Source organism: Kitasatospora sp. NPDC053308 (genome assembly GCF_055585785.1).
On record NZ_JBVJJY010000016.1, the window covers coordinates 109,769 to 164,270 of the forward strand.

Genomic DNA, 54,502 nt, shown 5'->3' on the forward strand with positions numbered 1-54,502 from the left:
ACATCGAGGGCGACGGCCACCACGAGCCCCCCGCCGCCGCCGACCCCGCCGTCCCGGACCCTGCCGCCCCGGACGGTGCCGCCCCGCCGGCCGCGGCCCGCGCCCGCTGAACCCCGCCGCGCCCGGCCCGCACCCCGAACCCGAACCGAACCCGATCCACGCACCCGCGATCCCCGCACCCGATCCACGCCTCAGGAGCAGTTCCCGATGCACCCGCACCCGCGCCCGCGCCGTCTGCCGGCCCTCACGGCCCTCGCCCTCACCGCCGGGGCCACGTTCGCCGCGGCGCCCGCCGCCCACGCCGCCCCCGACTGCGGCCGGGCACCGGTCCAGTACTCCGTCGACGGCGGCGCCCACTGGACGAACAGCGCGACCATGCCCGCCGAGTCCGCCACCGTCGAGGTCCGCCTGGCCGGCGTGCCGACCGCCGGCTGCGACTACCACGTCTCCCTGGGCTCCTACGAGGCCCAGGGGCCGACCTGGGCCACCTCGGGCCGACAGGCCTTCCTCGGCTGGGCGACCACCACGCTCACCCGCGAGCACTACCGCGACACCCTCGACGTCACCGGCCACCTGCCGCACTGCTACGGCGAGTTGGCCCTCTACTCGGTCGGTGAGAAGTACGACGGCGGCGACAGCGACCACCCGCTGCCGCACTACCCGGACGAGCCGTTCTCCGGCCTCATGATCGCCTCCTGGAACGGCGGCACCGCCTGCGCACCCACGCCGACCGCCACACCCACCACCGCCACGCCCACCACCGCCGCACCCACGCCGACCGCCGCACCCGCCTCCCCGACGTCCCCGGTGTCCCCGACGTCCGCGCCGAGCGGCGACGCCTCGCCGGCCGCCCCGGCACCGTCCCCGGCCCGCCCCACCGGCTCGCCCCGGGCCACGGCGACGGCCACGCCCGCCCCGACGCTGGCCGCCACCGGCTCCGACGACGGCCTGCTGACCGCCGCCGCGGCGGCCGCCGCGCTGCTGCTCGCCGCCGGCGGCGCCGCCGCCGCCTACGCCGGACGCCGCCGCCGCTGACGGAGCGCCGCCGCTGACGACGCGCCGACGCGCGGGCGGGTGCCGCATGTGAGGGGACGGCACCCGCCCGCGGGCGCGCCGGTCAGCCGGTGCCGAGCGCGGCGTCGACGGGCCGGCCGGCGGCGGCCTGCTCGACGCGCCGGGCGAGCATCGTCGCCATCTTCTGCAGCTGCGGCACGTCCGAGGAGTCCTCCAGCATGACGCCCGCGAAGGTGGTGCCCACCCGCATCAGCACGACGTTGCGCGGACTGTCGTGGTACGTGCCGCTGTAGGCGACCGTCTCGTTGCCGGTGGCCGGCACCGACAGCTTGGAGGACGTCGTGGCGGCCTTGTCCTCGAACTCCTTCGCGGTCCTCGCGAGGTACGCGCTCGCCTCGGCCGAGGAGCCGAAAGTGGTGATCTTGAACGAGGCCGTGACGGCTCCGTTCTCGAAGTCGGCGGCGCCGTCGAGCTTGCAGCCCTTGCAGTCCTCGTCGGTGCCGTCCTCGACGGAGACGTGGTTGTTGTGCACCTCCCAGCCGGGCATGGCCGCCCGGCCCGGCAGGGTCTGCTTCAGCGCCACCTTGTCGGACAGCACGGTCCCGAAGTCCGGCCACTTCTGCGTGCCGGCGGCCAGGTCGCCCGAGATCGGGCTGGACCCGCAGGCGCTCAGCGCGCTCCCCAGGACGATCGACGCGATGCCGATGCCCAACCCCCGTACGGTGGCGCCGATGCGCGTGGCCATGCCGAACTCCCCGTTCCTCGTGTCCAAGATCAACAGATGATATGTCAGCCCAGGGGCCGCGCAGGCAACTCCCGCTCCGCCCGCATCCGTCGTACCCTCCCAGCCCGGGGAGACGAGAACCAGGGGGAGAACCGGATGCTGACCGACACCTCGACCGACGCGGGCAAGGCCGTCCTGCTCCACGACCGCTGCCCCACCCTCGCCGAACTCACCGGCACCGCCCGGGCCCTGGCCGCCGCCCGCCCGGACCTGTGCCGCCTGCGCACCCTCGGCACCTCCCGCGCCGGGCGCCCGCTCACCCTGCTGTCCATCGGCCGCGCCGAACGCAACGTGCTGGTCGTCGCCGGCGCCCACGCCGACGAGTTCGCCGGCCGCGCCAGCACCGTCGAACTCGCCCACCGCGTCCTCGCCCGCCCCGCCCTGCGCACCACCACAACCTGGCACTTCCTGCTCTGCCTCGACCCCGACGGCGCCCACCTCGCCCGCGGCGCCCTCACCGCCCGCACCCTGCCCGACTACTTCGCCGGCTACTTCCGCCCCGCCGCCGAGGAACAGCCCGAATGGGCCCCCGCCGTCGGCGCCCGGCTCCCGGAGAGCCGCCTCCTGCTCGACCTGATCGACGAACTGCGCCCCGCCCTCCAGTTCACCCTGCACAGCATGGACGTGGGCGGCACCTTCCTCCAGGCCACCTGCGACCCGGCCGCCCTCGCCGCCCCCTTCGCCAGCTCCGCCGCCGCCCTCGGCATCCCGGTCGAGACCGGCACCTACGACACCTTCTGGCTGCGCGAGTCCGGCCCCGGCGTCTTCCTGATGGAGCCCCACCACATCGACCGCCAGGAGACCAGCACCGGCATGCTCGCCCCGCACCGCGACACCCGCTCCGGCGGCCCCCACGCCCCGGACGGCCCCGGCGGCACGGACGGCACCGCCCGCGTCCGGGCCTCCACCTGGTTCGCCCCGCAGCGCCACGGCGGCGAGACGGTCATCGTCGAGGTGCCCGCCTGGACCAGCGACCGCCTCGGCGACACCCGCCCCGTCGACGACGCCGCCGCCTGCCTGAGCGCGGGCGCCGACCGACTGCGCACCCGCACCGCCCTGCTCGCCGCCCTGCTGGACGCCGCCCTGCCCCACCTGCCCGCCGACGACACCGCCCTGCTGCGCGCGGCCCGCAGCCCGCTGACCGCCGCCCGGCAGCTGGCCGACGAATGGGACCCCGGCGCCCTCGGCCGCCGCCTGCTGCGCCCGGGCCTGATGACCCGTTCGAAACTCGCCGGCATCGACCTGTGGGCGCACCGCATCCCGGTGCGCACCGCCGCCCTGCTGCGCCGCGCCGTCGAACCGGCCGGCGCCCGCGCCGCCGGGCAGGCCGCCCGCCTCGACGCCCTGCTGCAGGACTGGTGCGCCCGCTACCAGCGGCGTTTTTGCCCCACCTGGCTCCCGGTGGCCCGCCAGGCCGAGCACCAGGCCAACATCGTCCAGGCCGCCGTGGAACTGCGCCTGACGGCCTGACGGCCTGACGGCCTGACGGGGCCCGCCGCCTCTCTAGGCCTTCTCGCCCTCGCCCTCGGCGTCGATGTGCGGCAGGATCCGGTCCAGGAAGCGCGGCGTCCACCAGGCCGCCGAGCCCAGCAGGGTCATCACCGCCGGGACCAGCAGCAGCCGCACGATCGTCGCGTCCACCAGCACGCTCACCGCCAGGCCCAGCCCCATCATCTTGATCACGATGTTGTCGCTGACGATGAACGCCGCGAACACGCTGACCATGATCAGCGCGGCGCACGTGATCACCCGCGCGGTGATCTCCAGCGCGTGCGCCACCGCGTCCTGGCTGCGCCCGGTGCGCAGCCAGGCCTCGTGCACCCGCGAGAGCAGGAAGATCTCGTAGTCCATGCTCAGCCCGAAGACGATCGCGAACATCATCATCGGCACGTAGCTCTCGATCGGGACCTTCCCGGAGACGCCGAGCGCCGGCCCGCCCCAGCCCCACTGGAACACCGCCACCACCACCCCGTACGAGGCCGCGATGGACAGCAGGTTGAGCACCGCGGCCTTGACCGCGACGAGCAGGCCGCGGAAGACCGCCAGGATGATCAGGAAAGCCAGCCCGACCACCACCGCGATGATCGGCACCAGCCGGCTGGAGACGATGTCCAGGAAGTCGACCTGGGCCGCGGTGTTGCCGGTGACGTAGGTCTTCGCGCCGCTGCCGCCCACCGCGCCGGGCAGCACGTGGTCGGCCAGCCGGTTGACCAGGTCGGTGGTGGCGCGGTCCTGCGGGGCGCTCGCCGGGATGACGGTGCCGAACAGCACCGCCCCGTCCGGGCTGGTCTGCAGCGGGGTGCTGCTGGCCGCGCCCGGCAGGTTCGCGAGGGCCTGCTGCACCGAGGTCTGCAGGCCGGCCCGGGCGTCGGCGGGCACCGCGCTCTGGTCGACGACCACGGTCAGCGGGGCGTTGGAGCCCGGACCGAAGGCCTGGGACATCAGGTCGTAGGCGCGCCGGTCGGTGAAGTCGGTGGAGTCGGCGCCGTCGCCGATGTGGCCGAGCTGGATGGAGAACAGCGGGATCGCCAGCACCGCCAGCACGACCAGCCCCGCCACCAGGAAACGCCAGGGGTGCGCCTCCACCCGGCGGGCGTAGCGGTGCCAGGCCCCGCCGGCCTCCCCGCCGCCCCCACCCCCGACCTCGGTGCCCCCGCCCGCGGCTCCCTCACTCTCGCCGCCGGCCTCGGCGATCGGACGGCGCACGCAGAACCGGTCCATCCGGCGCCCGATCACCCCCATCAGCGCCGGCAGCAGGGTGAGCGCGCCGAGCACCCCTGACACCACGGTCACGGCCGCCGCCGCGCCCAGCTTGGCCATGAAGGAGATGCCCGACACCGACAGCCCGGACAGCGCGATGATCACCGTGCAGCCGGAGACCAGCACCGCCCGCCCGCTGGTGGCCACCGCCTGCCCGGCGGAGGCCACCGGGTCCACACCGTCCATCAGGTTCTGCCGGTGGCGGGTCAGCAGGAACAGGGCGTAGTCGATGCCCACCCCGATGCCGATCATCGTCGCCAGCGTCGGGGCGACGGTCGCGAAGGTGGACAGCGCCGCGATCAGCCCCAGCACCCCCAGACCCACCACCGCCGCGAACAGCGCCGTCAGCAGCGGCAGCCCGGCCGCGATCACGCTCCCGAACCCCACCAGCAGCACCACGACCGCCACCGCGAAGCCGATCGCCTCGCTGGAGCGATCGTCCGGCGCCGGCCGGGCCAGCTCGCCCAGCGGACCGCCGTACTCCACCTGCACCCCGGCCTGGCGCAACGGCGCGACCGCCTCGTCCACCCCGGTCAGGTAGTCGGTGCCCAGCAGGGTCGGCGAGGTGTCGAAGCGGACGGTGATGTACCCGGTCAGCCCGTCGGCGGACAGCGGACCGCCCGGCGCCGGGGGCTGGCCCGGCGCCGGCAGCGGGCTCTGCACCGCGATCACGTGCGGCAGCTGCTGCAGCGACGCGACCGCCTGGGTGATCTGCGCCTGGAAGCCGGGCAGCTGCGCGGCGTCGTGCAGCACCACCTGGGAGCTGGTGCCCGCGGCGGCCGGCTCGTGCGCCTGCAGCACGTCGCGGCCCTGCTGCGCCTGGGTGCCGGGCAGGGAGAAGTCGTCCGAGTAGGTGCCGCCGACCGTCTTGTTCGCGGCCTGGATGCCGGCCAGGGCGACGATCCACAGCACGATGACGATCAGGGAGTGGCGTGCGCACCACTCGCCCAGGCGGCGCAGCGCGGCGCGTTTGGCCGGGCGTGCGGTGGCCGAGGGGGCGGGGCGGGCGGACGGCGGCATGGACGGCTCCCGGGTGTGTCGCGCTCTGCTGCGCCGGATCGGCGCAGTGTTCCCGGGGGGGCGGGGGCGGGCCACGGGTACCGGTGGGTAGTCGCCCTGTCGGCCCCGGCACGGCGGGCCGGGGCCGACAGGGCGGCGGGGACGGGGGCGGGGCCGGTCAGGGCCGGGCGGGGCCGCCGAGGGCGGGGGTGCGGACGGGGGCGGCGGCGCCGATCAGGACGACCAGTTCGTGGCCGCCGGGGTTGGTCTGGACGGGGACGGTGCGCCAGTTGTTGGCCAGCCAGACGTTGCCGGAGGGGTCGATCTGCAGGCCGGTGTTGCGTTCCAGCGCGTCGCTGGAGTAGCCGGTGCCGGGCGGGGAGAGGGGCTGGCCGGTGCGGTGGCCGGGCGGGCAGGCGGTGAGGTCGGTGCCGCACAGCCGGGCGACGCGGTGGCCGCCGAAGTTGGCGACCCAGACGGTGTCGTCGCCGTCGACGGCGATGCCCCAGGGCAGGAACAGGCCGCCGTCGGTGAAGGGGGCGGGGGCTGGGGTGCCGTCGGGGGCGATCAGGGTGACGGAGGCGCCCGGGCGCGGGCCGGTGTCGCCGGCCAGGGCGGCGGTGGTGAGGTCGTCCGCGGTGGTGTCGGCGCACGGGACGGGCAGGATGCCGCTGTTGCTGACCCAGGCGTAGCCCTTGCTGTCGGTGGCGAGGGCGAGCGGGCGGCGCAGGCCGCCGCCGGTGACGGTCCGTTCGGCGGTGCCGTCGGGGCCCAGGACCTGGACGCTGTCGTTGCCGTTGCCGCTGACCCACAGGCGCCCCCGGGGGTCGACGGCGGCGCCGAAGGGCTTGCTCAGCGCGGGGGTGGGGACCTCCTGGGCGCGGGTGGCGTCGCCGTCCGGGATCCGGGTCACCCCGCCGCCGCCGCAGTCGGCGGCCCAGACGGTGCCGGAGCGGTCGGCGGCCATGCCCTGGGGCTGGGCGATGCCGTGGCCGCGCCAGCCTTCGGGCGGGGAGAGCGGGGTGCCGTCGGGGGCGAACCGGGAGAGGCTGCGTTCGAGGTCGGTCGGGTCGATCGGGCAGCCGCGGCCCTGGAAGCCGAAGTTCGCGACCCAGGCGGTGCCGCGGGCGTCGACGGTGATGCCGAAGCCGGCCCCGTACAGGCCGCCGCCGGTGTAGGGGGCGCCGGGGGCGTCGTGGCCGGTGGGGGTGAACTTCAGGACGGTGCGCCCGCCGCAGACCGGGCGGGCGGGGTCGGCGTCGTAGCCGTAGTTGTTGCTGACCCAGGCGTTGCCGTCGGCGTCGAAGGCGATGTTGCCGGGGCCGTCGAGTTCCCGGCCGTTGCCGTCGTAGCGCAGGGCGACGGTCCAGGCGTCGGGGGCGGCGGGCAGCACGGGCCGGTAGCGGGGGGTGGTGTCGGCGAGGGCGAACAGGGCGGCGGCGTTGCGGCCCGGGTCGTGGGCGATGTCCACGGCGGCCCGCAGGGTGTCGCGGGGCCGCTCGTGGCCGGGGCGGCGGGCCAGGTCGAACAGCTGGTCGCAGGCGTCGCCGGTGACGCAGGAGGCCAGCAGGTTGGCCAGGGTGTTGAACTCGGCCATGGTCGAGGTGAGGGCGCCGTTGGGCGGGGTGGCGAGCGGGGCGGCGATGTCGCCGGTGCCGGTGTCTGCCAGGTTGTGGGCGATGGCGGCGGCGTTCTGCAGTCCGGGGCGGGTGCCGGAGACGCCGGCGGGGCCGGTGAAGCGGGCCAGGGCGTAGGCGACGGCGACGGTGGTGCGCTCGTTGACGACCAGTTCGGGCGGGGCGTCGGCGCCGCTGAGCACGGCGGCGAGGGTGACCGGGCCGTCCGGGTCGTGCCGCGGGGGCCCGTCCTGCGCGGCGCGCTCCGGTGCGGCCGGGTCCTGCGGGGCCCGGGTGCCGGCGGGCCCGAGGTCGGCGAGGACGTAGAGGACGGCGTTCGGGTCGCGCGGGCGGCGGTAGTCGAGGGTGAAGCGCCCGTCCTCGGCGCTGCGGGTGCGGGCCAGCACCCGCGGGGTGGCGCCGGGGCCGTCGCCGGCCTGGTAGAGCGTCACCTCGGCGCCGCCGAGCGGGGTGTCGCCGCTGCGGACCACCCCGCACTGGCCGGCCGGGTCCCACCCGGCGGGTGCGGGGGCGGCGGCGTGGGTGGGTCCGGCGGCGAGCTGGGCCAGCAGGGCGGCGGTCAGCAGGACGCCGCGGCGTCGGCGCATGGGGGCTCCGTTCGGTCGCAGGGGACGGCGGCCCGTCGCGTGCTCCCGGTGCGGGGCGCGGCCGCCGTCCTCCTGCCTGCCACATCCGCCGCCCGCCCGCGCGCGACCGGCCGCGGGGCGCGGCGGAAATGCCCGGGACGGGCGAGGCGGCGGAGCCGGCGGCGGATGCGGTGGTGCGGCGAGTGCGACGGTGCGGCGGCGGTGTCAGCCGAGGTGCGCCAGGGCGGCGGTGGCGAAGGCGTGGTCCTGCTCGGGGGCGCCGCCGCCGATGCCGAGCGCGCCGATCAGGCGGCCGTCGCGGCGTACGGGCAGGCCGCCGGCGATGAACAGCAGGGGGCGGTCCAGTGCGGTGGGCAGGGAGTGGAACGGGCCGTCCGGCTTGACCAGGTCGACCAGGTCGGCGGTCGGGGCGTCCAGCTGGAGGGCGGTGTAGGCCTTGCGGGTGCTGGTCTCGCCGGAGATCAGCACGGCGCGGTCGTCGCGGCGGAAGGCGAGCGGGTGGCCGCCCGCGTCCAGGACGGTGACGCTGACCGCGACCCCGGCCGCCTCGGCGGCGGCGCGGGCGGCGGAGACCAGGGTCTCGGCGTCGGCGGTGGTCAGCGGGGCGACGGCGGTGGTGCTCATGGGGGGCTTCTCCTGGGGGAAGGGGGTGGCGTCGGTCGGTGTGTCGGTGGTCGCTGTGTCGGTGGTGGGCGGTCAGTGGTGGACGGGGACGCGGTCCGGGGTGGCCGCCGGGGTGGGGGAGCGGCGCTCCAGGGCGGCGGACCACAGGGCGAGCAGGAGGGCGGCGGCGGCGAGGGCGGCGCCGACCCAGTTCGGGGCGGTGTAGCCGAGGCCGGCGGAGATGACGAGCCCGCCGAGCCAGGCGGCCAGCGCGTTGCCGAGGTTGAACGCCCCGATGTTGACGGCCGAGGCCAGGGTGGGCGCGCTGTGGGCCTGGTCCAGCACCCGCTTCTGCAGCGGGGGGACGGTGGCGAAGCCGAGGGCGCCGACCAGCAGGACGGTGACGGCGGCGAGGGCCTTGCTGTGCGCGGTGAGGGTGAACACCGCCAGCACGGCGGCCAGGCCGCCGAGGGTGGCGAAGAGCAGCGGCATCAGCGCGCGGTCGGCGAACTTCCCGCCGAGCAGGTTGCCGAGGAACATGCCGACGCCGAACAGCACCAGCAGCCAGGTGACGGCGCCGTCGGAGTAGCCGGCGACGTCGGTCATCATCGGCGCGATGTAGGTGATCGCGGCGAACACACCGCCGAAGCCGAGCACCGTCATCGCCATCGCGAGCAGCACCTGCGGGTTGCGGAAGGCGGACAGCTCGCCGGCCAGGCGGGCGCCCTCGGGGCGGGGCAGGTCGGGCACCAGCCGGGCGATGCCGAGCAGGCCGACCACGCCGAGCGCGGCGACGACGGCGAAGGTGGTGCGCCAGCCGACGGCCTGGCCGATGAAGGTGCCCAGCGGCACGCCGACGATGTTGGCGACGGTCAGCCCGGTGAACATGGTGGCGATGGCGCCGGCCTTCTTCTCGGGGGCGACCAGGTCGGCGGCGACGACGGAGCCGATGCCGAAGAAGGCGCCGTGGGCCAGCGAGCTGACCAGGCGCCCGGCCAGCATCAGCGGGAAGGTCGGCGCGAACGCGGAGAGCAGGTTGCCGACCACGAACAGGCCCATCAGCAGCATCAGCATCGTCTTGCGGCCGAGCCTGGTGCCGAGCACGGTCATCAGCGGCGCGCCGACCACGACGCCGAGGGCGTAGCCGGTCACCAGCAGGCCCGCGTCGGGGATGGACACGCCGTAGTCGTCGGCGATGCCGGGCAGCAGGCCCATGATCACGAACTCGGTGGTCCCGATCCCGAAGGCGCCGATGGCCAGGGCGAGCAGAGCGAGGGGCATGGGCCCGAACCCTTCTGTGGATTGCTTGATGGAGCGCCTAGCGCGCATTCACAATAGTTGCAGACGCGCGATAAGTGCAAACGCCGATAGAAGGCACGCGGGAGGGGGGTCGGGCGCGGGCGTGGGGGCTGGGTGCGGGAAGGGATGCGGGCGCGGGCGTGGGGGTCGGGGTGCGGGAGGTGGTCCGGGCGTGGGGTTCGGGTGCGGGCGGGGAAACGCGACGGGCCCGACGCGCCCGCGCCGCGGGGCGGCGGGGACGGGTCGGGCCCGGTGGGGATCGGGGGGCGAAGGGTGTCAGTGGCGGGGCGAGGCCGCGTCCACCGCCTCCACCGCCTTGACCAGCGAGACCAGCTCGGGATTGCGGGCGGCCTCGTCGAGCGCCTCCCGCAGGGCGGCGTCGTTGGTCGGCCGGGCCTGCGCCAGGAGCTCCAGGCCGGCCTCGCTCACATTGGTGTAGATGCCGCGCCGGTCGGTCGGGCACAGGTAGCGCGCCAGCAGGCCGCGGTCCTCCAGGCGGGTGACCAGGCGGGTCGTGGCGCTCTGGCTGAGCACCACCGCGTCGGCGACCTGCTTCATCTGCAGGTGTCCGCCCTCGCCGTCGTGCTGGCGGCTGAGCACGTCGAGCAGCGAGTACTCCCGCACGCTCAGGCCGTGCCCGGACTGCAGGGCGCGCTCGATGTGCGCCTCGATCCTGCCGTGCAGCAGGGACAGCGCGCCCCAGCCACTGGCGAGGGCGGTGAGCGCGGGGTCGGTGGCGGTCATCGGCCCGACCTCCTTCCGGGTACGGCTGTGCTGCGGTCAGGATACGCCATGGACGGAAATACCGGCGGACGCCGGTATCGGGCTCGCACAACCAAAGACCCTGCCGCGGCCTGTCCCGTACGGCGCGCTCGTGCGGCGTCTCCCGTGGTCCGCCGGCTCCCGCGGGCCGTTCACACGGCGGCGGCGGATGCGGCGGATGCGGCGTGCGCGGCGGCCGTGCCGTGCGCGGCGGGCCGGGGGGAGGGAGTGTGCGGGGTGTCGGCGGCGGCCGGTTCCAGGGACACCTCGAGCACGTCGACCATCCGGCGCAGCTTCTGCTGGACGCGGACGGCCTCGGGGCGGGGGACCCGTACGACCGCCCGGGCCGAGGCGGGCGCCGAGGCCGGGGCCGCGGTGCTGAAGGCCAGGTCCAGGACCCGGTGGTTGTTGAGGGTGGAGGCCAGTCGCGCGAGCGTCCCCGTGGTGGGGCGCAGGGTGACGGTGAGTCGGGTGTGTTCCATGGCGGCGGTCCTGTCGGTGGGTGGGACTGGCGGGCCGGGAAAGCAGAAAGACCCCTCGCGGAGTGCGAGAGGTCTGCGTGCGGGCGGGGGCCGGGGAGGGTCACTCCTCCCGGCGCGGTGCCGGCACGCTGCCGCTGGTAATCAGCTGCTGCTGCATGCGCCGCATGCTGGCAGAAACCCGCGCGGGTGGGACGGGGCGTCTCACACTGCGGGACGTCCTGCGGGGGCCGGGGGGTTCGCCGGCGGCGCCGGCCCACCGCACCGCCCGGATGGACACCCCGGCCGCGCAAGCAGGCCGTGCCCGCGCCGACGGCACGCTGAGCGGCCGTCAGACCGCGCCGCCGGACACCCCGGACGGATAAAGCGGTTGGGCGGGCGGTCGCGGAGCTGCTACGGTCTGCGCAGCCGTGAGACGACGCGAGGAGGTGACACCCGTGAAGGCTGTATCCGTGTGGGTGCTCCTCCTTTCCGCCGCGGCGGGCGATTGACGCAGGTGTCGCCCGGGAGCGCCTCGAACCAAGCACTCCCGAAGGGCACCACCATGAACACGTCGCATCCCCTCCCGGGCACCGACGGCCACGCGCTCGTGGTCACCCGTGTCTCGGACACCCAATGGCACGCCGTGGCGGACGACCTCGTGGTCGGCTCCGGCGACGCCTCCCGCCGCCCCGACGGGCGGCTGTTCGTCAGCGTCGACGCGTGGGACGGCGCGGTCTTCGACCGCCTCGCCCACGCCCTGCTGACCGACCTGCCGGAACCCCTGCACACCGTCACCGACGAGGCCGACCAGGAGACGGCGGCCGCCTGGCAGCGGGCCGGCTTCACGACCGTGCGCCGCGAACGGTGCTACACCGTGCCCACCGACCCGCGGGTCACCGGCCTCGGCACGGTCCGGCCCCCGTCGGGGGTGACGGTCGTGCCCGCCGGGCAGGCGCAGGAGGGCCCGCTGCGCGACCTGGACCGGGTCGTCCACGCGGAGGTCGCGGCCGGCCCCGGCTGGCCGGCGATGCCCGCCCAGGTGCTGCCCCGCCCGGCCTGCACCACCGTGCTCGACCCCGCCCGGTACACCGTGGCGCAGCAGGACGGCCGCTACCTGGGGCTGCTGCGGATCGCGCCGCCGCGCCGGCCGCGGATCGGGCTGCTCGCCGTGCGCCAGGACCACCGGCGCCGCGGCATCGCCCGGGCGCTGCTGGCCCACGCGCTGGAATCGCTGCACCGCGAGGGCGTCACCTCGGTCGGGGCCGAGGTGGCGGAGTCCAACGCGCCCGCCACCGCGCTGTTCGAGGGCATCGGCGCCCGCCGCACCGGAGGCGTCCTCGAACTCGCGCACCATTGACGGTCCATGACAGTCCATCACCGAACGGAGAGGTGAGAGCCATGAGCAAGACAGCAGACGGCATCGAAGTGGAGGGCACCGTCACCGAGTGCCTGCGCAACGCCACCTTCAGGGTCGAACTCCCCAACGGGCACGTCGTGCTCGCCCACATCAGCGGCAAGGTCCGCAAGAACCACATCAAGATCCTCCCGCACGACCGGGTCCTCGTGGAGCTCAGCCCCTACGACCTCACCCGCGGCCGGATCCGCTACCGCTACCGGTCATAGCCGGCCCGACCCCGCCGCCCCCTCGGGGCGGCGGGGACCGTCGTTCGTCCGTACCGCCGTCCGGGGGCGCAGAGTCAACTGACTGATGTGCCGCAACGCTCCACCGGGCACCGTGGGGGTGCCGGCCGCCGGTTCGCGGCGGTGACGGCTGATCCGAGCGCGTGACGGAGGAGCGGGCATGATCGACAGGCGTACCTTCACCAAGGCCGTCGGGCTGGGGGCGGGCGCGGGCGCGCTGTCCCTGGCGGGCCTGCCGCAGGCGCAGGCCGCGGACGCGGCGGGGGCGGGGGCCACGGTGGCCGCGGGGGCGGTGCAGCCGGCCGCCGGGCCGGACGGCGGCGGTGCCCCGGCCGGACGGACCGGGTTCGCCCGGCTCGCGCAGGTGCGCGCCGGAGCGCTGGACGTCGGCTACGCCGAGGACGGGCCGGCCGACGGGCCGGTGGTGATCTGCCTGCACGGCTGGCCGTACGACATCCACAGCTACGTCGACGTCGCCCCGCTGCTCGCCGCGCAGGGCTACCGGGTGATCGTCCCCTACCTGCGCGGCCACGGCACCACCCGCTTCCTGTCCGCCCGCACGCCGCGCAACGCGCAGCAGGCGGCGGTCGCGTGCGACGTCGTGGCGCTGATGGACGCGCTGGGGATCGGGCGGGCGGTACTGGCCGGCTTCGACTGGGGCTCGCGCACCGCCGCCATCATCGCCGCGCTGTGGCCCGAGCGGGTCACGGCGCTGGTGGCGGTCAGCGGGTACCTGGTCACCAACGTGGAGCAGCAGCACGAGCCGCTGGGCGCCGCCGCCGAGCACACCTGGTGGTACCAGTTCTACTTCGCCACCGAGCGCGGGCGCCGCGCGATGGAGGAACGGGACAAGCGGCGCGGCCTGTGCCGGCTGGTGTGGGAGAACGTCTCGCCGACCTGGGCCTTCGACGACGCCGTCTTCGAGCGCACCGCGGCCGCCTTCGACAACCCCGACTACCCGGCGATCGTCATCCACAACTACCGCTGGCGCCTGGGCCTGGCCGACGGCGAGCGCCGCTACGACCGCCTGGAGCAGCGGCTCGCCGCCCGGCCGGCCGTCACGGTGCCCACCGTCACCCTCGACCCCGGGCGCGACCCCTTCACCGCCCCCGGCGACGGCACCTCCTACCGCCGCTACTTCACCGGCCCCTACCTGCACCGCACCCTCCCGGACGTCGGCCACAACCTGCCCCAGGAGGCGCCGGCCGACTTCGTCCGCGCGGTCCTCGACGCCGACCGCCTCTGACCCCGGGCCCGTCTCTGACCCCGCCCGCTCCCCGACCCCGGCACCCGACGGCCCCGGGCTCCCCGCGACACCCGCGGGGAGCCCGGGGCCGTCCGCCCGCGGCCGGGGCGTGCGCGGTGGGGGCCGTCCGCCCGCGGCCGGGGACCGTCCGCCGTCGGGGGCGCGCGCGGAGCGTGGCAGACCCGTTACCCACGCAGTGACCCGGCTCACGGCAGTTCGGGTGCGCAGCGTGATCGACTCCTCCGATGCGCCCGTTCGAGAAGCACCCCCGCCCGCTGACGGCCCGTCGACCCGCCGCGGCGGCCGTCACGCTCGCCGCCCTCGCGGCCGCCGCCCTGCTCACCGGCTGCGGATCCCGGGCCACCGGGGCGGCCGGCACCCCGGCGCCCTCCGGCAGCGCCGGGCCGTGCGGGGCGGCGCTGCCCGCGCCCACCGGCGCCGGGGACCCGTCCGTCCTCGCCCGGGACGGGGTGCGGATCACCGCCGTCAACACGGCCTGCGCGGAGTACGAGGTGACCAACCCGGGCACCGAACCGTCCGACGTCACGGTGCGGTTCAGCCGCCCGGCCGGCCTGGGCACCGGGGCGGAGACGGTGTCGCGCACCGTCGAGGCGCTCGCCCCGGGGGCCACCGCGAAGGGTCGGCTCGACCTGACCGCGCCCGGCCGCGCCGAGCCGGGCCCCACCCCCGGGGTGAAGATCCTGCGGGTCCGCAGCGTGCCCACCGCCGAGGCCCCGCGGCCCGACGGCCCCTGCCCGGCCTCCGGCCTGCGGCTGTACGCCGACGAGGGCGACGCCGCGATGGGCCTGCGCGTGCTCGGCCTGCACCTGCGCAACTGCGGCACCGCCACCGTGAACCTCGACGGCTACCCCACCCTGCAACTCCTCGACCCGCAACACCGCCCCGTCGACGGCGTACGGCTGCTGCCCGGCGGCGCCGCGATCGCCACCGGCACCGGCGCCGACAACCCGCCGCAGAGGATCGCGCTGCGCCCGGGCGAAGGCGCCCGCGCCACCCTGGTGTGGCGCAACACCACCGGCGACGGCACCCCGGTGGACGTCCCCTACGTCCGGGTCCGCGCCACCCCGGACGCGCCGCCCGTGACGGTCACCCCGGAACTCGACCTGGGCACCACCGGGCGCCTGGGCATCGGCGCCTGGACCCGCGACGCCGACACCCCCCGACCCCCCGCCACCCCGCCGGGCCCGGCCGACTGACCCGGCGCCCCGCCGCGCGGGGGAGGGGCCCCGGACGGAACCGTCCCGTCCGGGGCCCGGCGCGTCCCGGCCTCCGGCGCGTCCCGGCCTCCGGCCGTTTCCGGCCGTTCCGGCGCCGGGGCGCCCGCCCCGCCCGCCCCGGGGGTGCCGCGCCGCCCCAGGACTGCCGGGGTGCGGGGGAAAGAGCGCTGCGTCCGGGGGGTGCGGTGCATTTCCCGCCGTCACATGCCACCGGGGCGGGCGGACCCCTAGAGTCGCCGCAGCGCCGGTGAAGCAGCCGGCGCGACGGCGCCCGACCACGGCCGTTCCCCCGCGTCGACTTCTTCGAGGACGGACCACCCGTGAACACCCGGACCAGGAACAGGACCGCCGGCTTCCTCATGACGGCCGCTGCTGCCGCCGCCCTGGGCATCGGCGCCCCGGCCGCCCAGGCGCAGAGCGCCGCCCCGGCCGCCGTGCTGAGCATCAACTGCAGCACCGGCAGCTTCGGCAGCGACGGCACCCAGCAGTACTTCACCATTTCCTGCTCGGCCACCGGCACCACCAAGTGGTGGGTCAACGTGGGCTGTTCCGACGGCAGCACGCGGACGGCCGGGCCGTACACGACCTTCCAGAACGTGCGGGTGTACTGCCCGCCGAACACCACCGCCCTGCGCGGCTGGGTCAGTTACATCTGACCCCGTGGGACCGGCCCCGGTCCGAACCCGGTACGGCCGCCGGCCCGGCACGCTCCCCCGTGGCGTGCCGGGCCGCCGGACTCCACCGTGGAGGATGCCAGCGCGCGGCCCGGACGGCTGCGCACCGCGTCGACGCTTCCTTGGCAATGCGTCTACTCTCCGGCGACTCCGGCGACTCCGGCGGCTCCGGCCGCTGCGGAGGCTGCCGGGTCTCCCGCGCGTCCGGCGCGTCCGGCGCCGTGGTGCCCGGACAGCGCCAGGCGCCGGTGCTCGCCGGGCGGCAGCCCGTACGCGGCGCGGAAGGCGCGGCTGAAGTCGGAGGGCCGCGGGATGCCGCAGCGGGCGGCGACGGCGTGCAGCGGCAGGGTGCGCAGCGCGGGGTCCGCGAGGTCGCGGTGCGCCTTCTCCAGCCGCCGGGCGCGGATCCAGGCGGCGACCGTCTCGCCGTGGGAGTGCCGGGTGAACAGCCGGTGCAGGTAGCTGACGGAGACGTGGTGGGCCTCGGCGATCGAGGTCGGGGTCAGCGCGGGGTCGTGGAGGTTGCGCCGGATGAAGGTGCGGACGTTCTCCACGAGGGCGCGCCCGCGGGTGTCGTCGGGCAGGGTGCCCTCGGCGTCGAGCTCCCGGGCGAGCAGGGCGGCCACCAGGTCGATGACGGCGGTGCCCAGGCGGGGCGCCTCGGCGGGGCCGAGCAGGGCGGCCTGGCGGTCCAGGCCGAGCAGGAAGTCCGCCAGCAGGCCGCTGGTCCCCTCGCGGCCGGAGAACGGACGCCCCATCAGGGCGCGCAGGCGGTCGGTCGGCAGCGGCAGCGCGGACACGGCGAAGTCGACGCCCATGGCCGTCACCCGCCGGGGCCCGGGGCCGTCGGCGGGCGCGCCGAGGCCCCGCACGTCGTACGGCTGCGAGCTGTCGAGCACGTACAGCTGACCCGGGCCGAACACGGTGGTCGGGTCGCGGTCGTCGCGGGTGAGCGACAGGCCGCCGTCGAGCACCAGGGTCAGGTGGCACACCTCCGGGTCCGACCGCCGCACCCGGGCGGCGGTCCGGCGGAAGCGCGCGGGCGGGAAGGAGGACCTGAGGAGGGTCACCGGCCCCAGTTCCAGGCGCCGCATCTCGGCCCGGAAGTGGTCGGCGTGCGCGCTGGTCATCTCGCTGTCGCGGGTACGCCCGATCAACTCCCGCCAGTAGTCGAACCGTTCCCTCGCGGGCACGTCCTCGCCCCGGAGCACGATCCCGGTATCCGCGGTCACGTCCACCGCTTCCCTTCACCTTCCGTTCCTCGGCCGGCCGACGGCCCGGCCCACCCGATTTTCCTCTTCCGATCATGAACTGGTAGGTTCTCACCCGTCGGCGGGACGGGATCGCGGAAGCGGTCGGAGGATCGCCGGACACGCGTCGGTGGTGCAGCGGTAGCACGCCCGCTTTCAGCGGGAGGGGTTCGTTCGATTCGGGCCCGGCGCTCCCATGGATCAGGGGTGGACGTCGGATTCCGACGTCCACCCCTGTCGGTTTTCCCGGCGGTCCGGCGGCGTCCGGTCCGTCCGGTGGCGCGGCCCGCCGACGGGCCCTGGGCGGGGCCCGCGAGGACGTCCGCGGGGCGCCCGGCGGATGCCCGGTCGCCCCGCGGCCCCCACCCCCATGGCTGCCGCCCGTCCGGCCGCGCCGGCGGGCGGTCGAGGTCCTGGCCTCCCCGGCTCGCGCCTGCCCGATCGGTCGGAGCCCACACGGGCGCCCGGCGGAGTCCGGGGGCCGGCGCCGCCACGCGAAGCCGGGCCGCCCCGGCCGGGCTGCTCCGTACGGGCTGCTCCGTACGGGCCGATCCGGCGGATGCGGGCGAGGGCGGGGCCGCCGTACGGCCGCCTCCGGCGGCCGGCCGACCCCGCCCGGGCCTCAGCGCTCCAGCAGCGCGCAGACGAAGTCCTCCTCGACCGCGCGCAGGCGCGCCAGCAGGTCCGGGTTGCCGCGCTGGTTGACCTGCGTGGTGACGGAGACGGTGAGGCTGCGGCGGCCGTCCGGGGTGCCCGCGCCCAGCTGGGTGTAGCCCGCGGTGTTGCCGGTGTGCCCGTACACCACGCCGCAGCGGGTGGTGTACTCGAAGATCGCCAGTCCGGCGCGGTTGGCCCCCGGGCCGGCCGGCTCGGAGGCGCCCTCGACGAAGGCCCGCTGCTGACGGCGCGTCCCGTCGCTGATCAGCGGGCCGCCCGCGTAGCCGGCCGCGAAGACGCTGAAGTCCCGCGGGGTGGACACCAGGCCGCCCGACGCCCAGGAGCCCGAGGCGCCGAACAGGGTGCTCACGTCCTCGGGCGCGGCGGGCGGCTCGGGGGCGTAGCCGTGCAGGTACGGCTCGGGCAGCTGGTAGCCGGAGGGGAGGCTGGTCCGCGTCAGGCCCAGGGGCCGGTAGACCTCGGAGGCCAGCAGGTCCTCGTAGCGCTGCCCGGTCACTGCCTCGGCCATCAGGGCGACGGCGATGTTGTCGGAGTTGGAGTACTGGTAGCGGGAGCCGGGGGCGAACTCCAGGTCCTGGTCGGCGACGTAGTCCAGCAGGTGCCGGGAGTCGAACACGTGGTGCGGGTCGGCGCGGATCTCCGCGAGGAACGCCGGTGCGTCGCTGTAGTCCGGCAGCCCGCTGGTGTGCTGGAGCAGCTGGCGCAGCGTCACCGCGCCCCAGGCGGCGGGCAGCGCGGGCAGCCGCCCGGCGATCGTGTCGTCCAGCCCGAGCAGCCCGCAGTCCACCAGGCGCAGCGCGACCGCGCCGCTGAACGCCTTCGCGGCGCTGGCCAGCCGCATGTGGTCGTCGAGCCGGGGCGGACGGCGGGTGCCGACCTCGGCCGTCCCGGCCCGGAACACCCGTACCCGCTCGCCGTCGCGCAGCACCGCGATGGCCCCGGGCGGCCCGTCCGGACGGTCGACCAGCTCCTGCAGTTCGGCGCGCAGCGCGAGGTCGTCGTCGTCATGGGGCGCGGCCGCGGCCGCGGCGGGTCCGGCGGGCGCGAGCGCCAGCGCGGCGGTCAGCAGCGCGGCGACCGCCCGCCCGGGGCGGGTCTTCGGTGAACGGCGGGTCTTCGGTGAACGGGGGGAGTGCAGGGACACGGCGGGGCCTCCGGAGGACGGCTCGGGGGACGGCTCGGGTGAGGACGGACGGCGCCGGTCCGCCGCCGCCCGGCGGCGGGGCGCACCGCCGCCCTGGCCGCAAGGGATCACCCGCCGACACCCCGGGGAAACGGCCCGGCGCCCCCCGTGACCCGCCCAGCCGAGCCGTCGGCCCCCCACGCCCGCGGCCCCCACGTCGCCGGCCGGAAGCCGTCGGCCGGGCTGACGGCGGCGGGCTTGGCGGGCGTGCGCGGTTGGGTCGACGGCGAAGGGTCGAAGGCGGCGGCGGACCGCTCCTCCGCGCACAGCCGTGTGACAGAACCGCGACGAGCCCGTGCTTCCGGCCGTGCCGACGCCGTCCATACGCTGATGAACCGTCAGATGAGCGGTGTCCCAAGGGATGCGTGGTGTCCCACGGGGATGCGTGCCGAGGGGAAGTGGGGGCCGATGGCCGGCAGTCAGAGCGTCGAGGACTCGGAGCGGCGGATCGTGGCGTGGGACGACAGGGTGGTCAGCGCGCTCTGCATCGTCGCCTGCGCGGCTTCGACGGTGGCGGGCGTGTTCGGGGTGCCGCTGGTCTGGCAGATGCCGTTCCTGTTCCTCGCGCTCTACGTGATCATGCGGGCCCTGGTCCCGCTGCGGAAGTCGAAGGACGAACTCGCCCGGATGCGCCACGAGCTCAGGTCGCTGCGTGAGAGCGTCGACCGGTCGGCGCCGAGCCGGATCGAGCACTACCCCGACGCCGAATCCTTCTACGGAGCGGCGACCGCTTACCTGCTCCAGCGCGGGGTGCGCAATCTGGACACCTGGTACGTGCGGACCGGCACCCCGGACGACTTCAGCCGCTCGACCCAGGAGTTCGCCGACTACTTCCGCCAGGTGCTGGACTGGGCCCGCGCCGGCGGTTCGGTGCGGCGGCTGTTCTGCTCGGGCTCGTCCACCGAGTTCGCGGACTGGACCGCCCGGCACCGGGAGGAGACCCGGGACCTCACCCGCTACGAGATCAGGGACGTGCGCTGGTCCATCAGGGCGGACCTGCTGAGCATGGCCATCATGGACGACCGCGCGGTCTTCCTGGCCTTCACCGTCGGCGCCCGGGTGTCCGGCATGCGGCTGGAGGGCCCGGAGGCGGCGAAGTACTTCAAGGAGTACTTCGACCGGCACTGGGAGAACGCCGACGTCGTGCGCTGACGCCGGCGCCCCGCTGCCCCCGCGGGCGAGCCGCCCCGCGCCGCCGGCGCCCCGGCCGCCCCCGCGGCCGAGCCGCCCCGCCCGCCCGTCAGCCCTGGGCGGGCAGGTGGTCGGCGACGAGGTCGGCGAACGCGTCGGGGGTGAGGATGCGGATGCCCAGCTCCTCGGCCTTGGCACGCTTGGAGCCGGCCTTCTCGCCGGCCACGAGCAGGGTGGTGCGCTTGGAGACGGAGGAGGAGGCCTTGCCGCCGGCCCGTTCGACGAGTTCGTTCATCTCGTTGCGGGAGAGGGCGGCGAGCGCGCCGGTCATGCTGCCGGTGACGACCACGGCCTCGCCCGCGAGCGGGCCGGCTCCGGCGCCGTCCTCGGCGGCCGGCTCCTCGGAGCCGGGTGCGGCGGGCGCCTGCGGCGCGGTGACGGCCGTGCCCACCCCGTGCTCCGCGAGACGGTCCAACAGCGGCGCGAGGTCGGCGAGTTCGGCGACGATGACGCGGGCCTTCTCCGGGCCGATGCCGTCCACCGCCGCCAGCGTCTCGGCGTCGGCGGCGCGGATCGCCGCCATCGACCCGAAGTGGGCGGCTATCCGGCGGGACATGGTGCGCCCGGTGCCGCGCACGCCCAGCGCGCAGAAGACCCGGTTGAGCGGGCGGCTGCGGGCGGTCTCGATCGCGGCGAGCAGGTTGTCGGTGCTGGTGTCGCCCATCCGCTCCAGGGAGAGCAGCTGCTCACGGGTGAGGGTCCACAGGTCGGCGAGGTCGGCGACCAGGCCGGCTTCGACGAGCTGGACGGCGCGGGTGCCGCCCAGGCCCTCGATGTCGAGCTGGTCGCGGCCGGCCGCGTAGATCACCGACGCCACCGCCTGGCAGTCGCGCCCGCGGGCGCAGCGCCAGCGCTGCTCGGTGGTGTCGATGGCGTCGCCGCAGCGCGGGCAGGACTCGGGGAAGACGATCGCCCGCTCCCCGCCGGTGCGCTCCTCCACCAGCGGGGCCTCCACGCGCGGGATGACGTCCCCGGCCCGGTAGACGAACACCTGGTCGCCGATCATCAGACCGCGCCGGGTGATGTCGGCCGGGTTGTGCAGCGTCGCGTAGGTGACGGTGACGCCGTCGATGACGACCGGCTCCAGCACCGCCCGCGGCGCGATGATGCCGGTGCGCCCGACGTTCCACTCCACGTCCAGCAGCCGGGTGACCTTGTGCTCGGCGGCCAGCTTGCGGGCGACGGCCCAGCGCGGCGCGCGCGAGCCGGAACCGGCCTCCCGCCGGTCCGCCGCCGAGTCGGCCTTGACCACCACGCCGTCGATGCCGAACGGCAGCCCGGAGCGCAGCGCGGCGATCTCCCCGACCCGCTGCTGGGCCTCCTCCAGCGTGGCGCAGCGCAGCGGACGGGCGGCGGTGCTCGCGGCCGTGTGGGCTCCCAGCGCGGCCAGCCGCTCCAGCAGCGCGCTGTGAGGGAGCTCCTCGTCCAGGCCCACGGCGCCGTAGCCGAAGAACGTCAGCTCCACGCGGTACGGGCGGTCCTTGGCGCGCAGGGTGCCGGCCGCGCCGTTGCGCGGGTTGGCGAAGGGGACGGCGCCGTGGGCGGTGCGCACCTCGTTGGCGTGCTCGAACTGCTCGCGGGTGAGCAGGACCTCGCCGCGCAGCTCGACGTCGACGGGCTCGGCGAGCGCGGCGGGCAGGCCCAGCACCGCGTCGGCCGCGTGGCTGATGTCCTCGCCGGCCAGGCCGTCCCCGCGGGTGATCAGCTGCTGCAGCCGCCCGGCGCGGTAGCGGGCCGCGACCGCCAGGCCGTCCAGCTTGGGCTCCACGCACCACGCGGCCACCGGGCGGCCCAGCCGGCGCTCCAGCCCGGCCGCCCAGTCCGCGAGCTCCTCGGCGGAGAAGACGTTGTCCAGCGACAGCATCGGCACGCTGTGCGGCACGTCGCCCTGGACCGCGCCGCCGGCGACCTTCCCGGTGGGGGAGTCCGGCAGCACCTCCTGCGGGTGCGCCTCCTCGTAGGCCGCGATCGCGCGCAGCAGGGCGTCGTACTCGTCGTCGCCGAGCGGGGTCGCGCCGTCGGTGTAGTAGGCGGCGGCGGCCCGGACGGCGGCGGCGACGGCATCGGCGTAGTCGCCGGAGGTGAGCAGAGCGGCGTCGTTCATGGGCGACATCATCACCGCCGGCACTGACAACGCCGCCGCTGCCGGGCACCGCGAGGGCGGGCGCAGGGGGGCCGCACGACACCGGCCGCACCGCGCCCGGTGGCCGGACCCGCGGCTGCCCGGTGCCGGCCGGCCGGACGGTCACCGGCACGGGCACCGACGCGGTCCGCCCGTGGCAGGACCTGCACGTCACCCGAGGCGCGGCCCGCGGCGGCCCGCAGGCCGGTCGGCCGACGGCCGCCGCGGGCCCGTGCTCAGGGGAGGTAGCGCTCCAGGGCGGCGGCGCCCTTGCGCTCGATCTCCTGGCGCGCCCATTCGACGCGCTCGGGGGTGACGTCGCGGCCCGTCGCCATCACGAGGTCCTCGGGGTCGAAGGGGCGCTCGCCCCCGGAGTAGATCTGCCGCTGCACCCCGGAGGACGACTCCGGCGCGCCTTCGTTCATCGCTTCCCGCATGTCCATCACCTCATCGCCTGGTGGCCCGTACGCACGGTCCTTCGATGGTCGTTCCGGCGGGCGGGCCATGACGGGTGGAGCACGACCAAGTTACTCCGTCCAGGTGAATGCGCACCCCGTCCGGCTCCCTCCGGCAGGCGGATCGCCGACCGGCGGGGTCCGTCCGCCCGTCACCGGGGCCGGTGGGCGACGGCGGCGAACATCGTCACCGAGAGGTGGAAGGCGCCCCGCGCGGCGGCCTCCTCGGCCCCGGTGCGGAGGCGGTCGCGCTGCTCCTCGTCGATCAGGCCCCGCTGGAGCGCCTGGGCGCCCAGCCGCTCGACGATCGGCCCGCTGACCGTGCGGGGGTCGTGCAGCAGGACGTCGGCGCCGAGCCCGTCCACGCTCAGGCCCGCCGCGGTGAGCCAGTCCGCCAGGCGGCGGCCGGCGTCCGGGGTGGCGGCGTTGGCCCGGGCGACGGTGGCCAGCGCCGGGCGGACCGCCGGGTCGGCGGGGTGCAGGACGAAGGTCGACCAGTCGGTGTCCAGCAGGGCGATGCGCCCGCCCGGGCGCAGCACCCGGGCGAACTCGGCGACGGCCCGCCCCGGGTCGTCCAGGTGCTGCAGGACGCGCTCGCACCACAGCACGTCCACCCCGGCGTCGGGCAGCGGCAGCGCGAGCGCGTCGCCGTCCAGGAACCGGGCCGCGCTGCCGGCCTCGGCGGCGCGCCGCTCGGCGACGGCCCGCAGGCCCGGGTGCGGTTCGAGGCCGGTCGCGACGCCGCCCGGGGCGACCGCGTCCGCGAGCACCCGGGTCTCCGACCCGGTCCCGCTGCCGACGTCCAGCGCCCGCTCCCCGGGCCGCGCCCCGAGGCGGTCGTGCGCCCACCCGCGCAGCCGCCGCACGCCCGCGTTGCCGGCCTGCACGTCCAGGGCGGCCACCAGCCGGTCGGTGACCGCGGGGTCGGCGTTGGCGGTGTGGAAGGCCGAGGTGGGGCGGGGGTCCGTCATGCGCCCACTCTAGGGTCCGTCTTCGGGCCCGTCCGTGCCCCGGGCGCCGGTGGGCGGCCGGACGAGGGCGGGTGGATGCGGGCGGGCGGATGGGGGCGGGACGGTCGTCGACACCCGGGAGCGCCGGCGCCCGGGGGACGCCGCGGGACGCACACCGGGGCCTCCCCGCCGCACGCGGTGCCCCGTACTCCCGGGCTTCCCCCCGTGCGGGGGGAGGTCCCTCGCGTACGGTGGTGGACGCCGGGCACGGCCGCTCCACCGGTCCACACCCTTGACGACACGCACCGTTAACCCAACGGCCTTGTATGATCCCTACATTCGGGCCACTGCCGGTGATCGGCCGTCGGCGGTGCGTACCCGCCCGGCCCGTCCGGTCCGTCTGCTCCTGAGCGCATCGAAAGGCCGCCCGATGGCCCCCCGACTGTCCGTCGTCGTCCCGATCTACAACGTCGAGCGCTACCTGCGGGAATGCCTCGACTCGATCGCGGCCCAGACCTTCGAAGACTTCGAATGCGTCCTGGTCGACGACGGCTCGACCGACGGCGGCCCCGCCATCGCCCAGGCCTACACCGAGCAGGACCCGCGCTTCCGCCTGGTCCGGCAGGAGAACCAGGGCCTCGGCGCCGCCCGCAACACCGGCTGGCGCCACCTCACCCCCGGCACCGAGTACCTGACCTTCGTCGACAGCGACGACACCCTGCCTCCGCACGCGTACCAGCTGATGATCAGCACGCTGGAGGAGACCGGCTCCGACTTCGTCACCGGCAACGCGCTGCGCCTGCGCACCGCCGGCCTCACCCCCTCGCACGGCCACCGCCGCGCGTTCCGCGAGACCCGGCTGCGCACCCACGTCAGCGAACTGCCGGCCCTGGTCACCGACCGCACCGCCTGGAACAAGGTCTACCGGCGCTCCTTCTTCGACGCCGCGGGCATCCTCTACCCCGAGGGCATCCTGTACGAGGACGCCCCGGTCAGCGTGCCCCACCACTTCCTCGCGAAGCGGGTCGACGTGCTCTCCGAGCCGATCTACCACTGGCGGGTGCGCGAGGACGGCGACCTGTCCATCACCCAGAAGAAGACCGACCCGCGCGGCGTGATCGACCGCGTCCGCTCGATGGAACTGGTCCGGGAATGGCTGCTGGCCCGCCCCGAGCCGGAGTTCGCCGAGCACCTGCGCGCCTACGACCACAACTGCCTGGTCGAGGAGATCCCGATGTTCTTCTGGTCCGTCCCGGACGGCGACCGCGCCTACCGCGAGGCCTACCAGCAGCACGTCAGCCGCCTGCTGCAGGCCATCGGCCCCGAGCGCCTGACCGCGCTGAGCAGCCAGCTGCGGCTCAAGTACCGCCTCACGCTGGCCGACCGGATGCACCGCTTCGTCGCCGTCCAGCGCCTGCACCGCCTCGCCCGCCGCACCCGCCAGGCCGCCGCCCGCAGCTGAGGCCGGAGGCGGGGCCAGGGGGATCCGGAGCCGCGGGCGCCGGTTCTCCCTGGACCCAGGGGCCCGGGCCGGTGGAGGGGCCGGATCAGGAGCGGTCGAGGCCGTCGACCAGCAGGCCGGGGGTGAAGTCGAAGCGGCCGTGGCCGCGCCCGCGGTGGGTTCGGCGGCGCGGCGGGCGGTGCGGGGAACGCCCCGGCGGGCAGCGCGGTGAAGCGGCGCGGCAGTTCGTCGCGGTCGACGACCCGTCCGCCGTCACCGTCCGCCGTCACCGTCCGCCGCGCGCCGGCTCCGGGGTGCCGGGTGAGGGCTCCGGGGCGACGGCCGGGTGCCGGTCGGTCGGGGTGCCGGTCCGTCCGGACGGGGTGGTCGCCTGGGCCGGTGACGACGCGACCGCGCCCTTCGACGCCCCCGGTCTCGAAGCCGCGCTGCGCCGCTGGGCCGGCACGCCGTCGCGGTGACGCCGGCGGCGTCCGGTCTCAGCCGGGGCCCGGACGCCCGGCCCGCGGCCCGGCCGCGTCGAGTACGGCGAGCAGCCGGGCGCGGACGTCGGCGGCGGCCTCGCGGGTGACCGGGTCCGCGCTCTCCAGCTGCGGGGCGATCAGCTCCACGGCCGCCGCCAGCAGCGGCAGCGGCACCTCCGCGGTCCGCAGGTGGAGGAGCTGCGACGCCGCCCGCGCGCCGGGCGAGGCCGGGGCGGGGGCACCGGGGATCAGAGCGGTGATGCCGCGGGGGAGTTGGCTTCCGGTCACCCGCCCATTCTCCCGTGCCCGACCGGTGGCGATCACCACCGGTGCGCGGCCCGGCCGGCCTCGTCAAGCGGGCGATCCCGGACGGCCCGGGCTGGGAGGACGGCCGGCATGAGTGCGGTCATCAGCCTGGATCTGGCCGGTTTCGTCCCCCGAGCGGACCAGAGCAGTGGCAGTGGCAGTGGCCGGGGCCGTGGCCGGGGCCAGTGGCAGTGGCAGTGGCCGGGGCCAGTGGCGCCGGGGGCCGGAGACCGCGTGCGGGACGACGAGCGCGGGGTGGTCCTGTCCGTCCACGACTTCGCCCTGGTGCCGGACCTGCCCGCCCCGCTCGACGCCGGTGAGCGGCTGCTGCGCGACGTGGCCCGCCAGACCGCGCAGGGCGGCGCCGCCCTGATCGAGGCGGAGGTCCGCGAGCTGGGCGGACTGCCGGGCCTGTGGCAGCTCGTCCAGGCCCCCCGGCCAGCGGCCCCGGGCAGGTGTTCGTCGGCGCGTGGACGCTGCCGCGCGACCGCTGCAGCGTGGTGCTGAACGTCCAGGCCGCCGAAGGCCCGGTCATCGGCATGCGGGAGGCCGTGGTCGCACCGGGTCGGCTTCGGCGCCTACGTCCGTCCCCACCCCTACGACCCCGAACTGCGCGGCCCGCTGCCCTCCCACGTGGCCGAGCTCCCGGAGTGGGACGCCACTTCCCGTCCCACCCGCTGACGCTGGTGCGCGAGACCCTCGTCCGGGTCGGCGCGAGCGCCGTCCCGGACGACGGCTTCCGCGCCCTCCCGCCCTTCACCGGCCCGGCGCCCGAGCCCGCGCGCCGCCGCTGGTGGTCCCGCCGCTGACCGCCCCCGGCCCGGGTGGCCCCCGGCCCGCCTCGGTGTCCTGTCATCGTGCCCTTGCCCTGTCGATCGGCAGGGTGGGGCGGCTGCGGGAGGGGGTGTTTCCTGCCGATCGGCACATGTGCGGGAGGGGGTGCGGGGGTCAGGCTCGGGGACATCGAGACGGCGGCCGCCGGGGCCGTCGGGGGAGGGAGGCCACGGTGTTCCCCATCCGTTCGCGTCGTCGTGTGCGCAGCGGCGCCCGGGCCGGGGCTGCGGCCCGGGCGCGGCGCGGGCCGCCGTGCGACGGTGAATACGGGACGGCCGCTGCGGAGGCGGGTGTCGCCGCCTGCGGGGCGGGTCCCGACCGGCCACGAATCCCCGCGGTCGACGGAGGATGCACCATGGGCGCGAGGGACAGGACACCCGGAACGCCGGGACCGCAGGACGGGCCCGGCGACGAGCGCGGCGACCGGCCCGGCGACGAGCGCGGGGCCGGGGGCGGGAAGGCGCAGGGGAACGCGGGTGTGCGGCGGGCCCGGCGGGCGGCCGAGTGGGGGCAGGCGAAGTACTCCGGCTCCTGGGCCGAGAGCCTGTGGACCAGGCTGGACGCGGTGGACTTCCTCAGCCAGGCCATCGTGCTGGCCGCCACGCTGCTGCTCTGCGCCGTCCCGTTCCTGATCGTGGTGTCCGCCCTGTCCGGGCGGTCGGCGGTGTCCGGGATGACCCATCGGCTGGGCCTGAGCGCGGAGGCCTCCGCCGACGTCAGCCATCTGATCGCCCCCACCTCGACGACCTCCGGGGCGGTCACCGGACTGTCGTGGGTCTTCTTCGTGCTGGGCGGCCTGGCCACCGCCCTGTCGATCCAGCAGCTGTACCAGCGGGTGTTCCAGCTGCCCCGGAAGACCTGGGACCGGCTGCGCGCGCTGGTCTGGCTGGCCCTGGTGGTGGGCTGGCTGGCGCTGGGCACCCTGGCGGGGCGCACCCTGCACGCGAGTCGGCCGGTGCTGTGGTGGGTCATCGGCGCCGCCGGGTGCGTCGGCGCCTGGTGGTTCACGATGTGGTTCCTGCTGGCCGGGCGCATACCCTGGCGCCGGCTGGTGCCGTGCGCGGTCGCGACCGGCGGGTTCTGGATCGGCATGCTGGTCGTCTTCCACTTCACCCTCTCCGGCATGATCGTCGGCAACGAGGACGAGTACGGGCCGATCGGGGTGGTGTTCGCCCTGATGTCGTTCTTCATCGCGATCGGCGTGGTGATCATCCTGGGCGCGTCCGCGGGCATGATGTGGCACGACCGCGGCATGTCCTTCCGCGCGGCGCTCCGGCGCATACGGCGCCCGCCGCGGTAGCCCCCGGCCCGGGTTGCCGCCTGGCCCGCCCGCCCCGCCTGGCCCGCCGGCCCCGCCGTCCCGCGCGGGTCAGGTCGGCCACCGGCCGTCGCGCATCAGCTCGCGGCCGGCCACGGCCGTTCCTCCTCGGCCCGGCCGCCGCGGCGACCGCCCGCCGCGGCGACCGTCCCCGCGAGTGCTCAGCCGGCCGCGCGCTCGACCAGGTCGGCGATGCGCTCCTCGACCTCCGCCGTGATCTCGGCCAGCGCGAAGTAGGCCGGCCACATCGGGCCCTCGTCCAGCTGCGCCTGGTCGCTGAAACCGAGCATGGCGTAGCGGGACTTGAACTTCTCGGCACTCTGGAAGAAGCAGACGACCTTGCCGTCCCGGGCGTAGGCGGGCATCCCGTACCAGAGCTTGGGCGCCAGCTGCGGGGCGGTGGCGGTGACGACGGCGTGCACCCGCTCGGCCATCGCCCGGTCGCCGTCTCCCATCTCGGCGATCTTCGCGAGCACGTCCCGCTCCGCCTCGGCCGCCTTCTCCGCCTTGGACCCCTTGCGCGCGGCCTTCTTCAGCTCCTGCGCGTGGTCCTTCATCGCCGTCCGCTCCTCGGCGGAGAACCCGGCGTGCTTGTCGTTCTCGGTACTGGTCATCGTCCGTCCACCCCTGGTGTCGCGTCGTCATGAGTCCCGATCGGCCTGCCGTTTCGCCTTCCTGCGCGGCCGGCCCGGTCGGCGTGGTCACACTCTCCCCCATCCGCCCCATGGAGCGCATCCGTGCTCACCACGGATCCGCACCACGGACACCGCCCCGAACACCGATCGGAGGCCGAGCGGACACCGCCCCGAACACCGGGCGGGCATCCGGACCCACGGACGCGCCCCGGGGGCCCGGCCCGGCCGAGGCCGGTCAATCGGGAGGGCCGCGATGACACGTTGGAGTTGGAATCATCCGGATAATCCTCGTTCCGCGCCGGGCAGCGACGATCATCGGGACCCGTGCCTACTTTGTGCCGACCGGCGGTCGACGTGCCCGAGCACGTGATCACGCTGCAGGAGACCCTCGACCTCGCCCGCTCCGTCCATGCCGACCACCCCCAACTGCCCCTCGCGCTCCGCCTGATTCAGAACACCGGCGTCCGCAAGCGCCATCTCGTCCAACCGATCGACGAGACGCTGCGACACGGCGGGTTCGAGGCCCGCAACCGGCGGTACGAGGCGGAGGCGAAGGCGCGGGTGCCCTCGGTGGTCCACCGGGCCCTGGCCCACGCCGGGCTGACGGCCCGTGACATCGACCTGATCGTCTACGTGTCGTGCACCGGCTTCATGATGCCGTCGCTGACCGCCTGGATGATCAACAGCATGGGGTTCCGCTCCGACACCCGCCAGCTGCCGATCGCCCAACTCGGCTGCGCCGCCGGGGGTGCGGCGATCAACCGGGCGCACGACTTCTGCACCGCCTACCCCGAGGCCAACGCGCTGATCGTCGCCTGCGAGTTCTGCTCGCTCTGCTACCAGCCGACCGATCTGTCCGTGGGCACCCTGCTGTCCAACGGACTGTTCGGCGACGCGGTGGCGGCGGCGGTGGTCCGAGGCCAGGGCGGCACCGGCATCCGGCTGGAGCGCAACGGCTCGCACCTGGTGCCCGACACCGAGGACTGGATCGCCTACAGCGTCCGCTCCACCGGCTTCCACTTCCTGCTGGACCGGCGCGTCCCGGGCACCATGGAGCCGCTCGCGCCGGTGCTGACCGAGCTGGCGGGCCGACACGGCTGGGACGCCTCGGGGCTGGACTTCTACATCGTCCACGCCGGAGGCCCGCGCATCCTGGACGACCTCTCCCGCTACCTCGGCGTCCCGCCGGAGGCCTTCCGCTTCAGCCGGGCCACCCTCACCGAGTACGGGAACATCGCCAGCGCCGTCGTGCTGGACGCGCTCGGCCGACTGTTCGACGAGGGCGGGGCCCCGGAACGCGCCAAGGGCCTGATCGCCGGCTTCGGGCCCGGCATCACCGCCGAGATCGCCCTCGGCCGGTGGACCACCCAGCTCGTCCGCGACCGGCCGGTGGCCGCCGCCGCGCTCGACCTCGCGCGCTGAGCCGCCGGCGATGTTCCACCGGCGCCAGGGGCGCTTCCCGGAGCTGCTCGCGGCGGCGGGAGTGCGCCCGGAGGAGGTCGACGCGGTGCTGAACACCCACCTGCACGCCGACTACGTGGGGTGGAACACCACCGAGCGGGACGGGAGTTGGGTGCCGACCTTCCCGAACGCGGTGTACTACCTGCCGGCCGCGGACCGGGCGTTCTTCGACCCGGCCGCCGGGCGCGGGGCCCGCGACGGCGGCGCGCTGGACCCGGCGCACCGGGCCGAGTGGGACCTCGTGTTCGAGGACAGCGTCGCCCCGGTGCTGGTGGCCGGGCAGGCGAAGGAGTGGTCGGGCTCGCTGCGCATCGACGCGGCCCTGGTGCTGGAGGAGGCGCCGGGGCACACCCCGGGCTCGTCCGTCCTGCGGGTCGACTCCGCCGGTGAACGGGCCGTGTTCGTCGGGGACCTGCTGCACTCCCCGGTCCAGCTGGCGCACCCCTCGTGCAGCAGCTGCTTCTGCCTGGACCCGGTGCGGGCGGCGGCCAGCCGCCTGCGGGTCCTGGAACGGGCCGCGGACGAGCGGGAGTTGGTGATTCCGGCGCACTTCGCGGGGGCGGGTGCGGCGCGGATCAGGCGCGCGGGCGCGGGGTTCGCGCCCGACTGGGCGCGCTGACCGACGCCGCTTCCGCGGGCCCGGCGGCCCGCGCCGGCGGCAGGCCGGGGCGGGCCGTTCGGTCTCGCCCAGCCGGCCGGCTGGGGCCGGGCGGGCCGGGTCGGGGCGGCTCAGCTGAGGGTGGCCCAACCCTGGCTGTTGGCGGTGCCGGCCTGGTTGACGGTCACGGCCGACCCGGCGCTGACGGCAGCGCTGTCCAGGACGTACCCGGTGGCCGGGTTGGTGATCGTGTAGGTGCCGCTGCCGTTCTGGGCCACCCGCCACTTCTGGTGCGCGTCGGCGGAGTCGAAGGCCTTCAGCGTCACCTGGGTCCCGGCGGTGGTGGGCGCGGTGAGGGTGAGCGGGGTCGGGCAGCTGTCGTAGATCCTGACCGTGCCGTCCGCGTTGGTGTCGAACTTCCACCGCTGCGAGGCGCGGGTGGAGTCGTAGGCGTTCAGGTCGGCGACCACGTTGGTGGTGGCGGCGCACTGCCCGGCGTGCTCCAGCGCCAGCCCGCCGCCGTCGGTCAGGGCGTGGTACTGGTTGTCGGCCACGATCGTGGGCCCGTAGTCGATGGTGTGCGCCGCCAGGGAGGTCAGCGCGCTGCCGGTCGTGGTGAGCGGCGGGATCGCCGCGGGCCGGCCGGTCTTGAAGTAGTCCGCGAAGGTGGACTGGGTGTGCGCGGTCATCACCGCGAGGGTGGCGTTCCACCCCCCGTCGACGTGGTTCCACAGGTCGAGCAGCGCGCCGTCCACGTTGCCCTGGACCTGGTCGCCGGTGTTCCAGCCGGTGGTGTACGTGAAGGGGTAGCTGCTGCCGTCCGACCAGACGTAGCGGTAGTCGCCGAGGAGGTAGGCGGCGGTGGAGTCGGCGAAGCCCTCGGTCCAGGCGCAGGTGCCGGAGCTGACCTGGTCGATGTAGTGCGGGCTGCAGTTGGTGACGGCCGGGAACGTGTCGTTGTAGAGGCGGTGCATGAGGAAGTGGCCGGACTCGTGGAGGACGGTGTGCTCGGAGTCCGGGTCGGCGGCGGTGAGGTGGACGGTGTTGGCCAGGTCGTAGTACGGGCCGTCCGTGGAGCCGCTGGTCCAGCGGATGTTCAGCTCGGTGCAGGCGTTGTCCGCCTCGTGGCTGGACCAGCAGGTGCTGCTGGGGTTGTTGCGGTGCGACCACAGGAGGTAGACGGTGTCGAAGGCGTGCCAGGCCCGCGCGGAGTCGGCGAGCGGCTTGAGGACGCCGACCGACGCGCCGGTGGAGACGTTGGACAGGGCGGGGGAGTCCAGCGTGTAGGGGGTTCCGGTGGTGTCGCCGACCTTCCAGAGCTTGCCGCTCTCGGTGCGGAAGCGCACCCGGATGCTGCTCATGGAGGTGGTGGAGACGGGGGTGTAGCAGAGGTTGAACGCCCCGTCGGCGGTGCCGGTGTACTGGTAGTCGGCGGTGAGTTGGTGCGGGGCGTCGGTGGACTTCTCGTTGCCCCACAGCGCGACGTCGGCGTTGCGGACCGGTTTGGTCCTGGTGGGCTTCGCGGTGCCGTCCTCGGCCGACTGGTAGTCGTACTGGAGGTTGCCGCTCAGGCAGATGGGGGTGGCCGCGGCGGCGGGGGAGGCCGTCAGCGGGACGGCGGCGGTGGCGGCGAGGAGGGCGGTGCCCAGGGCGGCGAAGCCGCGCGGCAGGCGCAGTCCGATGGTCAAGGACGGGTTCCTCTCGGGGGAGCGGGCGCACGGTGGTGCCCGAGGCGGTGTCCTGATCGGTCGGGGGCACGGGACCGTTCGTCGACGACCCGGCCCGGAGCCAGGATCGGGGCCCGGGCCTGCCGCGGTAAGGGCGCTCGGAAGCGCGAACGCGGGACGGTAGTCCGGCGGGGGCAGTTCGGTTGCGAAGCCGCCGCCGCACGCCGCACCCTCGCACGCCGCCCCCGTCCACGAGCCCTTCGCCGGATTTTGCTCGCCCGCGCAATTTCTTGCTCAGGCGAGCAAAGTGCTCTACAGTCTTGCTCAGGCAAGCAAGAATCAGCTTGGGCGGGCAAGGAGGGTTGGGATGGGGCGGACGTTCACCGAGTCGGGGCGCCGGGCGCAGATCGTGCAGGCCGCCATCGAGGTGGTCGCCGAGGTGGGCTACGCGAAGACCTCGTTCAGCCGGATCGCGAAGCAGGCGGGGCTGAGCAGCACCGGGATGATCTCGTACCACTTCGCCGGCAAGGACGACCTGATGCACGAGGTCGTCGCCGAGGTGACCAGGGTGACCGGGGGGTTCATGATGCCGAGGATCGCCGCGGCCGAGGGCGCGAGCGCCCGGCTGCGGGCGTTCATTGAGTCCAACGTCGAACTGCTCGCGGTCTGGCCCGGGCACCTGAAGGCGCTGATCGAGGTGCTGCCGAACCTCGGCGGGGACGATCCGGCCACGGTGGGCTACCAGGCCTCCATGCGGCAGGTGATGGAGGGCCAGGAGCAGGCGGTCCGCGCGGCCCAGGAGGCGGGTGAGTTCCGGGAGTTCGACCCGCGGCTGATGCTCGTGGCGATGCGCGGGGCGATCGACGCCGTGGTGATGCGCTGGGTCGGGGATCCGACCTTCGACGTCATCGAGGCCGGCCGGGAGCTGGCGGACATCTTCGAACGGGCCACCCGCGCCGACCCGTAGCGGAGCGGCGGGACGGGCAGGGCCGGCAAGGGCGGCAGGGTCGCGCACAGGACAGGGGAGAGGGCAGTCATGGGACGGGCGAGTGTGATGGGGGAGACCGTGGACGAGCAGGCCGTGGGCCGGCAGGCCGAAGACGCGAAGGCCGGGCAGGAGGGTCGCCGGGAGGGCACCGCGCCCTCCGAGGCGCAGAAGGCGCGTGCCGCCAAGCGGGCGCTGGCCACGTCGCTGGTGTTCGAACTGGCGCTGCCGCTCGGCGGTTTCTACGCGCTGCAGGGCGCGGGCCTCAGCCAGTGGGCGGCGCTGCTGGTCAGCAGCCTGCTGCTGGTGCCGTGGCTGGTGCTGGGGATGGTGCGCAGCCGCCGGGTCGAGGTGCTGCCGGCGTTCACCCTGCTGATGGTCGCCGTCGGCGCGCTGATGTCGATGGTCAGCGGCAGCCCCCGGGTGCTGCTGGTGCGCGACAGCTGGGTGTTCGGCGCGCTCGGGCTCTGGGTGCTGGGCACGCTGGCGACGCGGCGTCCGTTCATGCTGACCGCGGCGCGTTCGCTCGTCGCCGCCAAGATCGGCGAGGCGGGGGCCGAGGAGTGGGTGGCGCGCTTCGACCACGACGCGGTCTTCCGCCGCCACCTGCGCCTGCTGACCGCCGTGTGGGGCCTCGGGTTCGCCGCGGACGCCGGGATCCGGGTGACGCTGGCCTGCACCCTGCCGGTGGACCTGGTGCCGCTGGTGAACACGCTGCAGTGGCTGGCGGTGCTGGGCGGGCTGTTCGGCTTCCACTTCTGGTACGTCAACCGCCACGGCCTGAAGGTCTGACACCGGGTCACCTGGTCACCGGGCCGCCACGGGGGAGGCCGGGGAAGCCGGGGCCCGGAGAGAAGCGGGGGGACACGGGGGAAGCGGGGGAGCCGGGGGAGCGGGGGGGGGGGGGGGGGGGGGGGGGGGGGGGGGAGGAAGAGGGGGGGGGGGGGGGGGGGGGGGGGGGGGGGGGGGGGGGGGGGGGGGGGAGGGGGTGTCGTTGACCCGCGCCGTGCCTGTCGCCCGCGTCACGGACGCGCGGCGCGTCCGTGACGCGGACTGCGCGCACCGCCGCTCGGTCAGCCGTTGCTCCAGGACGCGCCCGAGCCCGTGAACGAACCCGAGACACCGTTGTCGTCGGCCAGGATCCAGAAACCGGCGTGGGTGATCCCGTCGGGGGAGACCGAGGACTCGACGGCCGCGACGCCGGCGCCGCTCTGGTTGGCCATGAACCCGCCCTTGCCGAAGTCCGCGCTCAGGCCCTCCTGGGCCGAGGCCAGGCCGGCGCAGCCGATCACGAGCGGGGCGGTCAGGGCACCGACGGCAAGAACACGCTGGAAAGCACGCATGGGAAATCTCCTCCACGGAGTTCAGGGATTGAAAGGGACGGCGCCGAGCGGCCCGCCGCGACTTCAGACAGCCATGCGCCGCGACCCCCCGCAAGTGCTGCCGCCGCCCGAGCGGACCTCACGGCTCGTCAAAAACTCCGAGCTGACCTGCGGAAACGCGGACCGGACGGCGATCGCCCGGGATCAGTCGGGCGGAGCAGGCACCCTGGGCCTTCCGCGTACCGCGCGCGGACCGCCCGCACCAGCCGCCGCCCGCCCCCGCGGGAGCCCCTGCGGGCGCCGGCCCCCGGCGGAAGGGGCGGCGCGGACCCCGGCCCCGACCTGCTGGGATACCCCGGTGACCGACCCGGCCGAGACCCCCGCCCGCCCCTGCCTGCTCTGCGAACCGCCGCCCGCGCGACCTTGCGCGCCCGCCACTGGCGCGAGCGGCACCGGGCCGTCGAGATGGCGCACGTCCGCGCGTACGTCTGACGGCGACCCGACGTGTCCGGCGCGCCGACGGTGGTCCCGTGGGCGCGGACTGGCGTGACGGTTCGCCCTGGGTGCCGCCGTCGCCGCGGCCGCCGCGTCGGCTCCGGCCCCGGGCGCTACTCCACGACCCGGACCTTGTCCGCCTGCATCCCCTTCTGCCCCTGGACGGCCTCGAAGGTGACCTTCTGCCCTTCCACCAGGGACTTGAAGCCGCTTCCCTCGATCGCACGGAAGTGAACGAACAGGTCGGGCCCGGACTCCGGGGTGATGAAGCCGTACCCCTTCTCGTCGTTGAACCACTTCACCGTGCCGTTCTGACGCTCCGCCATGTGCCTGTCCCTGGGTCGATACGAATGCTCGGCACGGATGTCGAGACGAACCGTTGCCGACGGAGATCCTTTCACGAGGAGTGAGGAATCGGGTGCCAAGCGTGACGCGCGTCCGCGCCGGAACGGACGCTTGCCCCGGGCGGACCGGGCGGTTGCCCGGGGCGGTCAGGAGCGGTTGCCCCCGGCGGCAGGACCGGGGCCGGCGAGGGGCGGATCCCCTCAACCTGCCGGAACGGGGCGTGTGTTGTCCGTCCGGTGGCCGCATACTGATCGGTACTTCGGTACTGGCACCGCGGGCCGCGGGCCGCTCGACGAGGGAGTGAGCACGCGTGCGTGAGGAGAAGAAGGCCGGTCGCGGCGGTGCCGTCGCCGAGCGGCAGCAGGCCCGCAGGCCGTCCCCGGCCCCGTCGGCGGGCTCGGTCGGACTGCTCGGCCTCCAGGCCTCGGCGGGCAACGCGGCGGTCGTCCAGATGCTCCGCCGGCAGGGTGCGCAGCGCCGGCCCGCACCCCGCCCGCACGCCGGAGCCCACCCGCACGCCGGGCCGCACACGCACCGGGACGAGGCGCCCGCCGTCCAGCGCTCCGCCATCCACGAGGTGCTGCGCGGCAGCGGCCGGCCGCTGGACCAGGCGTCCCGCGCGGACATGGAGGCCCGCCTGGGCGCCGACTTCAGCGACGTCCGGGTGCACACCGGCCCCGCCGCCCGGGCCTCCGCCGCCGAGATCGGCGCCCGCGCCTACACCAGCGGCAACCACGTGGTGCTCGGCGAGGGCGGCCTCGACCGGCACACCCTCGCCCATGAGCTCACCCACGTCATCCAGCAGCGCCGGGGCCCCGTCGCGGGCACCGACAACGGCGGCGGCCTGCGGGTCTCCGACCCCTCGGACCGCTTCGAGCGCGAGGCGGAGGCCACCGCCGCCCGGGTGCTGCGCGGCCCGGCCCCCGCCCCGACGCACGAGCCCGAGACCGCCGGGGCCGCGCCCGGGCCGGCCGCGGTGCAGCGCGTCACCATCGGGGAGGCGATGCCGGGCCGCGTCGTCCCGGCCGAGCGGATGCAGGCCTTCCAGGACCTGGCCCGGCAGGTCTGGGCGGGCGCGGACCGCAACCTGGTCCGGGAGACCTGGCAGGGCTTCTTCCAGAGCCTCGGCTCGGAGCAGGCCGTACGGGACTTCTGCGAGCAGAACCGCGCCGCCTTCCAGCCCCCGCTGCCCGCCGCGCTGCCGGCGGACGTGGGGCAGCTGATCGACCTCGCCCTCAACTCCCTGCCGGCCGACGCGCCGTTCCCGCACCGGGACGGGGCGGACGCCCTCTACTGGTACCTGCTGGACGTGGTCCTCGACCCGGCGTACGGCTTCGAGGACACCATGGACCTCGCCGCCGAGATCGGCCCGGACCTGCTGCGCCGGGACATCCTCAACCCGGTCAACTTCGCCTCCTGCTACCCGACGGCCCAGCACCTGTTCCCGGTCCTGTCCGGCGTCACGGCCCAGCAGGGCGAGAGCCGCGAGGCGCTCTCGCACCGCGCGGCGAACGAGGCCATGGCCCAGGGCCCGGGCAACGACCGGGACGTCACCGAGGACGCCGGCGCCTTCCGCACCGCCGTCGCCGGGCTCACCAACGCGATCCGCTCGGCCGCGGGCCACGGCGCCGAAGCCGTCTTCCGGATCGAGTTCGCCGGGCACGGCTTCACCCTGGTGCTGCGCCGCCCGGACCCGGCCCAGCCGGCCTTGCACATCGAACTGATCGAGAGCCTCGCGCACGCCGCCTCCCTGGACTCCTCCCTCAAGCGCCCGGGCATGCCGGTGGAGGCCGTGTGCCAGGCCCTGACCCAGATGGCCGACGACGACTGGCAGGTCCGCCAGCAGGGCGCGGGCACGCTCGGCTGGAACTCCCACGCGCTGTTCCTGCACGACGCGGGCCAGCCCGGCACCCCCGGCTACCCGCGCTCCTCCTACCCCGGGCAGGCCAACGCGGCCGAGGGCGAGTACTTCCCGCGGACGAAGATGAAGTGGTGGGCGAACCCCCTGCACCCGGACGGGGTGGAGAACTGGGCGCAGCAGGGCCGCGACCGCCTCGGCCGGCTGGAGAACGCCGGCCTGTGACGCGCGCCAGGGCCCGCTCCGGCCGGGGCCCTGCGCCGTCGGCCGCTCCGGCCGGCCGGGCCCCTGCGCCGTTGACACCGGGGCGCGGCGGGGACCAGGGTGAGGGGCATGATCGACTTCCGTCCCGCCCCGCCCGCCGACGACCCGGCCCCCGCCAGGGGCGTCCTGGTCACCGGGGCCGCGAAGGGCATCGGCCGGGCCGTCGCGCAGGCCTTCGCCGCGCGGGGCGACCGCGTCGCCGTGCACTACGCGTCGAGCCGGGCCCGGGCCGAGGAGACCCTGGCCGGGCTGCCCGGCCAGGGGCACGTCCTGGTCGAGGGCGACCTGGGCGACCCGGCCGCCGCCGAGCGCATCGCCCACGCCGCGGACGAGCGGCTCGGCGGGGTGGACGTCCTGGTCAACAACGCCGCCGTGGCCACCTCCGCGGACAACGCCCACCCGGTGGCCGAGGTGCCGTACGAGGACTGGCAGCGCGTCTGGCGGCAGATGGTCGACGTCAACCTGCTCGGCGCGGCGAACCTCAGCTACTGCGTCGCGCGCCGCCTCATCGCCCGCGGCGCGCCGGGCCGGATCGTGCACATCGGCTCGCGCGGCGCCTTCCGCGGCGAGCCCGACCACCCCGCGTACGGGGCGAGCAAGGCCGCGCTGCACGCCCTCGGCCAGTCCCTGGCCGTCGCCCTGGCCCCGCACGGCATCGCGGTGACCTCGGTCGCCCCCGGCTTCACCGCCACCGACCGGGTCGCCGACCGCCTGAGCGGCGCCTCCGGGCAGGCCCTGCGCGGGCAGAGCCCGTTCGGCCGGGTCGGCACCCCGGAGGAGGTCGCCGCGGCCGTGCTCTACCTGGCCTCCCCGGAGGCCACCTGGGCCTCCGGCACCGTGCTGGACCTCAACGGGGCCTCGCACCTGCGCCTTTGACCGGGGACAGGGGCTGCCGGGCGGTGCGGGCGGTCACCCCAGCAGCCGCAGCCGGGTCGCGGCGACGCCCACGCGCACGCTCTGTCCCCAGGCCAGTTCCAGGGCGTCCGCCTCGATCCCGTCACCGAAGGCGACCAGGTGCTCGGACTCCACGGTGAGCACCAGCTGCCGCCCGGCCTCCAGCAGACCGTGCACCCGGCTGGTGCCGGTGGTGGGGGAGGGCCACGCCTCCCGGACGAACCAGGCCAGCGCCGGTGCGTCCGGGGCGGGCAGCGCGGGCAGACCGGACGGGCCGCCGGGGCCGCCGCGCTCCAGCCACGCCGAACGGCACCAGCCGGTGGCGCCCGTGCCGGTGCCGACCAGCACCCCCGAGGAGGCCTGCGCCTCCGCCGCCTCGGGCGCCTCCGCGGCCTTCGCGGCCTGCGCCGACTCGGCGGCCCGGCCCGCCTCGGGCGCGCCGCCCGCCGCACCGCCCGGCGCCCGCGCCGTCCCCAGGCGGTAGCGGGCCGTCTGGTGGCCCGGCTGCCCGACGTACACCTCGTTCAGCGCGAGCAGCCGCTGGCCGTCGTCCGCGACCGCCTCGACCATCGTCCGCTCCTCCACCGCCCCCTCGCCGTGCGCCGCCGCCCGCAGCAGCCCGGGCAGCGCGGCCACCCGGTGACGCACCAGCACACCCGGGTTGCGCCCCGGGTCGGCGTCCACCCCGACCACCGGCTGACCGTCCAGGTACTTCGCCACGTTGGCCACCAGGCCGTCCTGGCCGACCACCGCGACCACGTCCCCGGGCTCGAACAGGAAGCGCGGCAGGTCCGCCCGCTCCACCCGGCTGCGCCGCCAGTCCAGCGGCACGGCCGCCGCCGCCTCGGCCAGCGCCGTGGCCTGCCGGTGGTGGCGCTGCTCGACCTCCTCGGCCGAACGGCCCCGGGAGGCCAGGAAGAACGCCGCCTGCCCCGGCGTGCCGTGACGCGCCACCAGCTCCTCGTACTCGGTGCGCCGGTGCACCAGCACCACCCGCGGGGCGAGGGTCACCGCCGCTCCCCGGGGGCACCGAGGCGGGCCAGCAGACCGGTGAGCACGTCCGGGGTGAGCGTCACGCTGTCGATCCGCGGCAGGTGCTCCGCCAGCCGCATCAGCGCCAGCGCCCGCAGCACCGCCGGATCGGCCTGCTGGTGGGCCGCCAGCCAGGCCGCCTCCGCCGCCGCCCGGGCCTCGCCGAGCTCGCGCGCGGCCTGCGCCTCGGCGGCGGCCAGCCGGGTGCGGCGCTGCGCCTCGGCGTCGGTGCGCACCCGGTCGGCGACGGCCTCCTCCTCGGCCTGCAGCCGGACGTTGGCGCCCTGCTGGGCGAGCAACTGCTCCTCGCGGCGGGCGAGTTCGATGCGGTTGGCGAGCTCGTTCTCGGCGATGCCGCGCTCGTGCTCGACCGCCACCGCCCGGCGCTCGAAGGTCGCCCGGTCGGCCTCCTGCTGGACCAGCTCGCGGGCGGGGGTGCGCAGCGCCCGCTCGACCTCCGGCTCGGGCCGCAGCGCGACCACCCGGACGGCGATCACGGCGAGTCCGGTCTCGGTGATCCGGGGCTCGGCGGCGAGGCCCGCGGACATCCGTTCGCGCACCGCGTCCACGCCGTCCACGAGGGCGCCGGCGAGCGGGGTGCGGGCGAGCAGTCCGAGCGCGTGCTGCTGGGCGGTCTCGGTGAGCAGGGTGGCGAGCTGGTCGAGCGGGGCGGCGCGCCAGGCGCCGGTGTCGGGGTCGATCCCGAAGTCGACGCGGGTGGCGGCGGTGGCCGGGTCGGTGATCCGGTAGGTGAGCGTGGCCTGGACGGTGACGTCCTGGAAGTCCGAGGTGCGGGCGTGGAAGAGCATGGCGAGTTCCCGGTCGTCCACGGGTACCTCGGAGATCGCCGCGGTCAGCGGCCGGAACCAGAAGGCCAGTCCGGCCCCGTCGTGGGCGACCCGCCCGCGCCGCAGGTGGCGCACGTGGGCGGTGGGGACGGCGCGCAGGTGGCGCAGCCCGAATCGTCTGGTGATGTCGGCCATCGGAGACCCCCTTTTCGTCACCTCGACGCTATTGGCTCCGACCAGTTCTCGTCAAGGTGACCAAAAGAGGTGCTGTCGACCGGTTCCCGGGGCTGCTGCCGGCCGCCCGCCGGCGGTGCGCCCGCCCCCGGGGCCGTCGAGGCGGAGGTGGTCGCCGCCTCCGGCGGGGCGCGCGCGTCCGGGCCGGTCGACGGGCCCCGGTGCCGCCCCGCCTCGGCGAGGTCGGGCCGCCGCGCGCCCTCGGCCGCCCCGCCCTGCGGCCCCCGCGGCCCCGGCCCTGGGCTCGGCCCCGCCTCGGGCCCGGTCGCCGGTCAGGCGTCCAGGACCAGCTGCAGCAGCTCGCGCAGGCTCTCGCGCTGCCCGGTGGTGAGCCGGGCCAGCGGATCGGCGGCGAAGGGCATCCGGGCGCGCAGGTCGGCGACGACGGCGCGCCCGGCCTCGGTGGCGGCGACGCGCTTGATCCGGCGGTCGTTCTCGTCGGCGCCGCGCTCGACCAGCCCGCGGGACTCCAGTCGGTCGATGATCACGGTCACGTTGGACGGCTCCGCGTGCAGCCGCTCGGCGATCCGGCGGGTGGGGACCGGGTGCTCGGCGGCCAGCAGGGCCTTGGCCTGCAGCGGGGTCAGGTCGTGGACCGCGGCGGCGGCCTCGGCCTCCCGGCCGTAGCGGCGGGTGATCGCGGCGAAGAGGCCGAGGACCTCGCCGGTGAGCTCATCCGAGGGGTTGGACATGGCCCCAGCCTAGCCAGGTGCTTGACAAGCTTGAATATCGGCTCACATAGTTATGGTTCATATTGGTTATGAACCATAAGCATGTGAGGGGCCACCGCCATGAGCAGCACCAAGACCGTCCTGATCACCGGCACGTCCTCCGGCATCGGCCTGGCCGCCGCCGTCGCCGCCGCCCGCGCCGGCCGGCACGTGATCGCCACCATGCGCGACACCGCCAAGGCCGACGCCCTCCTCGCGGCGGCGAAGGACGCCGGCACCACCGTCGAGGTCCGCGCCCTGGACGTGACCGACCCCGCCTCGGTCGAGGCCTGCCTGGCCGGCCTCGACCGGCTGGACGCGCTGGTCAACAACGCCGGCGCCGGCCACGTCGGCACCCTGGAGCAGGAGAGCGTCGACGACGTCCGCGCCGTCATGGAGGTCAACTTCTTCGGCGTCCTGAACGTCACCAAGGCCGCCCTGCCCCTGCTGCGCGCGAGCAAGGGCCGCGTGCTGACCGTGACCAGCGTCGGCGGCGTGATCGGCCAGCCCTTCAACGAGGCCTACTGCGCCGCCAAGTTCGCCGTCGAGGGCTTCATGGAGTCCCTCGCCCCGGTCGCCGCCACCACCGGCGTGACCGTCGGCGTGATCGAACCCGGCGCGGTGGCCAGCGAGTTCGTCGCCAACGTGGGCCTGCCCGCCGACGCCCTGGAGCAGGCCGGACCGTACGCCCCCGCCCTGTCCGCCTACCTCGCCCGCACCCGCGACGCCTTCGCCGCCGCCCAGACCCCGCAGGCCGTCGGGGAGCTGATCGCCGACTGGCTCACCGCCGAGCGGCCCGCCTTCCGGCTGCTCACCTCCGACGCCGCCCGCGCCTTCGTCGGCGCCAAGCTCCAGGACCTCGACGGCTCGGCCGTCCAGGCGCTGACCGGCGCCTGGGTCGCCGCGTAGCCAGGAGCCGGGCGCCCGGAGTCCGGAGCCCGCTTCGGGAGCCCAGCGTCCGGCTTCAGGAGCCCGGCGTCCGGCTTCAGGAGCCCGCTTCGGGAGCCCGGCGTCCGGCTTCAGGAGCCCGGCGTCCGGCGTCCGGAGTCCGGAGGCCGACGCGCTGGGCGAGGTGCCCGGCCGGCGGGGGCCGGTCCACTAGGCTCACCGCCAGCCGCCCGACCGGCGGAAACGGCGGGCCGTCGCCGCCGGTCCCAGGAAACCGCGTCGAGAGGCAGTGCGTTGAAGGTGACCGAGATCGTCCCTGGTTCCCCGTGCTGGGCGCAGCTGAGCGCCCGCGACCTTCCCGCGGCCCAGCGGTTCTACGGGGAACTGTTCGGCTGGAGCGCCGAGACCGACCCGGACCCGCAGTACGGCGGCTACACCACCTTCTTCCACGACGGCGCGCCCGCCGCGGCCGTGGCCCCGCTGATGAACCCCCAGCAGCCGGTGATGTGGCTGCTCTCCTTCGCCGCCGAGGACGTCGACCGCACCTGCGAGAGCGCCAAGGAGGCGGGCGCCCAGGTGTGGATGGGGCCGATGGAGGTCGGCGACCTCGGCCGCTGGGCCCTGCTCAGCGACCCGACCGGCGCGCCGTTCGCCGTCTGGCAGGGCCGCCGCTTCGGCGGCTTCGGCGTGGTGAACGAGCCGAACGCCTTCGGCTGGGCCGACCTGACGAGCCGCGACAAGGACGCCGCCCTCGCCTTCTACAAGAAGGTCTTCGACTGGCAGGTCTGGCCCGACGACACCTACCCGATGGTCGGCCTGGCCGACCGGATGTTCGGCGGCGTGATGGCCATGGACGACTCCTTCCCGCCCGAGGTCCCCTCGCACTGGAGCCCGTACGTCCAGGTCGCCGACGTGGACGCCACCGCGGCGAGCGCGACCCGCCTGGGCGCCGAGGTCCTGTACGGACCCGCCGACACGCAGATGGACAACGGCCCGCGGATCGCCCTGATCCGCGACCCCGAGGGCGCCACCTTCGGCGTCTTCACCCCCCGCGCCGAGGGCTGACCGGCCCCGGACACGAACGCGCCCCGAGCCGCCGGCCCGGGGCGCGTTCGTGCTGCCGTCCGGCAGGGCGGGGGCCGCCGGTGGCGGAGCGCCGCACCGCGACGGAGCTCGTACGAACCCTCGACGCAACGGCGCGTTCCGCGTCACCGGATCGCAACGCCCCGATGCCCGGACGGAATGTCAGTGCCCCCTCGTAGGGTGGAAAGCACGTCGGAGGGAGCGCCGCGAAAAGGCGCCGAAAACACCAATTCCTTGAAACGGGGTAGACCCATGTCTGCGAACAGGATCAAGCACAAGGTCAACCACGTCTCCCTGGTGGTCGACAAGTCCGGCTCGATGCGCCAGCACGCGGACCAACTCGTGCGCGTCGTCGACGAGTTCGTGAAGGGCCTGCAGGAGGAATCGGACCGCCTCGGCCACGAGACCCGGATCAGCCTCTACGCGTTCGACCACGAAGTGCAGAACCTGGTCTGGGACATGGACGTCAAGCACCTGCCGTCCCTGCGCGGCCTCTACAAGGTCGACAACGGCGCCACCGCGCTGATCGAGTCCGCCGTGAAGTCCATCGACGACCTGAAGAACATCTGGGAGGGGTACGGCGAGCACTCCTTCCTCCAAGTCGTCGTCACCGACGGCGAGGAGAACGCCTCCGGCTTCTCCCAGTGCGGCCAGATGCACACCCGGATGGGCGCCGGAAAGGGCGCCGGCGTCCTGCGCTCCTGGATCGAGCGCATCCACACCGCCATGGGCGAGCTCCCCGACCACTGGACCTCGGCGATCCTCGTCCCGAACTCCCTGGCCAAGCGCACCGCCCAGGAGTACGGCTTCCCCGCGGGCAACATCGCCATCTGGGACGCCGACTCCAGCCAGGGCGTCGAAGAGGCCATCGGCACCGTCAAGAGCGCCGCCACCAGCTTCCTGCGCGGCCGCGAACAGGGCGTGCGCGGCACCAAGAACCTCTTCGCCATGGGCCAGGACCTCAACACCGCCGACGTCAGCGCCAACCTCGACGCCCTGGACACCGGCAAGTACATCCTCGTCCCGGTCGACCAGCCGCTGCCGATCCGCGAGTTCGTCACCACCGCCGGCCACTCGTACACGACCGGCTGCGCCTTCTACGAGCTGTCCAAGCGCGAGAAGATCCAGGCCCGCAAGCAGCTCGCCGTGGCGGAGAAGGACCCGGCCACCGGCCGGATGACCGGCCGGGTCTTCTCCGGCCCGGCGGCCCGCCGGCTGCTCGGCCTGCCGACCGCGGAGGCCACGGTGAAGCCGGGCGACAACCCGTCGTACACCGTGTTCGTGCAGTCCACCTCCGTCAACCGGAAGCTGGTGCCGGGCACCAAGCTGCTCGTGATGCTGTAACCCGCCGGCTGACTTTCCCAGGCCCCCGCGCCGAGTCCGGACTCAGCGCGGGGGCCCGGCGGCGGTCGGGTCCGCGTGCCGGTACAGCGTCACCAGCAGGCCGTGCACCGGCGCGTCCGGGTCCTCCTCCACCTCGTCGACCAGTCGCTCCAGCGCCTCGGCCAGCCGGGCCGCCTTGGCCGGGCCGAGCCGCAGGTGGCGCAGGGACAGCAGGTGCTCGGCGGGGGAGCGGTCCAGCTCCTGCGCGACGGCGCCGAGCATCGCGGCGGTGCCCTCGGCCCGGGGCTCGGCGACGACCATGCGCTCGGCGCTGCGCCCGTAGTACTTCTCGGTGCCGCCGCGCACCTGCCGCGTCCCCGCCTCCCGGACCAGTCCGGCCTCGCACAGCACCCGCAGGTGGTGGGAGACGCTGCCCTTGTTCACGCCCAGCTGCGCGGCCAGCCGGCTGATCGTCGAAGGCTGCCCGCTCAGGGCGAACAGCAGGCGCTGGCGCAGGGGGTGGGCGAGCGCGGTGTGCTGCTGGGGGGTACTGATCTGCTGGACGTCCTCGTCCGGTCCTCGGTTCACGGCATCAAGTGTTAAACGCTCTTGACGCTTTCGCAAGCCGCTGGTCTACTTCCCTGCCGTGACCACCACCGCCACACCACCCGCCCTGGACACCGCCGCCGTCGTCGCGTCGATCGCCGACCTGGTCGCCGAGCACTACGTCTTCCCCGACGTCGCCCACCGATTGGCGGCCCTGCTGCGCGAGCGCCGCGCCGCGAACGCCTACCGGGCCCAAACCGCCGAGGAGTTGGCCGAGGAGGTCACCGCCGACCTGCGCTCCGTCAACGGCGACCTGCACCTGGGCCTCAAGCACCACGCCGAGCCCGTACCGCAGGGCCTCGGCGAGGCCGCGCTCACCGCGATGCGGCGGCAGTTCGACGAGACCCTCGGCGGAGTCCCGCGCGTGGAACTGCTCGACGGCGGCGTCGCCGTCGTGGAGTTCGCGCCCTACCTGTTCCCGCTGGACTGGGCCGCCCAGCCGCTGGCCGCCGCGCTCAACCTGGTGGCCCCCGCCCGCGCCCTCGTCCTGGACCTGCGCGGCAACCGCGGCGGCGACCCGGACACCGTCGCCTTCGTCTGCGGCTACCTGCTCGACGGCCGCACCCACCTCAACACCCTCGTCTCCCGGCAGGGCGAGAAGGCCGAGCAGTCCTGGACGCCCCCGTTCGTCCCCGGCCCCCGCTTCGGCGCCGACAAGCCGCTCTACGTGCTCACCGGCGCCGAGACCTTCTCCGCGGCCGAGGAACTCGCCTACGACCTGCAGCAACTCGGCCGCGCCCGCACCGTCGGCGAGACCACCCGCGGCGGCGCCCACCCCCGCGAGGGCTGGACCGTCCACCCCCACCTCGAACTCACCGTCCCCGTCGCCCGCGCCCTCAACCCCGTCTCCGGCACCAACTGGGAAGGCACCGGCGTCCACCCCGACGTCCCCTGCCCGGCCGGCGACGCCCTCGACCACGCCCTGGCCCTCGCCACCGCCGACCTGGCGCAGACCGGTTCCTGACGCGGGCCCGCTCCCGACCGGACCCGCGAGGAGCGGCTCGCCCGGTTCGACCTCCCGAGGGCGGGTCCGCGGCCGACGCCGCGCGGCTCCGCGACCCCGACGGCGTCGGCGGGCGGTAGCGTCCTGGCGGAGTTCGAGGGCCATCACGTCGTGATGGCCGATCCGAACGCAGGCCACTCGATGCCTCGCCGCCCGTGAGTCCGGTCCGCGAATGCCGCTGCTGGTGCATGGACAGCGGGTCCTCGCGTAGCGACCCTCGACCGCCCGCTCTGCTCACGCGAGCACGCGCCGCCGACAACCCCCGGCGCGCGGTGTGCCGTGCCTCCCCCAGCCGTGACCGGAGCGAGCCCCAGGACTCCGATCCGGCCGCCCCCGGCCCTGGACAGGTCGAGCCGGCCGGGGTGGGATGACAACTCGGCTTTAAAGCTGAGCTGTTGAACCTCTCTGTACCGCGACGATCGGAGGAACAGCACTGATGGCAACCGCACCGTGGGGTACTACCCGCATGGGCCCGTACGCCGAGGCCGCCCCGGTCCCCGCCCTCACGCCCGTGATCGACCCCGAAACGCAGATCGCCGTGATCGTGGACGAACACGGCCGCACGGTCGAGCTGGGAGCACACGGGACCAGCACCAACACCAGCACGCCCACCCACACGGGCGGCGGCGACGGGCAGGGTGGCGGGCAGAACGCGCCCACCGACATGGACAGCATCCCGGCCAACGACCAGGACCAGGGCACGGGCTGACATGGCACCGGATCGACACCGGGCCGTCCTGGTCCTGACCAACACCTACGACGTGACAGCCGATGTGGTGCTGCGCATCCTGGCTGAGCGCCGAGTCCCGGTCGTCCGGGTGGACCCCGGTGCCGATCTGCCCGGAGACGCCTCGCTGACCGCCCACTACGCCACGGGTGAGCAGCGGGGCGTTCTCCGCACCCCGAGCCGGGTTCTCGACCTGGCCGACGTGAGATCGGTATGGGTCCGCAGGCCCTCGCCTTACGAAGCGCCGCCGGGCCTGGTCGAGCATGACGCCAAGTTCGCCGCCGCGCAGGCGTTCTGGGGTTTCGGCGGCATCCTCGCCTCCTTGCCCCATGCCCACTACGTGAATCATCCGTGGCGCATCCGCAGTGCCGAGCACAAACCGGCGCAGCTCGCTGCGGCAGCCGGGAGCGGGCTCCTGGTCCCGGCCACCGTCATCACGGCGGATCCGCGCGAAGCCCGGCGGTTCTGCGCGCACCAGCCCGGCGGGGCGGTCTACAAGCCGCTATGGGACAGCCGGTACCGCGATGCGGAGGGTACCGCCCAGCAGGTCTGGGTACGTGGCGTCGACCCGGCCGAGATCACCGATGCTGTGTCCGTGTGCCCGCACCTGTTCCAAGCGAAGGTGGCGAAGGCGTTCGACGCGCGTGTGACCGCCGTCGGTGAGCGGTTGTTCGGGGTCCGGATCGACAGCCCCGATCTCGACTGGCGCCACAGGCAGCATTTGATGACCTGCACCCCCGTAGCCGTGCCGGAGACGGTCGCGCGTTCGATCTCCGCCTACCTTGCCGCATTCGGTTTGGTGTACGGCGCTTTCGACTTCGCCGTGACCGGTTCGGGTGACTGGCACTTCCTTGAGTGCAACCCCAACGGCCAGTGGGCATGGCAGCCGGCGGAGACCACCGACGCGATCGCCCATGCCCTCGCCGACCAGCTGGAGAAAGGCCCCGACGCATGACCACACCCGCGGAACTCCGCGCCGCCCTGGCGGACAGACTCGCCGAGGAAGACCCGGACACCGATCCCGCGTGGATCGACGCCGCGAGGACGGTTCCGCGGGAGCTGTTCACGGGGGCCTACTTCCTGCCGGTCGAGGGGAGCAACCCGACCGGCTACCGCCCCGTCCGCGAGGGCGAGCCCGGTTGGCTGGAGGGGGTCTACACGAATCAGACCCTCGTCACCCAACTCGACGGCCGCACCCGCCCCGACGACGTGACCGAAGGCACCGCCATCGGAGCCCCGTCGTCATCGTCCACGCTGCCATCCCTGGTGTTGCGGATGTGGCAGCAGCTGGCCCCCGAAGCCGGGCACCGGGTCCTGGAGATCGGCACGGGAACCGGATACTCGACCGCCCTCGGCGCGCACCGCCTCGGCGACAGCAACATCACCAGCATCGAGTACGACCCGGCCGTCGGCGGCGCCGCTGCGGCTGCCATCAAGGCGGCCGGCTACGCACCCCGCCTGATCGTCGGTGACGGGCTGCTCGGCGACCCGGACGGGGGCGAGTACGACCGGCTGATCGCCACCTGTTCAGTCCGATACCTCCCGCAACCGTGGGTCTACCAGGTGAAGCCCGGCGGCCGAATCCTGGTCACCCTCGCCGGGTGGTCGTACGGGTTCGGTCTCGCGCTGCTGACCGTAACCGGCCCCGGTGAGGCCACCGGCCGCTTCCTGCCCGGGTACACCTCATTCATGATCGCCCGGCCGCACGACCGGCCGCCCCGCCAGACTCTCGCTCTGCTGCCCGGTGACGAGCGACCGGCCCGGATCAACCCCGAGGTCATCAGCACGTGGACCGGCAATTGGGTCGCCCAACTCGCCGCGCCGTCGGCCGAGCGGATGGGGGCGGGCGGACAACAGATCCTGTCGGACGTGTCCACCGGTTCGCAGGCCCGCACCATCCCCGACCCGCAGGGCGGATGGACCGTGATTCAGCGCGGCCCGCTCCGCCTGTGGGACCAGGTCGAAAGCGCCGTCGAAGCCTGGCAACAGGCAGGCGAGCCCCACCAGGACGGATTCGGGATCACCGTCTCGGCCACAGGCCAACGGGTCTGGATCGGCTCCGAGGACGGCCCGGGCTGGGATCTGCCGATCTGAGCGCGGATGGGCGCTGACGACGCTGATCCGGGGCCCCCGGTTCGCCCCTGCGTCCACCAGGACTTCGTGGCGGGCCGAGCCGGACGGGTTGCAGCGCCAGTACGAGCCGCGCGAGGCCCTGCGGGCGGTCGCCGACCGTCGGGTCCGGCGGTCAGCCGCCGAAGACCGCCGTGGGGTCGCCGGTGAACCAGGTGTTGTCGATGCGCATCCGCCGGATGAGCCAGCGGCCCCCGTCGCGCACCAGGTCGACGGTGTAGGGGTTCTTGAGCAGGGCGTGGGTGTCCGGGTCGGCGGTGAGCAGGTGCTGGGCCTCGACGAGGGCGGTGAGGCGGGCGGTGTCCCCGTCGAGGCCGACGCGGGGGTTGGTGACCTGGTGGGTGGTGTCGACCCGGCCGGCGAACATGGCCAGGATGGTGTCGACGATGAAGTCCCGGCCGGTCATCAGCGGCGGCTCGCCGCCCCAACGGGCGGCGGCGGGGCGGAAGTCCAGCTCCGCGTCGGCGGTGAAGGCGGAGGCGAACAGCTCGCGGTCCTTCAGGTCCTGGCCGAGGGCGAAGCGGTAGAGGGCGTCGGTGATCTCGGCGCGGTCGCGCAGTTCGGCCACGACGGCTGCGGTGTCGTCGGGCTTCGCGGCCAGGGCCTGCAGGGGGTGGGCGGTCATGGTGTCCTCCGCGGGACGGGATGGGGAACGGCCCGGAACGGTCCGGGTCGGTTCGGGCCGGTCGGGCCGGTTCGGTTCGACGCGATCCACTCTTCCGCCGTGACCGTTGGCGAACAACGGCCCTCTGCGCAATGATCGTGAATCGGGGCTTAACGACGGGGGGTTCGGGTGATCGAGCGGTACGAGGCGGAGGCGTTCCTGACGCTCGCGCAGGAGCTGCACTTCGGGCGCACGGCGGAGAGGCTGCGGGTGTCCACGGCGCGGGTCAGCCAGACCATCCGCAAGCTGGAGCGGCGGGTGGGGGCGGCGCTGTTCGAGCGCACCAGCCGCCGGGTCGAACTCACCCCGCTGGGACGGAGGTTGGCGGACGAGCTGGGGCCGGCCTGGGCGGCCGTCGGCGCGGCACTGCAGGGGGCCGTCGACGCCGGGCGGGGCCTGTCCGGCAGTCTGCGGGTCGCCTACGTCGGTGCTGCCGCCGGCCAACTCCTCATCGGCGTCGGTGAGTTGTTCCGGGAGCGGGCGCCCGGCTGCGAGGTGCGACTGCGCGAGGCCAGGGCGACGGAGACGGTCCGCTGGCTGCGCGAGGGCGAGGCCGACCTGTGCCTCGTCCCCCTGCCGGTGCGCGAGCCCGACCTGGCCCGCGGCCGGGTCCTGGTGCGCGAGGCCCGGATGCTCGCCGTGCCCGCCGGACACCCCTTCGACCGCCCGGGCGGCGCCTCGGTCGAGGACCTGGCGCGGGTGCCGGTGCTGCGCCTGTCGGACGGCACCGGCGTGCCGTCGCCCCGGGCGGACGCGACGCCGGGCCCGGAGGCCGAGACCGTCCAGGAGGCGCTCACCCTCGTCGGGGCCGGCCAAGGGGTCCTGCCCGTCGGGGCCCACGCCCGGCGCTACTACCCGCGCCCCGACGTCGCCTACGTCCCCCTGGACGGCGCGCCGCCGCTCGAATGGGGCCTGGTCTGGACGGCGGAGCACGCCACCGCCCGCGTCCGCGCCTTCGCCGAGGCCGCCGCCGACCTGCTCGGCGACCCGCACTGAGCCCGGCCCGGGCGCCCGGCCCGGGCGCCCGGTGCGGAGCCGCCCGGTGCGGTCGGCCCGGTGCGGTCAGCCCCGGTGCGGGAGGTCCCGGCCGCAGAAGGACCGCCAGTGGGCGGTGTCGAAGGGGACGCTGCCGCACCACAGCAGCTGGTCGGGAGGGGAGTCCACCCACGCGTCCAGGGCCTGCGGGGCCCGGCAGGTGCCGGCCGGGGCGTAGGGGGAGCAGGTGCCGTCGGCGCGCTGCAGGGTGTGGGCGCGCCAGGCGTCCAGGCCCATGGTGCCCTCGCCCGGGTCGGTGGGCAGGTAGCGGTCGGCCGACCAGCAGGCCGCCATCGCGCCGAAGAGGACCAGCGCGCACAGCGCCCCGGCGGTCAGCCGGTGGCCCGGCGAGGGCGGCAGCGGCCGGGACGGGCGCGGCAGGCGGTGGCGCAGTGCGCGCAGCCGGGCGCCGAGCAGCATCGCCGCCAGCACGGTCAGCGTCAGCAGGCTGTAGAGGATCAGCCAGGTGGTGCGCGGGTAGAGCATGACGGCCTGGTCGCGCTCCATGTGCGCGGCGAACCAGAACCGCAGCAGCCAGGCGCTGCCCAGGCAGGCCAGGGCGGCGATCACCGGCGGGCGGCGCAGGCCGAGGGCGAGCGCCAGGGCGAGGCCCGTGAGCAGCAGCACGGTGACCGCCGACTGCCCCGAAAGCTCGCCCGGAGAAGGCCAGTTGCCCCAGCCGGTCAGGGAGCCCGCGCGGTCCGAGCGCCAGCCGAGGACGTAGGCGGGGTTGCCGAAGACGTCGGAATAGGCGTACCGGTCGACCGTCGAGGTCCCGGTGGTCACCATCCGCTTCAGCAGCGGGAAGCCGACCGCGGCGGCGGCGAGCGCGGTGGCACCGACGAAGACCGCGGCGCGCAGCAGGGCGGCGCGCCCCCGGCGCCAGGGCGTCAGGGCGAGGACGGCGACCAGCACCCCGGGCGTCGACCAGACGAACCAGCCCGAGTAGACCAGGAACAGCGCCCCCAGCAGCGCGCCGATGCCCGCCCCCGACAGCGCCGCCGCGCGCGGCGACCGGGTGTGCACGGCGGCCAGCCGGGCGAGCAGGAGGCCGAGGACGGGCAACAGCACCACCATCACCAGGTGGCTGTACGGCCGGATCGGGTCGAGGAACAGCACCGAGGCGGGCAGCGCCACGGCCAGCGCCCACACCGGGCGCAGCAGCACCCGCCAGGCGAGGTAGGCCAGCGGGCCGAACACCGCGCTGAGCAGCAACTGCAGGTCCTGGAGGGCGAATCCGGCGTGGCCGTGCCGCACGTGGCGGGTCCACTCGGCGAGCAGCACGACGAAGCCGGGCGGGTAGACCGGGGGGAGCTCGTGCCGGCGCAGGAACGTCATCGCGTAGGCCTGCAGCACGGCCGGGTCGCCGTCCTGCCCGCCGAGCGCCCACGGCGTGCCGTGCAGGGCCACCGCGATCCCGCCGGCCACCAGCCCGGTGACGAGCCCCGCCGCCGCCGCGCAGCCCAGGCGCAGCACCAGCGGATAGCGCCGGGGCCCGGCCCGGTGCGCCGCCCACAGCACCACCGCCAGGACGGGCAACGCGACGACCGCCGCCCGCAGTTGGAGCGCGGCGAGGCCGCTGACCTGCCCGACGCGGGTCAGCGGGTCGACGTCGATGCCCCGGGCCCACAGCAGGAACCCGACCCCGCTCGCCAGCGCGGTGCCGCCCTCCGCGGCCACGGCCCACGCCCGGCGGGACCGCCCGGCCCGGCGCCCCGCCTCCCCGGCCCGCGCCGGCCGCCGGGCCGGGGGCAGCCGTACGGCCGTGCGCCGCGTCGCGGGACTGGTCTCTACGCCGGACATGCGGGGTCCCTCTTCCGTCGCGCTGCAGCGGTCTCGTCCGGCCCAACGAGCGTCCGCCGCCGCGATTACGGCGCGCCCGGCGAAGGGCGTCCGGGGCGGTGCGAGGGGACTGCGCGAGGGGGAGGTGCGAGGGGGAGGTGCGAGGGCCGGCGGGAGGGGGTGCTCCGAGGGACGGAAAACTCTCGGATCCGCCTGCAACCCCGACGGGGCCACACGTCCAGTCAGCTGAGAGGCACGGAAGGGGGCCACCTTCCGAAGCCGGGCGGTGCTCCGCCCGCTCTTCACCGCACCTTGAACCCCTGAACGCCTGAGCCCCTGAACCTCGGGCCCCTGAGCCCCTGAACCTCGGGCCCCTGAGCCCCTGAACCTCGGGCCCCTGAGCCCCTGAACCTCGGGCCCCGGAAAACCGGTTGTCCCCACCGCGGCGGGTGCGGCACAGTGGGCCCATCGCGCCACACGGGCCCAGGAAGGAGCACGACCGTGAACACCGTCACCACCACCCGCGTCCGGTCGTATCAGCGCTCCTCCCGTCACCGCAGTTCCCAGAGCACGGGAACGGCCTCGTAGCGCGCTGACCGGCTTCCCGCCGGGCCGCCCCGGGGATCGTTCCCCGACCGGGCGGCCCTTTCGCGTGCCGCCCCGCGCCGGATGGTGCAACAGGCAGGCACACCTGACTCCGGACCAGGCGATCGGGGTCCGAATCCTCGTCCGGCAGCGCGGCGCACACCGGCGCGGCGCACACCAGCGCTGCGCACACCGGCGCGGCACAGGACAGCGCAGTACCGCAGGGAGAGTTGGCCGAGTGGTAAGGCAGCGGCTTGCTAAGCCGTCGTCGGGGTCACACCCGCGCGCGTTCGATCCGCGCACTCTCCGCCGAGGGCGAGCTGGGCACGGGAGAGCCCAAGGGCCTGTAAAGCCCCCGCTTCGGCTGTGGCGGTTCGAATCCGCCCTCGCCCACCACCGGTGCCACCGGGCCCCGGCCTGTACCCCCTGCCGCCCCTCGGGGCAGCGGGAGTACGGGCCGGGGCCCGGTGGCCGTTCGGATGCCGTCGTCCGGGGGAACGTCCGCCCCGGCGGGGTCAGCTCGGGAACGGCCAGACCGGGCACCACGGGTAGGTGATCTGGCCCGGGTAGGGCGGGCCCCACGGCGGGCACGGGGGCAGGGTCGGCCCGGTCTGGGCGCTGCTCCACAGGACCTTGCCGTTCAGCTGGACGGCGATGGCGCCCTCGTTGTAGACGGCCAGCTCCGCGCCGGGGTTGCGGTCGGTGTTGCTGGCCCACAGCGGGGTGTTGTCGGCGGCGTACACCACCAGGTTGCCGTCGCCCTGCATGACCAGGACGTTGCCCCGGGGGATGGCGCCCTTGGCCACCCAGATCGGGGTGGTGTCGCGGTAGAGGACGACGTTGCCGTCGCCCTGCATGGCCAGCATGATGTGGCGGTCCGGCGAGTACCAGGCCTGGTTGCGGTTGAGCACGCTGTTCATCGGGATGTGGGTGGGCTCGGACAGCGCGGCGGCCACGGCCGGGGCGGCGGCCGGCGAGGCAACCGGGGCCTTCGGGGCAACCGGGGCGGCGTTCGCGGTGCCGGAGCCGGTGGCGACGGCGCCGAGCGCGATCGTGGTGAGGGCGGCCAGTGCGGCGACCCGGGAGCGGAGTCGGGACATGGTCTGTCTTCAAGTCCTCTCAGGGCATCATGAATTGACGGTCTATCAGTTCCTCTTGCGGCGCCGTACCCCACGCTAGGCCCGCAGCCGGGCGCCGAGCGGCAGGTCCACCGGCAGCTTCCCGCCCCCCGGGCGCCTCTGCCGGTGGCGAATCTGCGGCGGGCAGACAAACCCCGTCCGGGGCACCCGCGGGGCGGACAGTGGAGGGGACGGCACAAGCCCCGACAAGGAGGACCGATGACTTCACCGGCCGCGCTCCCGCCCCGCGCGGGGGAGGGCGACACCCCGCCCAGCCGCTTCGACGACCAGCTCGCCGCGCAGCTGCTCGCCCAGCGGATCGTCCTGCTCGGCACCCAGGTCGACGACGTGTCGG

Annotated in this window: 53 protein-coding genes and 4 tRNA genes (2 of these 57 cut by a window edge); 33 read left to right on the plus strand and 24 right to left on the minus strand. The window is 75.3% G+C overall.

Annotation, left to right across the window (positions count from 1 at the left end; all coding sequences use genetic code 11):
• Window positions 1–110 carry the final stretch of an MMPL family transporter gene (locus ACZ6Y7_RS29030; protein WP_465760906.1) on the plus strand. Its footprint begins 2,125 nt before the window's first position, so 110 of the gene's 2,235 nt are visible here — the last part of the coding sequence; the start codon falls outside the window, past its left edge; the stop codon is at window positions 108–110.
• A gap of 97 nt (window positions 111–207) precedes the next feature.
• On the plus strand, window positions 208–1,035 hold the full coding sequence (locus ACZ6Y7_RS29035; RefSeq protein ID WP_465760907.1) for an LAETG motif-containing sortase-dependent surface protein: 828 nt from the start codon (window positions 208–210) through the stop codon (window positions 1,033–1,035).
• 82 nt (window positions 1,036–1,117) lie between these two features.
• Here the strand turns inward: ACZ6Y7_RS29035 and ACZ6Y7_RS29040 are convergent, their stop codons facing one another.
• Window positions 1,118–1,759 (minus strand): hypothetical protein, encoded by a 642-nt coding sequence (locus tag ACZ6Y7_RS29040; protein ID WP_465760908.1) that lies wholly within the window; start codon window positions 1,757–1,759, stop codon window positions 1,118–1,120.
• Between the two features lie 135 nt (window positions 1,760–1,894).
• On the opposite strand from ACZ6Y7_RS29040, the gene ACZ6Y7_RS29045 reads away from it, so the two are divergent.
• Window positions 1,895–3,268 (plus strand): M14 family zinc carboxypeptidase, encoded by a 1,374-nt coding sequence (locus ACZ6Y7_RS29045; RefSeq protein ID WP_465760909.1) that lies wholly within the window; start codon window positions 1,895–1,897, stop codon window positions 3,266–3,268.
• Between the two features lie 33 nt (window positions 3,269–3,301).
• Here the strand turns inward: ACZ6Y7_RS29045 and ACZ6Y7_RS29050 are convergent, their stop codons facing one another.
• The 6 genes from ACZ6Y7_RS29050 to ACZ6Y7_RS29075 form a co-directional block, all read right to left on the minus strand.
• Window positions 3,302–5,578, minus strand: coding sequence for an MMPL family transporter (locus tag ACZ6Y7_RS29050; protein WP_465760910.1), 2,277 nt, complete (start codon window positions 5,576–5,578; stop codon window positions 3,302–3,304).
• 157 nt (window positions 5,579–5,735) lie between these two features.
• Window positions 5,736–7,781, minus strand: coding sequence for an NHL repeat-containing protein (locus ACZ6Y7_RS29055; RefSeq protein ID WP_465760911.1), 2,046 nt, complete (start codon window positions 7,779–7,781; stop codon window positions 5,736–5,738).
• Between the two features lie 204 nt (window positions 7,782–7,985).
• Window positions 7,986–8,405 (minus strand): GlcG/HbpS family heme-binding protein, encoded by a 420-nt coding sequence (locus ACZ6Y7_RS29060; RefSeq protein ID WP_465760912.1) that lies wholly within the window; start codon window positions 8,403–8,405, stop codon window positions 7,986–7,988.
• A 72-nt stretch (window positions 8,406–8,477) separates the two neighbouring features.
• Window positions 8,478–9,665, minus strand: coding sequence for an MFS transporter (locus tag ACZ6Y7_RS29065; RefSeq protein WP_465760913.1), 1,188 nt, complete (start codon window positions 9,663–9,665; stop codon window positions 8,478–8,480).
• A gap of 294 nt (window positions 9,666–9,959) precedes the next feature.
• On the minus strand, window positions 9,960–10,427 hold the full coding sequence (locus tag ACZ6Y7_RS29070; protein WP_465760914.1) for a MarR family winged helix-turn-helix transcriptional regulator: 468 nt from the start codon (window positions 10,425–10,427) through the stop codon (window positions 9,960–9,962).
• Between the two features lie 170 nt (window positions 10,428–10,597).
• Entirely contained in the window at window positions 10,598–10,927 is a 330-nt protein-coding gene (locus ACZ6Y7_RS29075) for a hypothetical protein (RefSeq protein ID WP_465760915.1), read from the minus strand.
• 541 nt (window positions 10,928–11,468) lie between these two features.
• On the opposite strand from ACZ6Y7_RS29075, the gene ACZ6Y7_RS29080 reads away from it, so the two are divergent.
• The 5 genes from ACZ6Y7_RS29080 (at window position 11,469) to ACZ6Y7_RS29100 (ending at window position 15,687) form a co-directional block, all read left to right on the plus strand.
• Window positions 11,469–12,263, plus strand: a complete 795-nt coding sequence (locus ACZ6Y7_RS29080; RefSeq protein WP_465760916.1) for a GNAT family N-acetyltransferase — start codon at window positions 11,469–11,471, stop codon at window positions 12,261–12,263.
• Between the two features lie 41 nt (window positions 12,264–12,304).
• Window positions 12,305–12,529, plus strand: a complete 225-nt coding sequence (gene infA, locus ACZ6Y7_RS29085) for a translation initiation factor IF-1 (protein ID WP_402214434.1) — start codon at window positions 12,305–12,307, stop codon at window positions 12,527–12,529.
• 178 nt (window positions 12,530–12,707) lie between these two features.
• Window positions 12,708–13,793 (plus strand): alpha/beta fold hydrolase, encoded by a 1,086-nt coding sequence (locus ACZ6Y7_RS29090; protein ID WP_465760917.1) that lies wholly within the window; start codon window positions 12,708–12,710, stop codon window positions 13,791–13,793.
• A 245-nt stretch (window positions 13,794–14,038) separates the two neighbouring features.
• Entirely contained in the window at window positions 14,039–15,010 is a 972-nt protein-coding gene (locus tag ACZ6Y7_RS29095) for a DUF4232 domain-containing protein (protein ID WP_465760918.1), read from the plus strand.
• 341 nt (window positions 15,011–15,351) lie between these two features.
• Window positions 15,352–15,687 carry a hypothetical protein gene (locus ACZ6Y7_RS29100; protein ID WP_465760919.1) on the plus strand — a complete coding sequence of 112 codons (336 nt, stop codon included), beginning with the start codon at window positions 15,352–15,354 and terminating at the stop codon, window positions 15,685–15,687.
• A gap of 152 nt (window positions 15,688–15,839) precedes the next feature.
• Here the strand turns inward: ACZ6Y7_RS29100 and ACZ6Y7_RS29105 are convergent, their stop codons facing one another.
• Entirely contained in the window at window positions 15,840–16,937 is a 1,098-nt protein-coding gene (locus tag ACZ6Y7_RS29105) for an AraC family transcriptional regulator (protein ID WP_465760920.1), read from the minus strand.
• Window positions 16,938–17,079: 142 nt separating this feature from the next.
• On the opposite strand from ACZ6Y7_RS29105, the gene ACZ6Y7_RS29110 reads away from it, so the two are divergent.
• Window positions 17,080–17,148: transfer RNA gene (locus tag ACZ6Y7_RS29110), tRNA-Glu, on the plus strand.
• A 429-nt stretch (window positions 17,149–17,577) separates the two neighbouring features.
• Here the strand turns inward: ACZ6Y7_RS29110 and ACZ6Y7_RS29115 are convergent.
• The gene (locus ACZ6Y7_RS29115) at window positions 17,578–18,777 is read right to left on the minus strand and encodes a serine hydrolase domain-containing protein (RefSeq protein WP_465760921.1); all 1,200 of its coding nucleotides are present in this window, start codon (window positions 18,775–18,777) and stop codon (window positions 17,578–17,580) included.
• A 447-nt stretch (window positions 18,778–19,224) separates the two neighbouring features.
• Here ACZ6Y7_RS29115 and ACZ6Y7_RS29120 point away from each other — a divergent pair, with 447 nt between their 5' ends.
• Complete coding sequence (locus ACZ6Y7_RS29120) at window positions 19,225–19,968, plus strand: hypothetical protein (RefSeq protein WP_465760922.1); 744 nt, start codon at window positions 19,225–19,227, stop codon at window positions 19,966–19,968.
• Window positions 19,969–20,056: 88 nt separating this feature from the next.
• Here the strand turns inward: ACZ6Y7_RS29120 and ligA are convergent, their stop codons facing one another.
• The 3 genes from ligA to ACZ6Y7_RS29135 form a co-directional block, all read right to left on the minus strand.
• The gene (gene ligA / locus ACZ6Y7_RS29125; RefSeq protein WP_465760923.1) at window positions 20,057–22,111 is read right to left on the minus strand and encodes an NAD-dependent DNA ligase LigA; all 2,055 of its coding nucleotides are present in this window, start codon (window positions 22,109–22,111) and stop codon (window positions 20,057–20,059) included.
• A gap of 254 nt (window positions 22,112–22,365) precedes the next feature.
• A complete protein-coding gene (locus ACZ6Y7_RS29130) occupies window positions 22,366–22,554 on the minus strand; it encodes a hypothetical protein (protein WP_465760982.1) in 189 nt (62 codons plus the stop codon).
• Between the two features lie 182 nt (window positions 22,555–22,736).
• Complete coding sequence (locus ACZ6Y7_RS29135) at window positions 22,737–23,555, minus strand: methyltransferase domain-containing protein (protein WP_465760924.1); 819 nt, start codon at window positions 23,553–23,555, stop codon at window positions 22,737–22,739.
• Between the two features lie 409 nt (window positions 23,556–23,964).
• Here ACZ6Y7_RS29135 and ACZ6Y7_RS29140 point away from each other — a divergent pair, with 409 nt between their 5' ends.
• A complete protein-coding gene (locus ACZ6Y7_RS29140; protein WP_465760925.1) occupies window positions 23,965–24,996 on the plus strand; it encodes a glycosyltransferase family 2 protein in 1,032 nt (343 codons plus the stop codon).
• A gap of 341 nt (window positions 24,997–25,337) precedes the next feature.
• Window positions 25,338–25,454, plus strand: coding sequence for an aromatic-ring hydroxylase C-terminal domain-containing protein (locus ACZ6Y7_RS29145; protein WP_465760926.1), 117 nt, complete (start codon window positions 25,338–25,340; stop codon window positions 25,452–25,454).
• An 18-nt stretch (window positions 25,455–25,472) separates the two neighbouring features.
• Here the strand turns inward: ACZ6Y7_RS29145 and ACZ6Y7_RS29150 are convergent, their stop codons facing one another.
• Window positions 25,473–25,745 carry a hypothetical protein gene (locus tag ACZ6Y7_RS29150; protein ID WP_465760927.1) on the minus strand — a complete coding sequence of 91 codons (273 nt, stop codon included), beginning with the start codon at window positions 25,743–25,745 and terminating at the stop codon, window positions 25,473–25,475.
• A 108-nt stretch (window positions 25,746–25,853) separates the two neighbouring features.
• On the opposite strand from ACZ6Y7_RS29150, the gene ACZ6Y7_RS29155 reads away from it, so the two are divergent.
• The 3 genes from ACZ6Y7_RS29155 to ACZ6Y7_RS29165 all read left to right on the plus strand — a co-directional run bounded on the left by ACZ6Y7_RS29155 (window position 25,854) and on the right by ACZ6Y7_RS29165 (window position 27,897).
• Complete coding sequence (locus ACZ6Y7_RS29155) at window positions 25,854–26,270, plus strand: hypothetical protein (protein WP_465760928.1); 417 nt, start codon at window positions 25,854–25,856, stop codon at window positions 26,268–26,270.
• Between the two features lie 143 nt (window positions 26,271–26,413).
• Complete coding sequence (locus ACZ6Y7_RS29160; protein WP_465760929.1) at window positions 26,414–26,572, plus strand: hypothetical protein; 159 nt, start codon at window positions 26,414–26,416, stop codon at window positions 26,570–26,572.
• A gap of 380 nt (window positions 26,573–26,952) precedes the next feature.
• Complete coding sequence (locus ACZ6Y7_RS29165) at window positions 26,953–27,897, plus strand: hypothetical protein (RefSeq protein ID WP_465760930.1); 945 nt, start codon at window positions 26,953–26,955, stop codon at window positions 27,895–27,897.
• A 179-nt stretch (window positions 27,898–28,076) separates the two neighbouring features.
• On the opposite strand, the gene ACZ6Y7_RS29170 is transcribed toward ACZ6Y7_RS29165, so the two are convergent.
• Window positions 28,077–28,529 carry an iron chaperone gene (locus ACZ6Y7_RS29170; protein ID WP_465760931.1) on the minus strand — a complete coding sequence of 151 codons (453 nt, stop codon included), beginning with the start codon at window positions 28,527–28,529 and terminating at the stop codon, window positions 28,077–28,079.
• Between the two features lie 345 nt (window positions 28,530–28,874).
• Here ACZ6Y7_RS29170 and ACZ6Y7_RS29175 point away from each other — a divergent pair, with 345 nt between their 5' ends.
• On the plus strand, window positions 28,875–29,972 hold the full coding sequence (locus tag ACZ6Y7_RS29175) for a type III polyketide synthase (RefSeq protein WP_465760932.1): 1,098 nt from the start codon (window positions 28,875–28,877) through the stop codon (window positions 29,970–29,972).
• Between the two features lie 10 nt (window positions 29,973–29,982).
• Window positions 29,983–30,630 (plus strand): MBL fold metallo-hydrolase, encoded by a 648-nt coding sequence (locus ACZ6Y7_RS29180; RefSeq protein ID WP_465760933.1) that lies wholly within the window; start codon window positions 29,983–29,985, stop codon window positions 30,628–30,630.
• 110 nt (window positions 30,631–30,740) lie between these two features.
• Here the strand turns inward: ACZ6Y7_RS29180 and ACZ6Y7_RS29185 are convergent, their stop codons facing one another.
• A complete protein-coding gene (locus ACZ6Y7_RS29185; RefSeq protein WP_465760934.1) occupies window positions 30,741–32,297 on the minus strand; it encodes an RICIN domain-containing protein in 1,557 nt (518 codons plus the stop codon).
• Window positions 32,298–32,643: 346 nt separating this feature from the next.
• Between ACZ6Y7_RS29185 and ACZ6Y7_RS29190 the strand changes: the two genes are divergently transcribed.
• Both ACZ6Y7_RS29190 and ACZ6Y7_RS29195 read left to right on the plus strand, forming a co-directional pair.
• A complete protein-coding gene (locus tag ACZ6Y7_RS29190; protein ID WP_465760935.1) occupies window positions 32,644–33,243 on the plus strand; it encodes a TetR/AcrR family transcriptional regulator in 600 nt (199 codons plus the stop codon).
• Between the two features lie 69 nt (window positions 33,244–33,312).
• Window positions 33,313–34,053 carry a VC0807 family protein gene (locus ACZ6Y7_RS29195; protein ID WP_465760936.1) on the plus strand — a complete coding sequence of 247 codons (741 nt, stop codon included), beginning with the start codon at window positions 33,313–33,315 and terminating at the stop codon, window positions 34,051–34,053.
• A 281-nt stretch (window positions 34,054–34,334) separates the two neighbouring features.
• Here the strand turns inward: ACZ6Y7_RS29195 and ACZ6Y7_RS29200 are convergent, their stop codons facing one another.
• Window positions 34,335–34,604: a hypothetical protein gene (locus ACZ6Y7_RS29200; RefSeq protein ID WP_465760937.1), complete on the minus strand. Its 270-nt coding sequence runs from the start codon at window positions 34,602–34,604 to the stop codon at window positions 34,335–34,337.
• A gap of 587 nt (window positions 34,605–35,191) precedes the next feature.
• A complete protein-coding gene (locus tag ACZ6Y7_RS29205; protein WP_465760938.1) occupies window positions 35,192–35,404 on the minus strand; it encodes a cold-shock protein in 213 nt (70 codons plus the stop codon).
• Between the two features lie 329 nt (window positions 35,405–35,733).
• On the opposite strand from ACZ6Y7_RS29205, the gene ACZ6Y7_RS29210 reads away from it, so the two are divergent.
• Together ACZ6Y7_RS29210 and ACZ6Y7_RS29215 are read left to right on the plus strand one after the other, a co-directional pair.
• Window positions 35,734–37,506, plus strand: a complete 1,773-nt coding sequence (locus ACZ6Y7_RS29210) for an eCIS core domain-containing protein (RefSeq protein ID WP_465760939.1) — start codon at window positions 35,734–35,736, stop codon at window positions 37,504–37,506.
• A 108-nt stretch (window positions 37,507–37,614) separates the two neighbouring features.
• On the plus strand, window positions 37,615–38,421 hold the full coding sequence (locus tag ACZ6Y7_RS29215; RefSeq protein WP_465760940.1) for an SDR family NAD(P)-dependent oxidoreductase: 807 nt from the start codon (window positions 37,615–37,617) through the stop codon (window positions 38,419–38,421).
• A gap of 33 nt (window positions 38,422–38,454) precedes the next feature.
• On the opposite strand, the gene ACZ6Y7_RS29220 is transcribed toward ACZ6Y7_RS29215, so the two are convergent.
• The 3 genes from ACZ6Y7_RS29220 to ACZ6Y7_RS29230 form a co-directional block, all read right to left on the minus strand.
• The gene (locus ACZ6Y7_RS29220) at window positions 38,455–39,450 is read right to left on the minus strand and encodes a hypothetical protein (RefSeq protein ID WP_465760941.1); all 996 of its coding nucleotides are present in this window, start codon (window positions 39,448–39,450) and stop codon (window positions 38,455–38,457) included.
• Entirely contained in the window at window positions 39,447–40,454 is a 1,008-nt protein-coding gene (locus ACZ6Y7_RS29225) for an SPFH domain-containing protein (RefSeq protein WP_465760942.1), read from the minus strand. Before ACZ6Y7_RS29225 ends, ACZ6Y7_RS29220 begins: the two co-directional genes overlap by 4 nt.
• 311 nt (window positions 40,455–40,765) lie before the next feature.
• On the minus strand, window positions 40,766–41,185 hold the full coding sequence (locus ACZ6Y7_RS29230; protein ID WP_465760943.1) for a MarR family winged helix-turn-helix transcriptional regulator: 420 nt from the start codon (window positions 41,183–41,185) through the stop codon (window positions 40,766–40,768).
• Between the two features lie 99 nt (window positions 41,186–41,284).
• Between ACZ6Y7_RS29230 and ACZ6Y7_RS29235 the strand changes: the two genes are divergently transcribed.
• The 3 genes from ACZ6Y7_RS29235 to ACZ6Y7_RS29245 all read left to right on the plus strand — a co-directional run bounded on the left by ACZ6Y7_RS29235 (window position 41,285) and on the right by ACZ6Y7_RS29245 (window position 44,518).
• Window positions 41,285–42,112, plus strand: coding sequence for an SDR family oxidoreductase (locus ACZ6Y7_RS29235; protein ID WP_465760944.1), 828 nt, complete (start codon window positions 41,285–41,287; stop codon window positions 42,110–42,112).
• A gap of 279 nt (window positions 42,113–42,391) precedes the next feature.
• Complete coding sequence (locus ACZ6Y7_RS29240) at window positions 42,392–43,156, plus strand: VOC family protein (protein WP_465760945.1); 765 nt, start codon at window positions 42,392–42,394, stop codon at window positions 43,154–43,156.
• 270 nt (window positions 43,157–43,426) lie between these two features.
• The gene (locus ACZ6Y7_RS29245; RefSeq protein WP_465760946.1) at window positions 43,427–44,518 is read left to right on the plus strand and encodes a VWA domain-containing protein; all 1,092 of its coding nucleotides are present in this window, start codon (window positions 43,427–43,429) and stop codon (window positions 44,516–44,518) included.
• 42 nt (window positions 44,519–44,560) lie between these two features.
• On the opposite strand, the gene ACZ6Y7_RS29250 is transcribed toward ACZ6Y7_RS29245, so the two are convergent.
• Entirely contained in the window at window positions 44,561–45,085 is a 525-nt protein-coding gene (locus tag ACZ6Y7_RS29250) for an ArsR/SmtB family transcription factor (protein ID WP_465760947.1), read from the minus strand.
• A 58-nt stretch (window positions 45,086–45,143) separates the two neighbouring features.
• Here ACZ6Y7_RS29250 and ACZ6Y7_RS29255 point away from each other — a divergent pair, with 58 nt between their 5' ends.
• The 4 genes from ACZ6Y7_RS29255 to tgmC all read left to right on the plus strand — a co-directional run bounded on the left by ACZ6Y7_RS29255 (window position 45,144) and on the right by tgmC (window position 48,927).
• Window positions 45,144–46,067: a S41 family peptidase gene (locus ACZ6Y7_RS29255; RefSeq protein ID WP_465760948.1), complete on the plus strand. Its 924-nt coding sequence runs from the start codon at window positions 45,144–45,146 to the stop codon at window positions 46,065–46,067.
• A 475-nt stretch (window positions 46,068–46,542) separates the two neighbouring features.
• Window positions 46,543–46,815 carry a putative ATP-grasp-modified RiPP gene (gene tgmA / locus ACZ6Y7_RS29260; RefSeq protein ID WP_465760949.1) on the plus strand — a complete coding sequence of 91 codons (273 nt, stop codon included), beginning with the start codon at window positions 46,543–46,545 and terminating at the stop codon, window positions 46,813–46,815.
• A 1-nt stretch (window position 46,816) separates the two neighbouring features.
• A complete protein-coding gene (gene tgmB / locus ACZ6Y7_RS29265) occupies window positions 46,817–47,788 on the plus strand; it encodes an ATP-grasp ribosomal peptide maturase (RefSeq protein WP_465760950.1) in 972 nt (323 codons plus the stop codon).
• Window positions 47,785–48,927, plus strand: a complete 1,143-nt coding sequence (gene tgmC / locus ACZ6Y7_RS29270; protein WP_465760951.1) for an ATP-grasp peptide maturase system methyltransferase — start codon at window positions 47,785–47,787, stop codon at window positions 48,925–48,927. The genes tgmB and tgmC overlap by 4 nt, the downstream gene beginning before the upstream one ends.
• Before the next feature lie 151 nt (window positions 48,928–49,078).
• On the opposite strand, the gene ACZ6Y7_RS29275 is transcribed toward tgmC, so the two are convergent.
• Window positions 49,079–49,588 carry a nuclear transport factor 2 family protein gene (locus ACZ6Y7_RS29275; protein WP_465760952.1) on the minus strand — a complete coding sequence of 170 codons (510 nt, stop codon included), beginning with the start codon at window positions 49,586–49,588 and terminating at the stop codon, window positions 49,079–49,081.
• A 168-nt stretch (window positions 49,589–49,756) separates the two neighbouring features.
• On the opposite strand from ACZ6Y7_RS29275, the gene ACZ6Y7_RS29280 reads away from it, so the two are divergent.
• Window positions 49,757–50,623, plus strand: coding sequence for a LysR family transcriptional regulator (locus tag ACZ6Y7_RS29280; protein WP_465760953.1), 867 nt, complete (start codon window positions 49,757–49,759; stop codon window positions 50,621–50,623).
• A 66-nt stretch (window positions 50,624–50,689) separates the two neighbouring features.
• Here ACZ6Y7_RS29280 and ACZ6Y7_RS29285 read toward each other — a convergent pair whose 3' ends face one another.
• The gene (locus ACZ6Y7_RS29285) at window positions 50,690–52,465 is read right to left on the minus strand and encodes a hypothetical protein (protein ID WP_465760954.1); all 1,776 of its coding nucleotides are present in this window, start codon (window positions 52,463–52,465) and stop codon (window positions 50,690–50,692) included.
• A gap of 642 nt (window positions 52,466–53,107) precedes the next feature.
• On the opposite strand from ACZ6Y7_RS29285, the gene ACZ6Y7_RS29290 reads away from it, so the two are divergent.
• From ACZ6Y7_RS29290 to ACZ6Y7_RS29300, 3 genes are all read left to right on the plus strand, one after another.
• Window positions 53,108–53,180, plus strand: a tRNA-Arg gene (locus ACZ6Y7_RS29290).
• 73 nt (window positions 53,181–53,253) lie between these two features.
• Window positions 53,254–53,338 (plus strand) — tRNA-Ser (locus ACZ6Y7_RS29295).
• A 4-nt stretch (window positions 53,339–53,342) separates the two neighbouring features.
• Window positions 53,343–53,425, plus strand: a tRNA-Tyr gene (locus ACZ6Y7_RS29300).
• 119 nt (window positions 53,426–53,544) lie between these two features.
• On the opposite strand, the gene ACZ6Y7_RS29305 is transcribed toward ACZ6Y7_RS29300, so the two are convergent.
• Complete coding sequence (locus ACZ6Y7_RS29305; protein WP_465760955.1) at window positions 53,545–54,129, minus strand: hypothetical protein; 585 nt, start codon at window positions 54,127–54,129, stop codon at window positions 53,545–53,547.
• A 237-nt stretch (window positions 54,130–54,366) separates the two neighbouring features.
• On the opposite strand from ACZ6Y7_RS29305, the gene ACZ6Y7_RS29310 reads away from it, so the two are divergent.
• A protein-coding gene (locus ACZ6Y7_RS29310; RefSeq protein ID WP_402214526.1) for an ATP-dependent Clp protease proteolytic subunit crosses the window boundary here: on the plus strand, window positions 54,367–54,502 show its 5' end (the start). Its footprint extends 503 nt past the window's final position; the window shows 136 of its 639 coding nt (coding positions 1–136); the start codon lies at window positions 54,367–54,369; the stop codon falls past the right edge of the window.

Coding starts and splice junctions, on each gene's coding strand:
- ACZ6Y7_RS29195 (WP_465760936.1), top strand. CDS start 33,313: ATGGGACGGGCGAGTGTGATGGGGGAGACCGTGGACGAGCAGGCCGTG.
- ACZ6Y7_RS29035 (WP_465760907.1), top strand. CDS start 208: ATGCACCCGCACCCGCGCCCGCGCCGTCTGCCGGCCCTCACGGCCCTC.
- ACZ6Y7_RS29235 (WP_465760944.1), top strand. CDS start 41,285: ATGAGCAGCACCAAGACCGTCCTGATCACCGGCACGTCCTCCGGCATC.
- ACZ6Y7_RS29215 (WP_465760940.1), top strand. CDS start 37,615: ATGATCGACTTCCGTCCCGCCCCGCCCGCCGACGACCCGGCCCCCGCC.
- ACZ6Y7_RS29050 (WP_465760910.1), bottom strand. CDS start 5,578: ATGCCGCCGTCCGCCCGCCCCGCCCCCTCGGCCACCGCACGCCCGGCC.
- ACZ6Y7_RS29070 (WP_465760914.1), bottom strand. CDS start 10,427: ATGACCGCCACCGACCCCGCGCTCACCGCCCTCGCCAGTGGCTGGGGC.
- ACZ6Y7_RS29055 (WP_465760911.1), bottom strand. CDS start 7,781: ATGCGCCGACGCCGCGGCGTCCTGCTGACCGCCGCCCTGCTGGCCCAG.
- ACZ6Y7_RS29285 (WP_465760954.1), bottom strand. CDS start 52,465: ATGTCCGGCGTAGAGACCAGTCCCGCGACGCGGCGCACGGCCGTACGG.
- ACZ6Y7_RS29200 (WP_465760937.1), bottom strand. CDS start 34,604: ATGCGTGCTTTCCAGCGTGTTCTTGCCGTCGGTGCCCTGACCGCCCCG.
- ACZ6Y7_RS29090 (WP_465760917.1), top strand. CDS start 12,708: ATGATCGACAGGCGTACCTTCACCAAGGCCGTCGGGCTGGGGGCGGGC.
- ACZ6Y7_RS29225 (WP_465760942.1), bottom strand. CDS start 40,454: ATGGCCGACATCACCAGACGATTCGGGCTGCGCCACCTGCGCGCCGTC.
- ACZ6Y7_RS29170 (WP_465760931.1), bottom strand. CDS start 28,529: ATGACCAGTACCGAGAACGACAAGCACGCCGGGTTCTCCGCCGAGGAG.
- ACZ6Y7_RS29190 (WP_465760935.1), top strand. CDS start 32,644: ATGGGGCGGACGTTCACCGAGTCGGGGCGCCGGGCGCAGATCGTGCAG.
- ACZ6Y7_RS29095 (WP_465760918.1), top strand. CDS start 14,039: ATGCGCCCGTTCGAGAAGCACCCCCGCCCGCTGACGGCCCGTCGACCC.
- ACZ6Y7_RS29045 (WP_465760909.1), top strand. CDS start 1,895: ATGCTGACCGACACCTCGACCGACGCGGGCAAGGCCGTCCTGCTCCAC.
- ACZ6Y7_RS29245 (WP_465760946.1), top strand. CDS start 43,427: ATGTCTGCGAACAGGATCAAGCACAAGGTCAACCACGTCTCCCTGGTG.
- infA (WP_402214434.1), top strand. CDS start 12,305: ATGAGCAAGACAGCAGACGGCATCGAAGTGGAGGGCACCGTCACCGAG.
- ACZ6Y7_RS29155 (WP_465760928.1), top strand. CDS start 25,854: ATGAGTGCGGTCATCAGCCTGGATCTGGCCGGTTTCGTCCCCCGAGCG.
- ACZ6Y7_RS29140 (WP_465760925.1), top strand. CDS start 23,965: ATGGCCCCCCGACTGTCCGTCGTCGTCCCGATCTACAACGTCGAGCGC.
- ACZ6Y7_RS29165 (WP_465760930.1), top strand. CDS start 26,953: ATGGGCGCGAGGGACAGGACACCCGGAACGCCGGGACCGCAGGACGGG.
- ACZ6Y7_RS29305 (WP_465760955.1), bottom strand. CDS start 54,129: ATGTCCCGACTCCGCTCCCGGGTCGCCGCACTGGCCGCCCTCACCACG.
- ACZ6Y7_RS29060 (WP_465760912.1), bottom strand. CDS start 8,405: ATGAGCACCACCGCCGTCGCCCCGCTGACCACCGCCGACGCCGAGACC.
- tgmB (WP_465760950.1), top strand. CDS start 46,817: ATGGCACCGGATCGACACCGGGCCGTCCTGGTCCTGACCAACACCTAC.
- ACZ6Y7_RS29205 (WP_465760938.1), bottom strand. CDS start 35,404: ATGGCGGAGCGTCAGAACGGCACGGTGAAGTGGTTCAACGACGAGAAG.
- tgmA (WP_465760949.1), top strand. CDS start 46,543: ATGGCAACCGCACCGTGGGGTACTACCCGCATGGGCCCGTACGCCGAG.
- ACZ6Y7_RS29130 (WP_465760982.1), bottom strand. CDS start 22,554: ATGAACGAAGGCGCGCCGGAGTCGTCCTCCGGGGTGCAGCGGCAGATC.
- ligA (WP_465760923.1), bottom strand. CDS start 22,111: ATGAACGACGCCGCTCTGCTCACCTCCGGCGACTACGCCGATGCCGTC.
- ACZ6Y7_RS29080 (WP_465760916.1), top strand. CDS start 11,469: ATGAACACGTCGCATCCCCTCCCGGGCACCGACGGCCACGCGCTCGTG.
- ACZ6Y7_RS29040 (WP_465760908.1), bottom strand. CDS start 1,759: ATGGCCACGCGCATCGGCGCCACCGTACGGGGGTTGGGCATCGGCATC.
- ACZ6Y7_RS29065 (WP_465760913.1), bottom strand. CDS start 9,665: ATGCCCCTCGCTCTGCTCGCCCTGGCCATCGGCGCCTTCGGGATCGGG.
- ACZ6Y7_RS29230 (WP_465760943.1), bottom strand. CDS start 41,185: ATGTCCAACCCCTCGGATGAGCTCACCGGCGAGGTCCTCGGCCTCTTC.
- ACZ6Y7_RS29135 (WP_465760924.1), bottom strand. CDS start 23,555: ATGACGGACCCCCGCCCCACCTCGGCCTTCCACACCGCCAACGCCGAC.
- ACZ6Y7_RS29120 (WP_465760922.1), top strand. CDS start 19,225: ATGGCCGGCAGTCAGAGCGTCGAGGACTCGGAGCGGCGGATCGTGGCG.
- ACZ6Y7_RS29275 (WP_465760952.1), bottom strand. CDS start 49,588: ATGACCGCCCACCCCCTGCAGGCCCTGGCCGCGAAGCCCGACGACACC.
- ACZ6Y7_RS29075 (WP_465760915.1), bottom strand. CDS start 10,927: ATGGAACACACCCGACTCACCGTCACCCTGCGCCCCACCACGGGGACG.
- tgmC (WP_465760951.1), top strand. CDS start 47,785: ATGACCACACCCGCGGAACTCCGCGCCGCCCTGGCGGACAGACTCGCC.
- ACZ6Y7_RS29180 (WP_465760933.1), top strand. CDS start 29,983: ATGTTCCACCGGCGCCAGGGGCGCTTCCCGGAGCTGCTCGCGGCGGCG.